Origin of the sequence: Ligilactobacillus cholophilus (assembly GCF_030389495.1) — a bacterium.
Classification (GTDB): Bacteria; Bacillota; Bacilli; order Lactobacillales; family Lactobacillaceae; genus Ligilactobacillus; species Ligilactobacillus cholophilus.
This window is the reverse complement of sequence record NZ_CP127832.1, coordinates 57,672-115,342: the sequence shown is the minus strand read 5'-3', so window position 1 is coordinate 115,342 and position 57,671 is coordinate 57,672. Positions and strand designations below refer to the sequence as shown.

The 57,671-nt window shown below is 33.4% G+C and carries 52 protein-coding genes, 6 tRNA genes and 3 rRNA genes (2 of these 61 cut by a window edge); 5 read left to right on the top strand and 56 right to left on the bottom strand.

Annotated features, from left to right (window positions below; genetic code table 11):
• The 5 genes from QPK35_RS00570 to QPK35_RS00550 all read right to left on the bottom strand — a co-directional run.
• A protein-coding gene (locus QPK35_RS00570) for a SprT family protein (RefSeq protein ID WP_290034223.1) crosses the window boundary here: on the bottom strand, positions 1 to 47 show its beginning. It extends 406 nt beyond the left edge of the window; only the first 47 of its 453 coding nucleotides appear in the window; the start codon lies at positions 45 to 47; its stop codon lies beyond the left edge, outside the window.
• A complete protein-coding gene (locus QPK35_RS00565) occupies positions 43 to 2,229 on the bottom strand; it encodes a Tex family protein (protein WP_290033535.1) in 2,187 nt (728 codons plus the stop codon). Before QPK35_RS00565 ends, QPK35_RS00570 begins: the two co-directional genes overlap by 5 nt.
• A 90-nt stretch (positions 2,230 to 2,319) precedes the next feature.
• The gene (locus QPK35_RS00560) at positions 2,320 to 2,754 is read right to left on the bottom strand and encodes a hypothetical protein (RefSeq protein ID WP_290033534.1); all 435 of its coding nucleotides are present in this window, start codon (positions 2,752 to 2,754) and stop codon (positions 2,320 to 2,322) included.
• A gap of 17 nt (positions 2,755 to 2,771) precedes the next feature.
• Entirely contained in the window at positions 2,772 to 3,599 is an 828-nt protein-coding gene (gene nadE / locus QPK35_RS00555; protein ID WP_290033533.1) for an NAD(+) synthase, read from the bottom strand.
• Positions 3,600 to 3,619: 20 nt separating this feature from the next.
• Positions 3,620 to 5,098, bottom strand: coding sequence for a nicotinate phosphoribosyltransferase (locus QPK35_RS00550; protein ID WP_290033532.1), 1,479 nt, complete (start codon positions 5,096 to 5,098; stop codon positions 3,620 to 3,622).
• Positions 5,099 to 5,226: 128 nt separating this feature from the next.
• Here QPK35_RS00550 and QPK35_RS00545 point away from each other — a divergent pair, with 128 nt between their 5' ends.
• Positions 5,227 to 5,961: a WecB/TagA/CpsF family glycosyltransferase gene (locus tag QPK35_RS00545; RefSeq protein ID WP_290034222.1), complete on the top strand. Its 735-nt coding sequence runs from the start codon at positions 5,227 to 5,229 to the stop codon at positions 5,959 to 5,961.
• 21 nt (positions 5,962 to 5,982) lie between these two features.
• Here the strand turns inward: QPK35_RS00545 and QPK35_RS00540 are convergent, their stop codons facing one another.
• The 23 genes from QPK35_RS00540 to pth all read right to left on the bottom strand — a co-directional run bounded on the left by QPK35_RS00540 (position 5,983) and on the right by pth (position 28,907).
• Complete coding sequence (locus tag QPK35_RS00540) at positions 5,983 to 6,681, bottom strand: GntR family transcriptional regulator (protein ID WP_290033531.1); 699 nt, start codon at positions 6,679 to 6,681, stop codon at positions 5,983 to 5,985.
• A gap of 93 nt (positions 6,682 to 6,774) precedes the next feature.
• Positions 6,775 to 6,846: transfer RNA gene (locus QPK35_RS00535), tRNA-Gln, on the bottom strand.
• Positions 6,847 to 6,850: 4 nt separating this feature from the next.
• A tRNA-Tyr gene (locus QPK35_RS00530) sits at positions 6,851 to 6,936 on the bottom strand.
• Positions 6,937 to 7,024: 88 nt separating this feature from the next.
• Complete coding sequence (locus tag QPK35_RS00525) at positions 7,025 to 8,500, bottom strand: peptide MFS transporter (RefSeq protein ID WP_290033530.1); 1,476 nt, start codon at positions 8,498 to 8,500, stop codon at positions 7,025 to 7,027.
• A gap of 145 nt (positions 8,501 to 8,645) precedes the next feature.
• Positions 8,646 to 8,718: transfer RNA gene (locus QPK35_RS00520), tRNA-Thr, on the bottom strand.
• 8 nt (positions 8,719 to 8,726) lie between these two features.
• Positions 8,727 to 8,798, bottom strand: a tRNA-Glu gene (locus QPK35_RS00515).
• A gap of 51 nt (positions 8,799 to 8,849) precedes the next feature.
• A tRNA-Asn gene (locus tag QPK35_RS00510) sits at positions 8,850 to 8,922 on the bottom strand.
• Between the two features lie 8 nt (positions 8,923 to 8,930).
• A 5S ribosomal RNA gene (rrf, locus tag QPK35_RS00505) occupies positions 8,931 to 9,047 on the bottom strand.
• Positions 9,048 to 9,127: 80 nt separating this feature from the next.
• A 23S ribosomal RNA gene (locus tag QPK35_RS00500) occupies positions 9,128 to 12,037 on the bottom strand.
• Positions 12,038 to 12,187: 150 nt separating this feature from the next.
• Positions 12,188 to 12,260: transfer RNA gene (locus QPK35_RS00495), tRNA-Ala, on the bottom strand.
• A gap of 62 nt (positions 12,261 to 12,322) precedes the next feature.
• Positions 12,323 to 13,886, bottom strand: a 16S ribosomal RNA gene (locus QPK35_RS00490).
• The 16S, 23S and 5S rRNA genes sit together here with 4 tRNA genes alongside, the layout of an rRNA operon.
• Before the next feature lie 309 nt (positions 13,887 to 14,195).
• Complete coding sequence (lysS, locus tag QPK35_RS00485; RefSeq protein WP_290033529.1) at positions 14,196 to 15,686, bottom strand: lysine--tRNA ligase; 1,491 nt, start codon at positions 15,684 to 15,686, stop codon at positions 14,196 to 14,198.
• A gap of 56 nt (positions 15,687 to 15,742) precedes the next feature.
• The gene (dusB, locus tag QPK35_RS00480) at positions 15,743 to 16,744 is read right to left on the bottom strand and encodes a tRNA dihydrouridine synthase DusB (protein ID WP_290033528.1); all 1,002 of its coding nucleotides are present in this window, start codon (positions 16,742 to 16,744) and stop codon (positions 15,743 to 15,745) included.
• Between the two features lie 13 nt (positions 16,745 to 16,757).
• The gene (hslO, locus tag QPK35_RS00475; RefSeq protein WP_290033527.1) at positions 16,758 to 17,633 is read right to left on the bottom strand and encodes an Hsp33 family molecular chaperone HslO; all 876 of its coding nucleotides are present in this window, start codon (positions 17,631 to 17,633) and stop codon (positions 16,758 to 16,760) included.
• A 139-nt stretch (positions 17,634 to 17,772) separates the two neighbouring features.
• Positions 17,773 to 19,890 (bottom strand): ATP-dependent zinc metalloprotease FtsH, encoded by a 2,118-nt coding sequence (gene ftsH / locus QPK35_RS00470; protein WP_290033526.1) that lies wholly within the window; start codon positions 19,888 to 19,890, stop codon positions 17,773 to 17,775.
• Positions 19,891 to 19,955: 65 nt separating this feature from the next.
• Positions 19,956 to 20,513 carry a hypoxanthine phosphoribosyltransferase gene (gene hpt / locus QPK35_RS00465; protein ID WP_290033525.1) on the bottom strand — a complete coding sequence of 186 codons (558 nt, stop codon included), beginning with the start codon at positions 20,511 to 20,513 and terminating at the stop codon, positions 19,956 to 19,958.
• Between the two features lie 4 nt (positions 20,514 to 20,517).
• Complete coding sequence (tilS, locus tag QPK35_RS00460) at positions 20,518 to 21,864, bottom strand: tRNA lysidine(34) synthetase TilS (protein ID WP_290033524.1); 1,347 nt, start codon at positions 21,862 to 21,864, stop codon at positions 20,518 to 20,520.
• A gap of 83 nt (positions 21,865 to 21,947) precedes the next feature.
• On the bottom strand, positions 21,948 to 22,397 hold the full coding sequence (locus QPK35_RS00455) for a S1 domain-containing RNA-binding protein (RefSeq protein WP_290033523.1): 450 nt from the start codon (positions 22,395 to 22,397) through the stop codon (positions 21,948 to 21,950).
• Positions 22,398 to 22,482: 85 nt separating this feature from the next.
• Positions 22,483 to 22,890, bottom strand: coding sequence for an FtsB family cell division protein (locus QPK35_RS00450; protein WP_290033521.1), 408 nt, complete (start codon positions 22,888 to 22,890; stop codon positions 22,483 to 22,485).
• A gap of 72 nt (positions 22,891 to 22,962) precedes the next feature.
• Entirely contained in the window at positions 22,963 to 23,232 is a 270-nt protein-coding gene (locus tag QPK35_RS00445) for an RNA-binding S4 domain-containing protein (RefSeq protein ID WP_290033520.1), read from the bottom strand.
• Positions 23,233 to 23,235: 3 nt separating this feature from the next.
• Positions 23,236 to 24,819 (bottom strand): putative polysaccharide biosynthesis protein, encoded by a 1,584-nt coding sequence (locus QPK35_RS00440; RefSeq protein WP_290033519.1) that lies wholly within the window; start codon positions 24,817 to 24,819, stop codon positions 23,236 to 23,238.
• A 10-nt stretch (positions 24,820 to 24,829) separates the two neighbouring features.
• Positions 24,830 to 28,336, bottom strand: a complete 3,507-nt coding sequence (gene mfd, locus QPK35_RS00435; protein WP_290033518.1) for a transcription-repair coupling factor — start codon at positions 28,334 to 28,336, stop codon at positions 24,830 to 24,832.
• Between the two features lie 13 nt (positions 28,337 to 28,349).
• Positions 28,350 to 28,907 (bottom strand): aminoacyl-tRNA hydrolase, encoded by a 558-nt coding sequence (gene pth, locus QPK35_RS00430; RefSeq protein ID WP_290033517.1) that lies wholly within the window; start codon positions 28,905 to 28,907, stop codon positions 28,350 to 28,352.
• A gap of 206 nt (positions 28,908 to 29,113) precedes the next feature.
• Here pth and cbpA point away from each other — a divergent pair, with 206 nt between their 5' ends.
• Positions 29,114 to 29,749: a cyclic di-AMP binding protein CbpA gene (cbpA, locus tag QPK35_RS00425; protein WP_290033516.1), complete on the top strand. Its 636-nt coding sequence runs from the start codon at positions 29,114 to 29,116 to the stop codon at positions 29,747 to 29,749.
• Positions 29,750 to 29,786: 37 nt separating this feature from the next.
• On the opposite strand, the gene QPK35_RS00420 is transcribed toward cbpA, so the two are convergent.
• The 20 genes from QPK35_RS00420 to QPK35_RS00325 form a co-directional block, all read right to left on the bottom strand.
• Entirely contained in the window at positions 29,787 to 30,152 is a 366-nt protein-coding gene (locus tag QPK35_RS00420; protein ID WP_290033515.1) for a type II toxin-antitoxin system PemK/MazF family toxin, read from the bottom strand.
• A gap of 28 nt (positions 30,153 to 30,180) precedes the next feature.
• Complete coding sequence (locus tag QPK35_RS00415; RefSeq protein ID WP_290033514.1) at positions 30,181 to 30,414, bottom strand: hypothetical protein; 234 nt, start codon at positions 30,412 to 30,414, stop codon at positions 30,181 to 30,183.
• An 18-nt stretch (positions 30,415 to 30,432) separates the two neighbouring features.
• A complete protein-coding gene (gene alr, locus QPK35_RS00410) occupies positions 30,433 to 31,557 on the bottom strand; it encodes an alanine racemase (protein WP_290033513.1) in 1,125 nt (374 codons plus the stop codon).
• Positions 31,558 to 31,573: 16 nt separating this feature from the next.
• On the bottom strand, positions 31,574 to 31,936 hold the full coding sequence (acpS, locus tag QPK35_RS00405; protein WP_290033512.1) for a holo-ACP synthase: 363 nt from the start codon (positions 31,934 to 31,936) through the stop codon (positions 31,574 to 31,576).
• Between the two features lie 2 nt (positions 31,937 to 31,938).
• Entirely contained in the window at positions 31,939 to 33,411 is a 1,473-nt protein-coding gene (gene cshA, locus QPK35_RS00400) for a degradosome RNA helicase CshA (protein WP_290033511.1), read from the bottom strand.
• 30 nt (positions 33,412 to 33,441) lie between these two features.
• Positions 33,442 to 34,818: a UDP-N-acetylmuramoyl-tripeptide--D-alanyl-D-alanine ligase gene (locus QPK35_RS00395; RefSeq protein WP_290034277.1), complete on the bottom strand. Its 1,377-nt coding sequence runs from the start codon at positions 34,816 to 34,818 to the stop codon at positions 33,442 to 33,444.
• 174 nt (positions 34,819 to 34,992) lie between these two features.
• Complete coding sequence (gene htpX / locus QPK35_RS00390) at positions 34,993 to 35,877, bottom strand: zinc metalloprotease HtpX (protein ID WP_290033510.1); 885 nt, start codon at positions 35,875 to 35,877, stop codon at positions 34,993 to 34,995.
• A gap of 14 nt (positions 35,878 to 35,891) precedes the next feature.
• The gene (locus tag QPK35_RS00385; RefSeq protein ID WP_290033509.1) at positions 35,892 to 36,446 is read right to left on the bottom strand and encodes a LemA family protein; all 555 of its coding nucleotides are present in this window, start codon (positions 36,444 to 36,446) and stop codon (positions 35,892 to 35,894) included.
• Between the two features lie 246 nt (positions 36,447 to 36,692).
• Entirely contained in the window at positions 36,693 to 37,121 is a 429-nt protein-coding gene (locus QPK35_RS00380) for a GNAT family N-acetyltransferase (RefSeq protein WP_290033508.1), read from the bottom strand.
• An 88-nt stretch (positions 37,122 to 37,209) separates the two neighbouring features.
• Positions 37,210 to 38,547 carry an NCS2 family permease gene (locus QPK35_RS00375; RefSeq protein ID WP_290033507.1) on the bottom strand — a complete coding sequence of 446 codons (1,338 nt, stop codon included), beginning with the start codon at positions 38,545 to 38,547 and terminating at the stop codon, positions 37,210 to 37,212.
• Between the two features lie 166 nt (positions 38,548 to 38,713).
• A complete protein-coding gene (gene trxB, locus QPK35_RS00370) occupies positions 38,714 to 39,643 on the bottom strand; it encodes a thioredoxin-disulfide reductase (protein ID WP_290033506.1) in 930 nt (309 codons plus the stop codon).
• Positions 39,644 to 39,657: 14 nt separating this feature from the next.
• Entirely contained in the window at positions 39,658 to 39,972 is a 315-nt protein-coding gene (trxA, locus tag QPK35_RS00365; protein WP_290033505.1) for a thioredoxin, read from the bottom strand.
• A gap of 115 nt (positions 39,973 to 40,087) precedes the next feature.
• On the bottom strand, positions 40,088 to 40,339 hold the full coding sequence (locus tag QPK35_RS00360; protein ID WP_290033504.1) for a type B 50S ribosomal protein L31: 252 nt from the start codon (positions 40,337 to 40,339) through the stop codon (positions 40,088 to 40,090).
• Between the two features lie 111 nt (positions 40,340 to 40,450).
• Positions 40,451 to 41,776 (bottom strand): transcription termination factor Rho, encoded by a 1,326-nt coding sequence (rho, locus tag QPK35_RS00355; RefSeq protein ID WP_290033503.1) that lies wholly within the window; start codon positions 41,774 to 41,776, stop codon positions 40,451 to 40,453.
• A 16-nt stretch (positions 41,777 to 41,792) separates the two neighbouring features.
• Positions 41,793 to 43,061, bottom strand: a complete 1,269-nt coding sequence (gene murA, locus QPK35_RS00350) for a UDP-N-acetylglucosamine 1-carboxyvinyltransferase (RefSeq protein WP_290033502.1) — start codon at positions 43,059 to 43,061, stop codon at positions 41,793 to 41,795.
• Positions 43,062 to 43,180: 119 nt separating this feature from the next.
• The gene (locus QPK35_RS00345) at positions 43,181 to 44,005 is read right to left on the bottom strand and encodes a DNA/RNA non-specific endonuclease (RefSeq protein ID WP_290033501.1); all 825 of its coding nucleotides are present in this window, start codon (positions 44,003 to 44,005) and stop codon (positions 43,181 to 43,183) included.
• Between the two features lie 103 nt (positions 44,006 to 44,108).
• Positions 44,109 to 44,327, bottom strand: coding sequence for an LBP_cg2779 family protein (locus QPK35_RS00340; RefSeq protein ID WP_290033500.1), 219 nt, complete (start codon positions 44,325 to 44,327; stop codon positions 44,109 to 44,111).
• A gap of 75 nt (positions 44,328 to 44,402) precedes the next feature.
• The gene (gene pyrG / locus QPK35_RS00335) at positions 44,403 to 46,004 is read right to left on the bottom strand and encodes a CTP synthase (RefSeq protein WP_290033499.1); all 1,602 of its coding nucleotides are present in this window, start codon (positions 46,002 to 46,004) and stop codon (positions 44,403 to 44,405) included.
• A 159-nt stretch (positions 46,005 to 46,163) separates the two neighbouring features.
• Positions 46,164 to 46,703 (bottom strand): DNA-directed RNA polymerase subunit delta, encoded by a 540-nt coding sequence (gene rpoE, locus QPK35_RS00330; protein ID WP_290033498.1) that lies wholly within the window; start codon positions 46,701 to 46,703, stop codon positions 46,164 to 46,166.
• A 44-nt stretch (positions 46,704 to 46,747) separates the two neighbouring features.
• On the bottom strand, positions 46,748 to 47,062 hold the full coding sequence (locus tag QPK35_RS00325; RefSeq protein ID WP_290033497.1) for a YwiB family protein: 315 nt from the start codon (positions 47,060 to 47,062) through the stop codon (positions 46,748 to 46,750).
• 267 nt (positions 47,063 to 47,329) lie between these two features.
• Between QPK35_RS00325 and QPK35_RS00320 the strand changes: the two genes are divergently transcribed.
• The gene (locus tag QPK35_RS00320; protein WP_290033496.1) at positions 47,330 to 48,700 is read left to right on the top strand and encodes an HD domain-containing protein; all 1,371 of its coding nucleotides are present in this window, start codon (positions 47,330 to 47,332) and stop codon (positions 48,698 to 48,700) included.
• Positions 48,701 to 48,742: 42 nt separating this feature from the next.
• Here the strand turns inward: QPK35_RS00320 and QPK35_RS00315 are convergent, their stop codons facing one another.
• The 3 genes from QPK35_RS00315 to nagB form a co-directional block, all read right to left on the bottom strand.
• The gene (locus QPK35_RS00315) at positions 48,743 to 49,501 is read right to left on the bottom strand and encodes a YibE/F family protein (RefSeq protein ID WP_290033495.1); all 759 of its coding nucleotides are present in this window, start codon (positions 49,499 to 49,501) and stop codon (positions 48,743 to 48,745) included.
• Positions 49,486 to 50,598, bottom strand: coding sequence for a YibE/F family protein (locus tag QPK35_RS00310; protein WP_290033494.1), 1,113 nt, complete (start codon positions 50,596 to 50,598; stop codon positions 49,486 to 49,488). The genes QPK35_RS00315 and QPK35_RS00310 overlap by 16 nt, the downstream gene beginning before the upstream one ends.
• A gap of 129 nt (positions 50,599 to 50,727) precedes the next feature.
• On the bottom strand, positions 50,728 to 51,438 hold the full coding sequence (gene nagB, locus QPK35_RS00305) for a glucosamine-6-phosphate deaminase (RefSeq protein WP_290033493.1): 711 nt from the start codon (positions 51,436 to 51,438) through the stop codon (positions 50,728 to 50,730).
• A 131-nt stretch (positions 51,439 to 51,569) separates the two neighbouring features.
• Here nagB and QPK35_RS00300 point away from each other — a divergent pair, with 131 nt between their 5' ends.
• Positions 51,570 to 51,812 (top strand): hypothetical protein, encoded by a 243-nt coding sequence (locus QPK35_RS00300; protein WP_290033492.1) that lies wholly within the window; start codon positions 51,570 to 51,572, stop codon positions 51,810 to 51,812.
• Positions 51,813 to 51,867: 55 nt separating this feature from the next.
• On the opposite strand, the gene QPK35_RS00295 is transcribed toward QPK35_RS00300, so the two are convergent.
• From QPK35_RS00295 to purR, 3 genes are all read right to left on the bottom strand, one after another.
• Entirely contained in the window at positions 51,868 to 52,860 is a 993-nt protein-coding gene (locus tag QPK35_RS00295) for a ribose-phosphate diphosphokinase (RefSeq protein WP_290033491.1), read from the bottom strand.
• Positions 52,861 to 52,933: 73 nt separating this feature from the next.
• A complete protein-coding gene (glmU, locus tag QPK35_RS00290; RefSeq protein WP_290033490.1) occupies positions 52,934 to 54,343 on the bottom strand; it encodes a bifunctional UDP-N-acetylglucosamine diphosphorylase/glucosamine-1-phosphate N-acetyltransferase GlmU in 1,410 nt (469 codons plus the stop codon).
• A gap of 171 nt (positions 54,344 to 54,514) precedes the next feature.
• Positions 54,515 to 55,396, bottom strand: a complete 882-nt coding sequence (gene purR, locus QPK35_RS00285; RefSeq protein WP_290033489.1) for a pur operon repressor — start codon at positions 55,394 to 55,396, stop codon at positions 54,515 to 54,517.
• A 347-nt stretch (positions 55,397 to 55,743) separates the two neighbouring features.
• On the opposite strand from purR, the gene ispE reads away from it, so the two are divergent.
• Positions 55,744 to 56,610, top strand: a complete 867-nt coding sequence (ispE, locus tag QPK35_RS00280) for a 4-(cytidine 5'-diphospho)-2-C-methyl-D-erythritol kinase (RefSeq protein WP_290033488.1) — start codon at positions 55,744 to 55,746, stop codon at positions 56,608 to 56,610.
• 49 nt (positions 56,611 to 56,659) lie between these two features.
• Here the strand turns inward: ispE and QPK35_RS00275 are convergent, their stop codons facing one another.
• The gene (locus QPK35_RS00275) at positions 56,660 to 57,505 is read right to left on the bottom strand and encodes an alpha/beta hydrolase (RefSeq protein WP_290033487.1); all 846 of its coding nucleotides are present in this window, start codon (positions 57,503 to 57,505) and stop codon (positions 56,660 to 56,662) included.
• An 87-nt stretch (positions 57,506 to 57,592) separates the two neighbouring features.
• A protein-coding gene (locus QPK35_RS00270; protein ID WP_290033486.1) for a Veg family protein crosses the window boundary here: on the bottom strand, positions 57,593 to 57,671 show its final stretch. Its footprint extends 224 nt past the window's final position; 79 of the gene's 303 nt are visible here — the last part of the coding sequence; its start codon lies beyond the right edge, outside the window; its stop codon occupies positions 57,593 to 57,595.

Here is a 57,671-nt window from a genome sequence, read left to right as displayed (position 1 = left end):
TCACAAGAAATTTTCTCAACTAATTTTTGCAATTCATATTCTTTAATTTTCCTCATCTTCTGGTTTTATCATCGTTAATTGAATTCGATTTCTCTTTTCATCAATTTCTTTAACCCATACATCTACAATATCTCCTACAGAAATAAAATCTTGTGGAGTTTCTACACGTGATTTACTTAGATTAGAAATATGGACTAACCCATCTTGCTTTATCCCAATATCAACAAATACTCCAAAATCTACAACATTTCGAACAGTTCCTTGCAAATGCATGCCGTTATTTAAATCTTCAATATGTAATGCTTCTGATTTTAATAATGGCATTGGCATCGTATCACGAAAATCTCTTCCCGGTGTAATTAGTCCACTAATAATATCTTTTACTGTTTCATATCCAACATTATTTTCATTTGCAAACTTTTGAATATCAAAATTATTAAGTTGTTCTTTAATAACTGTTGTTCCAATCTTCTTAGAAGATATTTTATTTTCCTGTAAAATTTTTTCCGCAATCGCATAACTTTCAGGATGAATATCAGTATTATCAAGAGGATTTATGCCACTATTAATTCTCAAAAATCCTGCTGCCTGTTCAAAAGTTTTTTTACCTAAACGAGGTACTTGTTTAAGCTGATCTCTTGAATTAAACTTGCCTTCCTCATCTCTGTACTTTACAATCTCTTTTGCAATTCCTTGATTTAATCCTGAAATATGTGTCAACAATTGAATACTAGCTGTATTTAAATTAACTCCGACTTGGTTAACAGCTGTTTCAATAACTTGTTTAAGTTGATCATTTAATTTATTTTGTGGTACATCATGCTGATATTGTCCTACGCCAATTGATTTTGGATTAATTTTAATTAATTCTGCGAGTGGGTCCTGTAATCTTCTAGCAATGCTTACTGCAGATCTTTCTTCAACATTAAAATCAGGAAATTCTTCACGCGCAATTTGACTAGCAGAATATACTGAAGCCCCTGCTTCATTGACTATTACATAATATACCTTATTATCAATTTCTTTTAATACCTCTGCAACAAAATGTTCTGATTCACGACTAGCAGTTCCATTTCCAATTGCAATCATTTCAACATGATAATCAAGAATTAATTTTTTTAATATTTCTTTTGCTTTATTACGTAATTCTTTATTAGGCTTTTGTCCTTTTGCCTTTTCATGTGGATATATTACCGCTTTAGTTAGAAATTTACCCGTTGAATCAATTACTGCTAATTTGCATCCTGTTCTAAAAGCCGGATCTAATCCAAGAATAATTTTCCCTTTCAAAGGTGCCTGCATTAATAAATGATATAAATTATCTCCAAATACATGAATTGCCTGATCATCAGCAGATGAAGTTAATTTTTTACGAATTTCACGTTCGATAGCTGGTTTAATAAATCTTCGATAAGCATCAGTATATGCTCGTTCAATATATTTAACTGCTTCACCTTTTTTTGAACCAATAAACCGCGAATGGAAATAATGTAAAATATAATTCTCATCCACATCTATCTTTAATTTCAAAATTTTTTCCTTTTCTCCACGATCTAAAGCTAAAATTTGATAAGATGCCAATTTATTTAATTTCTTATTAAAATCATAGTAATTCATATAGACTTGTTTCTCATCTTTTTCGCTATCTTTAACACGAGAAACTAAAGTTCCATATTTAAATGTGTTGTTACGCACCCATTCACGTAATTGTACATTTTCTCCAAATGCCTCTGTAATGATTTCATGAGCACCATTTAATGCATCTTCTACTGTTAAAATTTTATGTTCTTCATTTAAATATTTTTTAGCCTCATTTTCAATTTGTTCATTAAAGTTTAAAATATAGTATGCTAAGTTTTCCAGTCCCGCTTTTTTCGCAATTTCTGCCTTAGTTTCTCTTTTTTTCTTAAATGGTAAATATAAATCTTCTAGCAATTGCATTGTTGTTGCAAGATTTATTTTTTGTTTTAATTGTGCAGTTAATTTTCCTTGTTGTTCTATTTTTTCTAAAATATCTGTTTTTCTTTTTTCTAACTTAGCAACTTGTTCAAATGTTTCTTGAATCTCATGAATTTCAACTTCATTTAAACTTCCTGTTTTTTCTTTGCGATAACGTGCGATAAATGGGATTGTATTACCATCTTCCAATAAATTTAACGTCGCTTTGATTTGTTTTGCTTGATATTTTGGTAATTTTTCATATGTTATTTTTAAACATTTTTGTTCCATCTATATTTCTTCCTTTAGATTTAAATTTAAATAAAAAGATGAGGCTATGACAATATCTGTCACAACCTCCAACTTTAAATTTATCTATCATTAAACCAATCTTAAATTTTGTACTATTTTTTGCACATTTGAATTAATCTTATCCATTGCTTGTTCTTGCAATTGTTCTGCATTATCAAACTCTGTTTTATTAACACTTTCATTTTCAAAATCAATACTTTTATTCATTTCTATGCAAGCATTTACAAACTCACGATAATGAGAAACAAACATTTTGTGGATACCAATAATTTTTACTGGTGGTTTAGCTTGAGTTAATTTAGATAAATTTTCTTCATATTGCTTAATGCCCTCAGCAAACTTTTCTTTTGTATCAGCATAATCAGCAGATTCAATTTGTTCATTATTATTTAATGCATTTCTAAAAATTTTAAAATATGGATCCATTTTGCTGCTCATTTTTTGTGTACTATCAAGTACTGCATTTATTGTACCTAAATATTGGCTCATACTAATTTTTTTCATTTAATTCATCCTTATCGTTATTTCCAAAATTCATCATAAATATTAATTGGCATGTGTCGTTTATGTTCTGTTTTTTGATACCAATTTTCTATAATTTCTGCATTATGACTATCAATATCTTTACCTTCTAAATAGTCATCTATATCATCATAAGTTACTCCTAAAGCAACTTCATCAGGTAATGCAGGACGTTCATCTTCTAAATCAGCAGTAGGTGTTTTTTCATATAAATGCTTAGGTGCATTTAAATATGCTAGCATCATTTTTCCTTGTCGCTTATCTAAACGCCATAAAGGAGTAATATCTGCTCCACCATCACCATATTTTGTATAGAACCCAGTAATTGCTTCGGCAGCATGATCAGTCCCTACAACTGCACCACTAGTTGCTCCAGCTACTGCATATTGTGCGATCATTCGTTCACGTGCCTTAATATTTCCCTTATTAAAATCGCTAATTTTAATATTATTTTCTTCTACAGCTGTTGTCATCTTATCAGCTGCTTCTTTTATATTAATACGCATTACTTGATCAGCATCGATAAAGTCGATTGCATCCATTGCATCTTTTTCATCTGCTTGATTTCCATATGGTAGCCGAACTGCAATAAATTGATATGTATCATCATTTGTTTCTTCACGCATCTCTTTAATTGCCATTTGGCTTAGTTTCCCTGCTAAAGTAGAATCTTGTCCGCCAGAAATTCCTAAAACTAATGTCTTAAGAAAAGAATTTTTTTTCAAATATTCTTTCAAAAAATCTATTGATGATCTAATTTCTACTTTTGGATCAATTTCAGATTTTACTTTCAAAGTATTAATAATCTCAGCTTGTAATTTTCGCATTACAATCACTCCAAATCATATTAAATGTCATTAGGCATTGGCTTTTTACTATTTGTCTCTCTAATTTTTTGAATTATATTCATTTTGTTATCGTAACACTCTTTGGATAAGTCTACAGGATAATCTTGAGGGTTTAAAAGGCGTTTGTATTCTCCCCAAAGACTCTCTAAATTATCATGTGAATATTTCTTTATTTCATCAAGACTTGGTTGTTTGTATACCAATTTGCCATTTTCAAAAATATTAGCTAATAATGGACGAGCATTAAAATCTGTTACTTCTTTATTAATATATGTATATTGCGGATGAAACATTAATAAGGATTTTCTTCTTTGTGGTTGTTCATTACTTAAAGCAATATAATCACCTTCGGATTTTCCTGAAGCTTTTTTAGTAATACGCCAAACTTGTTTTTTACCTGGAGTAGAAATCTTATTAACATTATTTGAAATCTTAATAGTATCTTCCATTTCTCCTTGACTATTTTCAATGGCAACCATTTTATAAACAGCTCCCAATGCAGGTTGATCATATGCGGTAATTAACTTAGTTCCAACGCCCCAAACGTCAATTTTCGCATGTTGCATTTTTAAATTCATAATAGTCTTTTCATCCAAATCATTTGATGCATATATTTTAGCATCTTTAAAACCTGCAGCATCAAGTTGTTTTCTAACACATTTAGATATATATGCCATATCTCCAGAGTCAATTCTGACACCAAGGAAATTAATCTTATCTCCCATTTCTTTGGCAACACGAATTGCACTTGGCACACCAGAACGTAAAGTATCATAAGTATCCACAAGAAATACACAATTCTTATGTGTTTCTGCATAAGCTTTAAATGCTTCATAATCATTTTGATATGTTTGGACTAAAGCGTGTGCATGTGTTCCACTAGCTGGAATACCAAAAATTTTACCTGCACGCAAATTACTTGTTGCATCAAATCCGCCAATATAAGCTGCTCTAGTTCCCCAAATTGCTGCATCCATTTCTTGAGCACGACGACTACCAAATTCGAGTAATGCATCATCAGATACAACTGATCTAATTCGTGCTGCTTTTGTTGCAATTAAAGTCTGATAGTTGATAATATTTAAAATTGCTGTTTCCACTAACTGACAATCAGCAAGTGGTCCTTCAATTTGCATTAATGGCTCATTATTAAATACTACTTCTCCCTCAACCATTGAACGTATACTCAAACGTACTTTAAACTTACGTAAGTATTCAATAAAATCATCTTCATAATTCATTACTTCTTTAAGATACTGTAAATCAGATTCTGAAAAGCGTAAGTTTTGCAAATATTGAATAATTCTTTCTAATCCAGCAAAAATAGCATAGCCGTTATCAAATGGTAAATCCCTAAAATAAACTTCAAAGATTGCATTTCTATCTGCAATTCCTTTTCTCCAGTATGTTTCTATCATATTTAGTTCATACGCATCTGTATGAAGTGCTAAACTATCGTCTGCATATTTATGTGTCATTTTAATCCTCTTTAAGATAATTCTTTAATTTATTATAGTTGTACTTATTTTATCACTTTTTAATATATTATTCACACCTATAAAAAATTTGTTTATAATTAAAAGTAATCTTCTAGAAAGTAGCTGATATTTTGCATTTTGAACATATCAATATATTAGGAATTAATTTTACTAAGATTACTGAAAATCAATTAATTAAATCCCTAATTGATGATCATAAACATAAAAAAAATCGTTTTATTGTTACTGCAAATCCAGAAATTGTTTTAGCAGCAAGAAAAAACAAAGAATATCAAAAAATTATTAATCATGCCGATTATGTAACTGCTGACGGAATTGGAATTATAAAAGGTGCAAATATACTAAACACACCATTACCTGAAAGAGTCACTGGATTTGATACTATGCTTAAATTACTAAAGTATTCCAATAAAAATAAATGTAAAGTATATTTTTTAGGTGCAAAAGAAACAATAATTAAGGATACCATTATTAATGTACAAAAAGATTACCCTGATATTATTATTAGTGGATATCATAATGGTTATTTCAAAAATCCTGATCCAATTATTAAAGACATTAAACAAAAACAACCTGATTTTATTTTCGTTGCTTTGGGATTTCCGAAACAAGACTATTTCATTGAAAAATATAGAGAAATCTCTAATTCGATTTGGATGGGAGTCGGTGGAAGTTTTGATATTTTAGCAGGAAATATTAATCGTGCACCTGAATTTTGGATTAATCATCATATAGAATGGCTTTATCGTTTAATTCAAGAACCTAAACGTTTTATACGTATGCTTGCTCTTCCAAAATATCTATTATTAATCTATAAAGAGAAATTTAAACAAAAAAAATAAAGTATTCCTTTAGGGAATACTTTATTTTTCTAAGTAAAATTCAAAACGTTCTCCAGCATATTCTGTTCGTACATATTCGAATGGTTTTCCTGAATTAAGTTGCGTAATTTGCCGTAATTTTAAAATTGGGGCTCCTCTTTTAATGTTTAAATAATCTGAAATTCTTTCTGATGCACTAGAGGCAGATACAATCTGTTGTGCATGACCAATATGTAATCCATGTTCCTCAAGCGTTTGGTATAATGACTTAGTTATTTGTGAACGTTGATATTTTTTTACTAAATCATAAGGTAATGTAGTTACTTCAAAACAAATAGGAACATTATCTGCATATCTAATTCTTTCCATTCTTAATACATTTACTTTATCATTTAACTTTAAATGCTCACGTTCACTTAATGATGGTGTTGCTACTTGATATGAAATAGTTTTGCTAGATGGATGACGATTTTGATTTTCCATTATCTGTGTAAAACTAGTAATTCCAGACATCTTTTCTTGAACTTTTTTACGAGCAACAAAAGTTCCAGAACCAACGCGACGTTCCAAAATTCCTTCATCAACTAATGTTTGAATTGCTTGACGAAGCGTCATTCTACTAACCCCAAATTCAATAGCTAGCTCACGTTCTGCTGGAATTCTTTCTCCAACCTGCCATTTCCCATTTTCAATTGATTCTTTAATACTATTATGAATTCGAATATAAATTGGAGATCCCATGAAATTACACCCTTATAAAATTTTCTTAAACATAAATCTTAGCTTTACTTATATACAATAAAAGACTGTAACCACAGTCACAGTCTTAAATAGTTGGGGTAGCTGGATTCGAACCAGCGCATCACGGTACCAAAAACCGTTGCCTTACCGCTTGGCTATACCCCAATAATGGTGGAGGGGAGTGGATTCGAACCACCGAACCCGAAGGAGCGGATTTACAGTCCGCCGCGTTTAGCCAGACTTCGCTACCCCTCCACAATAATATCTATTGGATAACTAACGCATCCGACTTAATTATATTACCCTTTATTCGAAAAAAATGCAAGTGTTTTTCTGAAAAAAATTATTTTTTTATTGTCATAAATATTTTAATTCTTTTTGAAAATGAAAAAAGAATTATTCCAAAGATAATTGAGATTATTCCTAATATGCCAAAATATAGAATTTCTGTATCTTGTGAATATAATTTAACAATTTGTGCATTGATAGCTTGAGCAACAGCATCACTTAAAAACCACATACTCATCATTTGAGATTTAAATGCCTTTGGAGCTAATTGAGTCGTAGTAGATAGCCCAATAGGTGAGATAAACATCTCTCCGATAATTACTAGAATCCAACTAACAATTAACCAAATAGGTGATACTAGTTTTCCTGTTCCAAATACTATTCCAGGTATCATCATCCATAAAAAAGATATTCCAGCAAAAAATAAACCTATAGAAAATTTAGTTGGTGCAGATGGTTGATTATTCTTCATTTTTTTCCATAGAAAAATGAAAACTGGCACACAAATCATTATAAATAATGGATTTAAACTCTGAAACCAACTAGCTGGAAAACTATGACCAAAAATTGTTAATTTAGTTTGTTCTTCCGCAAATATTGCTAAAGTTACTGACCCCTGTTCTTCAATGATCCAAAACATTATTGCTGCTAAAAATAAAGGAATATAAGAAAAAACTTTTCTTCTTTCTTGATTTGATGTTTTTTTACTTACAATCATTACAATAAAATAATAAATTGGAATTATTATAGTCAAGATAGATAGAACTGTAATTATATTTAAAATGCTTAAAATATTAAATGCAGTCATTACTGTTCCAATTAAAATTATTCCAATAATCCAAATAAAAATTTTCCGTGCTAAACTTTTAACCTCTTCTGGCTCTAATGGAGCTGTTGGAAATAAACTATCAGATGAAAGATATTTTTTACCATCTATCATATATTGAATAAGACCAAAAAACATTCCAATTGCAGCAATAGAAAAGCCTATATGAAAATTATAGGTTTGTCCCATATATCCAACTATAATTGGAGCAATAAATGCCCCCATATTAATACCAAAGATAAAAATATTAAATCCATTTTCTCTACGATAATTATTTTTATCATAGAGTTCTCCCACCATTTCAGAAACATTAGGTTTTAGCATTCCTGTTCCTAATGTAATTAATCCAATAGAAACATATAGTGCAATCCTTCCAGTAAATATTGCAAGTACAATATGTCCCAACATAATTAAAATTCCACCGTATAAAACCGTTCTTCTACTTCCCCAGATTCGATCACTAATAAAACCTCCAAGTACACTTGTTAAATATACAAGTGCACCATAAATAGACATTATAGATGCTGCTTGAGCTTTAGTGAAACCAAGGCCGCCATCCATTACAGAATAAAACATATAAAATAATAAAATTGCTCGCATTCCATAATAACTAAAACGTTCCCACATTTCAGTGAAAAAGAGTGTAGCTAAACCTCGAGGATGTCCTAAAAATGTTTTAGTGGAATTTGAATTTGTTGGAAGCATAAGATGACCTTCTATTCTAAAAATTAAATTATAAAATACGGTAAATTTAGAAAAATTTAAATTATATTTATATAAAAAAATATGAGATCATGAATTTAACATAATCTCATTATTAGCCGTAATATGAATAAAAACCAGTTATTCATGCCAGTTGCAGGATTCGAACCTGTGACCGCCGGTTTACGATACCGATGCTCTACCAACTGAGCTAAACTGGCAACAAAGATGACCCGTACGGGATTTGAACCCATGTTACCGCCGTGAAAGGGCGGTGTCTTAACCACTTGACCAACGGGTCATATAAACTATGCTGATCACTATCGTGAAAACTCATTAGTCCATATACAAACTCCGGCAGGCGGACTCGAACCGTCGACACCCTGATTAACAGTCAGATGCTCTACCAACTGAGCTATGCCGGAATAATTAAGCACGGCGACTTCCTACCCTTGCAAGAGGCGTTCCTCTAACTACTATCGGCGTTTTGAAGCTTAACTTCTGTGTTCGGAATGGAAACAGGTGTATCCTTCAAGCCATCATCACCGCACTTTGTGCTTTTGAGAAAACCTTGTTCTCTCAAAACTAGCTAATAATTTATTCTTTTGACCTTCACCGCTTTTTTAACCTTTGGTTAAGTCCTCGACCGATTAGTAATGGTCCGCTCCATGCATCGCTGCACTTCCACTTCCATCCTATCTACCTGATCATCTCTCAGGGGTCTTACTTCCTTACGGAATGGGAAATCCGATCTTGAGGTGAGTTTCGCACTTAGATGCTTTCAGCGTTTATCTCATCCATACATAGCTACCCAGCGATGCCTTTGGCAAGACAACTGGTACACCAGCGGTATGTCCATCCCGGTCCTCTCGTACTAAGGACAGATCCTCTCAAATTTCCTACGCCCGCGACGGATAGGGACCGAACTGTCTCACGACGTTCTGAACCCAGCTCGCGTACCGCTTTAATGGGCGAACAGCCCAACCCTTGGGACCGACTACAGCCCCAGGATGCGATGAGCCGACATCGAGGTGCCAAACCTCCCCGTCGATGTGGACTCTTGGGGGAGATAAGCCTGTTATCCCCAGGGTAGCTTTTATCCGTTGAGCGATGGCCCTTCCATACGGAACCACCGGATCACTAAGCCCGACTTTCGTCCCTGCTCGACTTGTAGGTCTCGCAGTCAAGCTCCCTTCTGCCTTTACACTCTGCGAATGATTTCCAACCATTCTGAGGGAACCTTTGGGCGCCTCCGTTACCTTTTAGGAGGCGACCGCCCCAGTCAAACTGCCCACCTGACACTGTCTCCCGCCGTGATTGCCGGCGTGGGTTAGAGTGTTCATACAACTAGGGTAGTATCCCACCAACGCCTCCAGCGAAACTAGCGTTCCGCCTTCAATGGCTCCTACCTATCCTGTACAAGTTATACAAACACCCAATATCAAGCTACAGTAAAGCTCCATGGGGTCTTTCCGTCCTGTCGCGGGTAACCCGCATCTTCACGGGTATTATAATTTCACCGAGTCTCTCGTTGAGACAGTGCCCAGATCGTTACGCCTTTCGTGCGGGTCGGAACTTACCCGACAAGGAATTTCGCTACCTTAGGACCGTTATAGTTACGGCCGCCGTTTACTGGGGCTTCAATTCAAAGCTTCGCCGAAGCTAACTTTTCCTCTTAACCTTCCAGCACCGGGCAGGCGTCAGCCCCTATACTTCATCTTACGATTTTGCAGAAACCTGTGTTTTTGATAAACAGTCGCCTGGGCCTTTTCACTGCGGCTGACCCGGAGGTCAGCACCCCTTCTCCCGAAGTTACGGGGTCATTTTGCCGAGTTCCTTAACGAGAGTTCTCTCGCTCACCTTAGGATACTCTCCTCGACTACCTGTGTCGGTTTGCGGTACGGGTATTAATTTTCTCACTAGAAGCTTTTCTTGGCAGTGTGACGTCGATCACTTCACTACTTTAATTTCGTTCCCCATCGTAACTTGTCGTTGTGTATTCAAGCATTTGACTCTCATACCGACTTATTACTTGGACGCACATTTCCGTTCGTGCGCATCTCTAGCCTCCTGCGTCCCTCCATCGTTCAAACAAAAATTAATAGTACAGGAATCTCAACCTGTTATCCATCGCTTACGCCTCTCGGCCTCAGCTTAGGTCCCGACTAACCCTGGGCGGACGAGCCTTCCCCAGGAAACCTTAGTCATTCGGTGGATTAGATTCTCACTAATCTTTCGCTACTCATACCGGCATTCTCACTTCTAAGCGCTCCACCAGTCCTTACGGTCTGACTTCGTTGCCCTTAGAACGCTCTCCTACCATGCACTACGTGCATCCACGATTTCGGTAATGTGTTTAGCCCCGTTACATTTTCGGCGCAGGATCACTCGACTAGTGAGCTATTACGCACTCTTTGAATGGTGGCTGCTTCTGAGCCAACATCCTAGTTGTCTATGCAATCCCACATCCTTTTCCACTTAACACATATTTAGGGACCTTAATCGGTGGTCTGGGCTGTTTCCCTTTCGACTACGGATCTTATCACTCGCAGTCTGACTCCCGGATATAGATCTGTGGCATTCGGAGTTTATCTGAATTCAGTAACTCTTGATGAGCCCCTAGTCCAAACAGTGCTCTACCTCCACGATCCTCAACTCCGAGGCTAGCCCTAAAGCTATTTCGGAGAGAACCAGCTATCTCCAAGTTCGTTTGGAATTTCACCGCTACCCACACCTCATCCTAGCATTTTTCAACATACACAGGTTCGGTCCTCCAGTGCGTTTTACCGCACCTTCAACCTGGACATGGGTAGGTCACCTGGTTTCGGGTCTACACCTACATACTCTTGCGCCCTATTCAGACTCGCTTTCGCTGCGGCTCCGACTTTGCGGTCTTAACCTCGCATGCAAGCGTAACTCGCCGGTTCATTCTACAAAAGGCACGCCATCACTCGTTAATGAGCTTTGACTACTTGTAGGCACATGGTTTCAGGAACTATTTCACTCCCCTCCCGGGGTGCTTTTCACCTTTCCCTCACGGTACTGGTTCACTATCGGTCACTAGGTAGTATTTAGCCTTGGGAGATGGTCCTCCCGGATTCCGACGGAGTTTCACGTGTTCCGCCGTACTCAGGATCCTGAACTGAGGAAACAACGTTTCGTTTACAGGACTATCACCTTCTCTGGTTGATCTTCCCAGATCATTCAACTACGTTATTTCTTGGTAACTCGGATGTTCAGTCCTACAACCCCAAAAAGCAAGCTTCTTGGTTTGGGCTGTTCCCGTTTCGCTCGCCGCTACTCAGGGAATCGAATTTCTTTCTCTTCCTGCGGGTACTTAGATGTTTCAGTTCCCCGCGTCTTCCTTCAACTAAGCTATGAATTCACTTAGTGATGAAACCTAACGGTTTCGGGTTTCCCCATTCGGAAATCTCCGGATCATTGCTTACTTACAGCTAACCGAAGCATATCGCAGTTAGTCACGTCCTTCATCGGCTCCTAGTGCCAAGGCATCCACCATGCGCCCTTAATAACTTAACCTGAACTGATTTGATCAGTTGGTTTATGAGTTTAGCGAATTAAGAACTTTGATTCTTGTTAAAACTCTTAAAAACGCGGTGTTCTCGGTTTATTAAGAAATAAATTATTATCTAGTTTTCAAAGAACAAGTTTGATGAACTAATTCATCAATGGAGCCTAGGAGAGTCGAACTCCTGACCTCCTGCGTGCAAAGCAGGCGCTCTCCCAACTGAGCTAAGGCCCCGAAATAGATCTCTCAAAACTGAATAAGTTTCGACAATGTGCAGTTTCCGTATTTTTCCTTAGAAAGGAGGTGATCCAGCCGCAGGTTCTCCTACGGCTACCTTGTTACGACTTCACCCCAATCATCTGTCCCACCTTAGACGGCTAGCTCCATAAAGGTTACCCCACCGGCTTTGGGTGTTACAAACTCTCATGGTGTGACGGGCGGTGTGTACAAGGCCCGGGAACGTATTCACCGCGGCATGCTGATCCGCGATTACTAGCGATTCCGACTTCATGCAGGCGAGTTGCAGCCTGCAATCCGAACTGAGAACGACTTTAAGAGATTAGCTTGACCTCGCGATTTCGCGACTCGTTGTATCGTCCATTGTAGCACGTGTGTAGCCCAGGTCATAAGGGGCATGATGACTTGACGTCATCCCCACCTTCCTCCGGTTTGTCACCGGCAGTCTCGCCAGAGTGCCCAACTGAATGATGGCAACTGACAACAAGGGTTGCGCTCGTTGCGGGACTTAACCCAACATCTCACGACACGAGCTGACGACAGCCATGCACCACCTGTCATTTTGTCCCCGAAGGGAAAACCTGATCTCTCAGGTGGTCAAAAGATGTCAAGACCTGGTAAGGTTCTTCGCGTTGCTTCGAATTAAACCACATGCTCCACCGCTTGTGCGGGCCCCCGTCAATTCCTTTGAGTTTCAACCTTGCGGTCGTACTCCCCAGGCGGAATGCTTATTGCGTTAGCTGCGGCACTGAAGGGCGGAAACCCTCCAACACCTAGCATTCATCGTTTACGGCGTGGACTACCAGGGTATCTAATCCTGTTCGCTACCCACGCTTTCGAACCTCAGCGTCAGTTACAGACCAGAGAGCCGCTTTCGCCACTGGTGTTCTTCCATATATCTACGCATTTCACCGCTACACATGGAGTTCCACTCTCCTCTTCTGCACTCAAGTCTTCCAGTTTCCAATGCACATCTCCGGTTAAGCCGAAGGCTTTCACATCAGACTTAAAAGACCGCCTGCGTTCCCTTTACGCCCAATAAATCCGGACAACGCTTGCCACCTACGTATTACCGCGGCTGCTGGCACGTAGTTAGCCGTGACTTGCTGGTTAGATACCGTCAACGCATGAACAGTTACTCTCACACGTGTTCTTCTCTAACAACAGAACTTTACGATCCGAAGACCTTCTTCATTCACGCGGCGTTGCTCCATCAGGCTTGCGCCCATTGTGGAAGATTCCCTACTGCTGCCTCCCGTAGGAGTATGGGCCGTGTCTCAGTCCCATTGTGGCCGATCAACCTCTCAGTTCGGCTACGTATCATCACCTTGGTGAGCCTTTACCTCACCAACTAGTTAATACGCCGCGGGTCCATCCAAAAGCGATAGCAGAACCATCTTTCACATCACAAGCATGCGCTTGTCATGGTTATACGGTATTAGCACTTGTTTCCAAATGTTATCCCCTTCTTTTGGGCAGGTTACCCACGTGTTACTCACCCGTCCGCCACTCGAAATTCTTACGGTGGATGCAAGCATCCGGTGTAAGATTTTCTCGTTCGACTTGCATGTATTAGGCACGCCGCCAGCGTTCGTCCTGAGCCAGGATCAAACTCTCATTTTAAAAGTTTTGTGACTCATAAATTTTACTAGCGAATTGACTTCGCAAATGTTTTTGCATTCATTTTCATGAATTGCCCTGCACATTTGTTCATCGAAACATATTCAGTTTTCAAAGATCTATTTTATAAATTCCTTATCAACGGAACATTTATTATGTTATCAGACGAATCAATAATTGTCAACATCTTTTTTTTATTAAAAAAATCAATTACCTTTTCATCTGACAACTTTTATAGTCTATCATTTTAAATGAACTACTGTCAAGCATTTTTATAAAAAAAAGAGATTACAATTGTAATCTCTTTAAATGCTATTTTTCAGGTCTTCTTGTTGGGAATAATAATACATCACGAATTGATGGTGCATCAGTTAACAACATAACCAATCGATCAATTCCGACACCTAATCCACCAGTTGGAGGCATTCCATATTCCATTGCTTCTAGATAATCTTCATCAATACTTTCTGCCTCATCATTTCCATTCTCACGTTCTTGAACTTGAGCTTCAAATCTTTGACGTTGGTCAACAGGATCATTTAATTCAGTGAAAGCATTAGCATATTCCCCACCTAGAATGAATAATTCAAATCGATCAGTAAATCGAGGATCTTTTTCATTTTTCTTTGCTAATGGAGAAACTTCTACAGGGTGTCCATATACAAAAGTTGGATCTACTAATTTATCTTCACAAAATTCTTCAAAGAATTCGTTTATAATATGGCCAACTCCCCAATATGGTTCATAGCGAACATTATGTTCATCTGCTATTTTTTGAGCTTCTTCTACACTCATTTCTTTCCAGAAATCAACACCAGTAACTTCTTTAATTAAGTCTACCATGTGAACACGTTTAAATGGTTTGTCTAAATTAACTTCTTGTCCTTGGTATGTAATAATCCCATTATCAGAAACCACTTTAGCAGCTGCTTTAAAAATTCCTTCTGTTTCATTCATTACATCATTGAAATCCCAATATGCAGCATATGTTTCTAATGATGTAAATTCTGGATTATGACGAGTATCGATTCCTTCATTTCTAAATACTCGGCCCAATTCATATACGCGTTCCATACCACCAACAATTAATCGTTTCAATGGCAATTCTAAGGCAATACGCAAATATAAATCAATATCTAATGCATTATGGTGTGTAATAAATGGACGTGCAGCAGCACCACCAGCTTGATTATTCAAAATTGGTGTTTCTACCTCAATAAAGCCTTCATTATCTAAATAGTCACGCACTGCTTTTATGATTTTTGTTCGATTTACAAAACGATCATAACTTGTTCTATTTGTAATTAAATCTAGATAACGTTGACGATAAATTTGTTCAATATTTTGCAAACCATGATACTTGTCTGGCAAAGGACGTAAAGCTTTCGAAAGGAAAGTTAATTTAGTAACTCGTAATGTCAACTCTCCCATATCAGTTTTAATAACTTCACCTGTAATTCCAAGGAAATCTCCTAAATCAGCACGTTTAAAAATGTGATATTGTTCTTCACCAACCACGTCTTTACGGATATAAAGTTGCATTTTTCCTGTACGATCTTGTAAATCAGCAAAACCAACTTTCCCTTTTCCACGTTTACCGACCATTCGACCAGCAATTGTGGCTGTAATTCCAGAATCATTCAATTCTTCTTTTGTCATATCACCATATTTTTCATGCAAATCAGCATTCATTGCATCACGTTCAAATCTATGACCAAATGGATCAATTCCTTCATCGCGAAGTTCTTGCATTTTTTGTCTACGAACTCTAAGTTGATCGTTCATTGACTGTTCGTTGCTCATTGATAATCCTCTTTTCTTAATTTCTGTCTCTGAATTATTATATCATAATTATTTAACTATTTTCTTTTTACATTCATACGTTCTTTCGTATCAGCTAAGAACTGATCAAAAATTTCTATCATTTCTTCTTCAGTATCAGCAGAATTTAAAGCTGCTTTTGTACGAGCTGCACGTGGAATTCCCTTAATATAATATGCAGCTTGAGAGCGAAATTCTCTTGGACCAATTTTTTCACCCTTAACTTTAACTAATCGATGTAAATGTTCTTTAGCAACTTCAATTTTTTCATCAGGTGTTGGTTCAGACAAAATTTCACCAGTCTCTAAATAATGAGTTGTTTGTTTAACAATCCAAGGATTACCCAATGCTGCACGACCTATCATTACAGCATCTGCACCTACTTCATCTAGCATTTTCTTAGCTTCTTGTGGAGTTGTCACATCACCATTTCCAACAAAAGGAATTTTCTTCAAATTATCCTTTACTTCTTTTAAAATTCCCCAATCTGCATGGCCAGAATAAAGTTGTTTACGTGTTCTACCATGCATAGCAAGCATAGCTGCTCCACCTTCTTCAGCTGCCAAAGCATTTTCAACTGCTAAAATGTGATCATCATCCCAACCTGTACGCATTTTAACTGTTACTGGTTTCTTTACAACTTTAGTCACCGCACTTACCATCTCATAAATTTTATCAGGATCTAGTAACCAATGTGCACCAGCATCAGTTTTTGTAACCTTAGGTACAGGACAACCCATATTTATGTCAATAATATCAGTATTTGTATTTTCAGCAACAAACTGTGCTGCTTCAACTAAGGAATCCTTTGAACCGCCAAAAATCTGTACACTAACAGGATGTTCAGTTTCATCTACAAATAACATTCCTAATGTTTTTTTATTTCTAAAATGAATTCCTTTATCTGAAATCATTTCACACACAACTAGTCCTGCTCCAAATTCTTTACAAATTAATCTAAATGCAACGTTAGTAACTCCAGCCATGGGAGCTACCACGACTTGATTTGGAATTGTTATATCACCAATTTTCCACTCCATAATTTTTTCCTTTCTATTTTTTTATACATTTCTTTAATTCATCTTCAGTAAATTTATACTTCTTACCGCAAAAATGACAAATGACTTCTGCACCATGATCCTCATCAATCATTTCTTTTATTTGATCATTAGGTAATGTTTTTATAATATTGTAAAAACGGTCGCGTGAACAATCACATTTATAACTAACTTCCATTTTATCTAAAATTTTAACATTATCTTTACCTAAAATTTCATATAACATATCTTCAGGTGTCATACCCTGTTGCATCATTTCAGATACCATTGGAATTTCATTTAATTTTTGTTCAACTTTACTCAAAACCTCATCTTTAGCACCTGGCATAACTTGCAACATAAATCCACCTGCTGTTTTAATTGTATTATCATTGTTCACAAATACTGATAATCCAACAGATGAAGGGATTTGTTCTGACTTTGCTAAATAATAAGTAAAGTCTTCTCCTAATTCTCCAGACACTAAAGGAACTTGACCAGTAAATGGTTCTTTTAGTCCTAAATCTTTAGTTACCGCTAAAAAACCATTTGTTCCTACTGCACCTTTTACATCAATTTTATTCTTATCATTTAATGGTAAATGCACATGAGGATGTTGCACATATCCTTTAACTGTACCCTTTGCATTTCCGTCAATAACAATACCACCAACTGGTCCATTTCCATTAATCTTTACGGTCATTTTTTCATCATCTTGCAATGAAGCAGATGATAATAATAATGTTCCAATTAAACTACGTCCTAATGCTGCTGAAGCTGCACTCCATGTATCGTGTAATTCTTGTGCTTTTCTCACTGTTTCAGTTGCATCAACTGCATATGCACGAATTTGCCCATCAAATGCTAAACTTTTAACTAAATAATCACTCATATTAATTTCCTTTCTTACTCAAACTATTATTTTATCATGATTAAAATTCAGATTTCAAAAATAATATTAAAAAATATATATCAATAAAAATAGAGGCGTACAAAAATGTACATCCTCTATTTTTTATAATAAGTTTTAATTAATCCTTATTATCTTTGTCTTGATGTTTTTCTACGTCGTTTTGATTGCTTGGATAGAAAGTTTGAGTTGGTAAAGCCTGATCATCACGTTTATCAGCTTTTTTCTCTTCAGCAACCTCTTGTTCATCAATCTTTTGGCGTTGTGCATCTTTTCGTTCTAAGGCTTTTTTAGCTTCTTCAAATGATCCCGATTTTTCACTAGGAAATTCATTTTCAACTGGCATTTTACCTGTCTTATATAAACTTAAGATTTGCTTTTCATCAAGAGTTTCATATTTTAATAATGCTTCTGCAATAATTTTATGTTGTTCGCGGTGTTCTTGAATAATTCTCTTAGCAGTTTCCATTCCTTCATTTGACAAACGCATTACTTCTTCGTCAATTAAGTTAGCAACTTTTCCAGAGTAACTATGTTGTCCATCAAATTCTCCTGGTTGCATATTTGCTTGTCCTTCGTACTGAACAGGACCTAATTTTTCACTCATTCCGTATTCAGTAACCATAGCACGTGCTAATTGTGTTGCTTGTTGGAAATCGTTTGCAGCACCAGATGACTGTTGATTGAAAATAATTTCTTCCGCAGCACGACCACCCATTAAACCGGCAATTTGTTCTGTCAAATCTTTCTTTGAGTTTAACATTTGGTCTTCTCTAGGAAGCATTATTGCATAACCACCTGCACGACCACGTGGTACAATTGTTACCTTATGCACAACACGTGCGTCATTTAAAACTAAACCAACAATTGTATGACCAGCTTCGTGGAATGCAACTGTCCGTCGTTCTTTTTCACTTACAACTCGATCACGTTTTGCTGGACCAGCAATTACACGATCCTCTGCTTCATCAACATCAGAAGCATCAATTTCATTTTTATTTCTTCTTGCAGCTAATAATGCAGCTTCATTTAACAAGTTAGCTAAATCAGCACCAACAAATCCTGGTGTTTGCTTAGCAACCATCTTCAAGTCAACATCTTTGGCCAATGGTTTTCCTTTTGCATGGACCTTTAAGATAGCTTCACGGCCCTTAACATCTGGTCTACCAACAAGAATTTTACGATCAAAACGACCAGGACGAAGTAAGGCTGGGTCTAAAACATCAGATCTGTTTGTAGCAGCCATTACAATTACGCCTTCATCGCCTTCGAACCCATCCATTTCAACCAATAATTGGTTCAATGTTTGTTCACGTTCATCATGGCCACCGCCCATACCATTTCCACGACGACGACCAACAGCATCAATTTCATCAATGAAGATAATTGATGGAGCATTCTTCTTAGCATTTTCAAATAAATCACGAACACGGCTTGCCCCAACACCAACAAACATTTCAACGAAATCTGAACCTGAAATTGAGAAGAATGGCACGCCAGCTTCACCAGCCACGGCTTTAGCTAATAAAGTTTTACCTGTTCCTGGAGGTCCTTCAAGTAATACTCCAGATGGAATTCGTGCTCCTAATTTTCTAAACTTCTTTGGATCACGTAAAAATTCAACGACTTCAACTAACTCTTGTTTTTCCTCTTCTGCACCGGCTACATCTGAGAAACGAACCTTATTTTGACTCTTATTAATTGGCTTAGCCTTTGACTTGCCAAAATTCATCATACGTCCGCTTCCGCCTTGGCCACCAGCATTTCCCATCATTAGATAGAAGAAGAAAATCATGAAGACTACTGGAAGTAATGTTAAAAGAAGTTGCATCCAAATATTACTTGATTGTTCTTCTTTTGCATTATTTGTAACATGATTCTTTTGTGCATAATCCATGACTTGGTTTACAGTATCACCATTAGTCACAATATTTGTTGTAAAGCTCTTAACTTTAGTACTTTCCGTTGCGCCTGTTAAAGTATTCTTTTTATTTTTAACTGTAACTGGTTTACGATATTCACCAGTTACCTTATAAACACTCCCTGAAGGCTCTAACGTAAACTTACGCACATTATCCTTCTTCATCTCAGACATAAATGTACTGGACTGAATTTGTTGAGTTTGAGAATTGCTATTGCCTCCAGTGAAGTAATAGACAGCTCCCATAATTCCAAGGAAAATCACAATATAGAAAAGACTATTTCTGAATAATCCATTCTTTTTGTTGTTATTATTCATTTATTTCCTCCTTAGGCACCAATAAATAACTAAAATGTTATCAAGATTAATCATATCATACTTGACTAATTTTGACCATTTTCATTCTTAGCATAAACTTCAGGTTTTAAAACACCAACATATGGTAAATTACGATAATGACCTGAATAATCTAAACCATAACCTACTACAAATTCATTAGGAACTTTAAATCCATAATAATCTGTTTCAATACCTTCAACACGACGATCTGGTTTATCTAATAAAGTACAGATTTTAACAGAGGCAGCATTGCGACTTTGAAATAAATCAACCAAACATTGAAGTGTTCGACCTGTATCAATGATATCTTCGATAATAAGTACGTTTCTTCCTTCAACTGATGTATCCAAATCTTTAATAATTTTTACATTTCCAGATGAAACTGTTTCATTTCCATAACTTGAAACATCCATAAAATCTAATTCACAATATGTATCAATCTCACGTACAATATCTGAATAAAACACAGCTGCACCTTTTAAAATGCATACTACAAGTGGATCTTTACCAGCAAAATCTTTAGTGATTTGTTTACCTAATTTTTTAGTAACATCTTGAATTTGTTCTCTACTATAAAGAACTTTCAAAATATCGTTGTTCATGTTTTTACCTCTTTCTGTACTTCTTTATTACTATTGTGTATCGAATTGTAGCATTTTCGCTAAAATGTGACAAATACAACTGCTGTGGATTTAAAGCAGCATATATCAAATTCCCATCTGCAATCAAAGGCATCGTCTGACGATCTTCTGAAGGTATCTTATTATCGATAAAATAGCGTCTTAACTTTTTATGCATGCCATTGATTTCAAAATAGTCTTTTGGTTTTCGAAATCGTAAAACTAATTTAGACGGACAATTAGATAGACCAATGGTTTTATCTGTTTTTTCAATTACTACTTTATCCTTAGAAAAAATTCCAATTTTAAAATCTTCATATTTAATCCATTGGTTTAGTGATAACAAAATTGCTAATTCTTTTTTAATAGTTTTTTTATTCTTACATTCAATTTTAAAAGTTTGATATTCTTTTCGCAATTGTTTTTCTTGATTTATTTGATAAATTCCTTGCGGTTTATTCAAATTTAATAAAAATTGTATAATTTCAGTTACTTGATGCTGATTTATCGGAATATCAGTTAACTTTAAAATTTGTTTCATAACTAATTCTTGTTGATTAGCATTTAATTGAGAAAACAATTCCAAATTATATCCATCAGAATCTCTCAATTTTTCTACTATTCTTTGCTGCTCCAATTCTTGACAGGATAGAGCTATCTTTATTTGAGATTCATACTCTTGGATATGTTCTAAAAATTTTGGATTCTCCTTTTTTAATAATGGGATTATTTGATGACGTATACGATTTCGCAAAGCATCATCCATTGCATTCGTTTCATCTTCGAAATATTTAATTTGATTCCTTTGTGCAAAATTTAAAATTTCTAATTTAGAAAAGGGTAATAAAGGCCTAATAATATACTTATTATCTGCAAAATCACGTAAACTTTCTATTCCTACCAGTTGTTGAAGTTGGCCACCACGAACTAGTTTCATTAAAAAAGTTTCTGCTTGATCATCAGCATGATGTGCTGTCATTAAATATTTAATATTATTCTCATCCATAACCTTTTCAAAAAAAGAATATCGAAAATTACGCGCCTGTTCTTCAATTCCTAATTTAGGATGAAATTTCTTTTGCCAAACAGTTTGATGCAGTTTCAAATTATTTTTTTTACAAAATTTTTGAATAAATTCTGTTTCAACTATACTTTGCTTTCGTAATTTGTGATCAACATATGCAACTTCAATTTTGGGACGGCTTTTTACAGGTAAATCCATTAATAGTTTTAATAAACTCATAGAATCTACTCCGGTTGATACAGCTACAAGTACTTTTTTTTGTTCCAAATTAAACTTTCGAAAATGGTTATTAAAGTTATCGATTTTCATAAGATTTCCTCACATTAAATAAAGACCAAATATTGAATGTAAAAACAGAGGTTGTAAATATCACAACCTCTGTTTTCTAGCTTCTAGCTTCGACGACCGCCACGACCACCGCGCTTACCATCAGTATTTCGTTTTAGAGAAGTTAAGCGTTCATCGCTTTCCTTTAAAAATCCAGCTAATAATGTATCAAAATCTTTCTTTGAATGATTTTGATGATTTGATTTATTTCCGTGGAAACGTTGATGATTTCCTTGATGGTTATTATTTTGTCGGCTAGTTGATTCATTTTTCTTAGGTTTGGGCATTGCTTGCTTAATTGACAATGAAATTTTCCCATCGTCACCAATTTTAAGAACTTTAACTTGAACTTCATCGCCAACTTTTAAAACATCATGAATATCTTTTACATAATTATTAGAAACTTCACTGATATGCACTAATCCAGTTTGTTTCTCGCCTAAATCCACAAATGCACCAAAGTTTGTAATTCCTGAAACTTTGCCTGAAACTTTCGTTCCCACTTCAACTGTCATAAGAAAAATTAATCCTCCAAGATCTTTCTGATATTTATTTTAGTATACCACTGTTTATTGTTTTAAATAAATGCTAAATTTAAATTTAGTTATCTGTTATACTCTTTGACTTATCTCCTGGTAAACTGTATATTGTTTCACCATCTTTAGAGTAATAATATTTTTGGCGAATAATCTTTGCAACATAATCAGAATCCTTTAATTGTTCAACTTGTTGCTTTAATTCTTTATTCTGTTTCTTAGCATCTTTTAATTCAACTTTAGCTTGTGTTGCTTTTTTATTTAAAATCCCAGCCTGAATGTTGTTTTGAATAATGCGAGCACCTAATATTAGTGAAAAAAATAAAGTTACTCCCAAAAGAATTAACATTCTCAATCGATGTTTTTTAGTCATTGCCAGCTGTAATTTTTGCGTTTCTGTTAATCTTGTTTGTTGATTATAGTATTCCTTATTTAAAATTTTTACATTTTTCGATTTATTATCTTGCGCCATGTTAATCTCCTTATTAAATAACATGATTATCTTTAGTTAAAACTATAACAAATATCATAACAAAAATGTATTTTAAATACGATAATCTTCTTGATATTTTTCTTCAATAACAGTATATAAATCTTCTGCCTCATTTTTCTTAGTAGTATCTTTAATATTATCGATTTTAACAACTAATGTTTTATTTCCAAAATTAATAGTTAACTCATCACCTATGCTTACATTTGATGATGACTTAGCAACTTTTCCATTTATGTCAATTCTACCTTGATCAGCAATATCTTTTGCAACCGAACGTCTTTTAATAATTCTTGATACTTTTAAAAACTTATCTAATCGCATAACTTACCCTTCCATTTTTAATTTTTTTACTAAACTAATAATCTTTTTACCACCAGGAATCAAAAACCATTCTCTTATTGTAAACATTCGTTGAGATATAATCATAAATAAGAATGTAATAATTCCAATAGCTATTGCAACAAATACGATCATTACTGCTGCTTTACGTCCAAATGGTAAAAATAACTGTAATAAATTGGAACTCATCCATACACATAGACACATCACAAACACTGATAAAATCAATTTTTTTACAAAACCATCCCCGTTAAAAAATAAATTTTTAACATTTGCTGGTAAAGCCCATAATACTACTAATAAGGCAATAAATAGGCTTAAAATAGTTGCCAAACTAGCACCAACAATCCCAAAATTACGTATCATAAACGAATTAGTTAATGCCTTTATAACAACTGCTAAAATCAACCCTACTGCTGTAATTTTAAATTGATTTAAACTTTGAAGTATAGAATTATATGTGCTTATTAACGTAATTATTAATACACTTATCACATAAACTGCTATTGTTCCAGATAACTCACCACTTCCAAATAACATCACATTAATGTATTTCATAAGTACAATCATGCCACCTGTAGCGGCTGCAGCAATTGTAGCACTAACCCTCATTAATGTTCTAGCAATGCGACGAAAACTTGCTAATTTCCCCTCTTTTAATGCATTAGTCAGTGCAGGTAATAAAGTAGATGAAAAACTAACCGCTATTACCATTCCAAGTTGAACAAGTGGTTGAGCTCTATCATATACACCCTTAATATTTTTAGCAACATCTGGAGCAATTCCTGATGATACAAGACAGTTATTAATGGTAAACGAATCTACCAATTGTAATAAAACCATCATCGAAGCAAACAAGCATATAATCAATCCATCTGAAAAAATTCTTTTACTTAAAGTAAAATAACTTTTTTTCTTTTCATTAGGATATCGCCAGATAGTTTTTATATAAAATGTGACAAAACTTAAACTTGCTCCAATCGCTCCTAAAGTCGAAGCAAACATTGCCCAGCTTCCCATTTTATACACATTCCAGTGATCACAAACAGATATCATTGCAACAAAGATAATAAACGCTACCCTAATAAACTGTTCTGTTACTTGAGAAATTGCCGTTGGCTTCATATCAAAAATTCCCTGATAGAATCCCCTACCAACAGCTAAAATTGGCATAAAAAGAAACATCCATGCCACGCTTTTAAGCAATGTAGTTAACCCTAAATCTCCCATTAAAAAAGCTATCTTATTTGAAAACATTCTTAAAAAAAGAAAACATATGATTCCAAAAATAGCCAAAATAACAAACACTTGACGTGCAACTTGGTATTTTGCACCACTATCTTCCTGCTCAGCAATTAGTTTAGAAATGAATACTGGAAATCCACTAAGAGCAAATGTCATTCCAATTCCATAAATAGGATACACTTGCTGGTATACATAAAATCCCGTATTTCCTACTAAATTTTCAAATGGAATGCGATAGCATGCGCTTAAAATTTTAGCAATTAATGAAGCTACTGATAAGATCAAAGCCCCATGCATTACCGTTTTCATTTGATCATTTTTCATTTTTTGCTCCCTATTTAACTAACTTTTTAGCTAAGTTTTTAAGCATATTTTGTAGTTCTAAAATTATCTCATAAATATTTTGATGAGCTTTCTCATCAATTATAATCTTCATTTTTCCATTTTCAACATTTAATTGTGTTTTTAATTTTGTTTTTGAAATTTCTTCAAGAAATATCTGACCCGTCAATTTATCAGTCGCTTTTTTAGAAAATATAATTGTAACTTTTCTCTTTACTTGATAAATTTTCTCAACTAATGCTTGATCTGCATACATCTTCAATAAACCAATTTCTAACAAATTAGATACTTCATCTGGATAATCTCCAAATCGATCAATTAAATCATCTTGTACTTCTTGATATTGTTCAAAACTATTAAATTGTCGAATTCGTTTATAAATTTCAATTTTTTGTTGTTCATCATTTATATAAGAATTTGGAATATATGCTTCAACATCAAAATTAATTTCTGAATCTGTCTTTTCGTTTGGTTTTATACCGCGTTTTTTAGCAACTGCTTCATTTAGCATTTGCATATATAAGTCATATCCAACCGAATCAATAAAACCATGTTGTTGTTTACCTAATAAATTTCCTGCACCACGAATTGCCAAGTCTCGCATAGCAATTTTAAACCCTGAACCTAATTCAGTAAAATCTTTAATTGCTTCAAGTCGTTTTTCGCTTTCTTCTGTTAAAACTTTATTTGCTTTATACATAAAATATGCATAGGCTACGCGATTTGAACGTCCAACTCTTCCTCGCAATTGATATAACTGTGCTAAGCCCATTCGATCTGCATCCTCAACAAACAAAGTGTTTGCATTTGGAATATCAACACCTGTTTCGATGATTGTTGTTGTAACTAAAACATCAAAATCTCCGCGAATAAAATCGATTAAAATTTTCTCCATCTGCAACTCTGTCATTTGACCATGAATATAAGTAATTCTTGCTTCTGGAACTAAGTCTTGTAACATTGCAACCACTTTTTCAATATCTTTTACACGATTGTGTAAGTAAAAAACTTGACCGTGACGCTCAATTTCACGTCGGATTCCATTTGCAATTACCTGATAATTTTGTTCCATAACATACGTTTGAATTGGATAGCGATTAACTGGAGCAGTTTCAATAACTGATAAATCACGTACACCTAACATAGACATATTCAAAGTTCGTGGAATTGGCGTTGCAGTTAATGTTAAAACGTCTACATTTTGCTTTAATTGTTTTAATCTTTCCTTATGTTTTACACCAAATCGTTGTTCCTCATCTATGATTAATAAACCTAAATCTTTAAATTTAACATCCTTTGATAATAATCGATGTGTCCCAACAACAATATCGCATTTACCACTTGCTAGATTTTCAATTACTTTTTTAGATTCTGAAGGTGTATTAAATCTTGAAAGTATGCCAATCTCAACTGGAAAACCACTAAATCTCTGTTCCATTGTTTCATAATGTTGTTGTGCTAAAACTGTAGTTGGTACTAAGAAAGCAACCTGCTTCCCTGCTTCAACAGCTTTAAATGCTGCTCTTAAAGCTACTTCGGTCTTACCATACCCAACATCTCCGATCAGTAATCGATCCATTGGGTGTGTACTTTCCATATCTTTTTTTATCTCTGCAGTACTTCGCAATTGATCTGGTGTTTCAGTATATGGAAATGCCTCTTCAAATTCTTTTTGATATGCATCATCTTTAGGAAAAGCAAAGCCTTTTAAAGATTCTCGTTCAGCATACAAATCAATTAAGTCATCAGCAATATCCTCAATTTTATTTGCAACACGCATTTTAGTTTTATGCCAAGTTGTCCCACCTAACTTATTTAAATGAGGTGTTTTCGATTCAGAAGATACATATTTCTGAATTCTATCTAATTGATTAACTGGCACATATAATTTTGCTGCATTTTGATATTCCAATGTAAGATAATCTTGATGCTTACCATCAACTTCCATTGTTTTAATTCCAAGAAAGCGACCAATACCATGATTAACATGAACAACATAGTCTCCCTCTTTTAAGTCAGTATAACTTTTTAATCGTTCAGCGTTATCCATTGTTAAACGTTTTGCACGTTTTTTAGTTGCTTTTGCAAACAATTCATTCTCAGTTAAAACTACTAAATCGCAACTTGGAATTTCAAACCCTGTCTGTAAACTTCCATGAATAATTTGTAATACACCTTGTTGAATAGCATCACTTTTAGTTAAAATATTTGGTATTTCAAAATCATCTAAAGTTTCTGAAATTTTACTGAGTCTTTCTTCATCCTGAATCATTATAATTACCGTCTGGTTTTGTTTGATCCAGCGTGTTGCTTCAGTTTTTAATAATGATAATTGACTAAAAAATTGTTGAACAGCGCGCACTCTAAAATCATTTATGCTAGTAAATTTTAATCTTCCAATTCCCTTTTTAAATAAAGACATAAAAATACTATTTTGCTGTGTATTTCGAATTATCTTACGGATATCAAAATTAATTTTTATTTTGTTAAAAATTGGAGTTAAATTATTTTCTTCATCTATCCAAACTTGCTCTGCTTGATTATTTTTATCAGACTTATCCAAAATCTTAGCATAATCATCTACTATTAATAAGCCTTTAGTACTTAAATAATCTAATAATGAAGTCTGTTCTGGATACAATACCTGAGCAAAAATTCGATGAAGTGGAAGCAAAGTATCATTTTGCCAATCATTAATAATTTCATCAATTTTATCGTTTAACTGATTTTGCTTCTCTTCAGTTAATGAACTATTTACATCATGTGCTATTTGAGTTAACTTCAATGCTGCATTTTTTAATAACTTATGATCAAAAATTAAATCCGTAGCAGGAAAAATTTCTGCTTCATCTAATTCTTTAATACTTCTTTGAGTTCCAATATCAAATGATCTAATCGAATCAATTTCTGTATCAAATAAATCAATTCTGAGCGGAAAAGCATAATTTAATGAATAGATATCAAGAATTGATCCACGAATAGCAAAATCTCCAGGATGATCGACTAACTTTTGCCGAGTATACCCCATTTGAATTAACTTAGTTGCTACTTGTTCTAGGTCAAGTTCTTCCCCTTGTTTTAAGGTTAAAATTGATTTCTTCCAAGATTCTACAGAAGGTAATCTGCGTTGAAGTCCAGAAGTATTCGTTACTATTATTGCTGGCTCTTGCTTTGCCATTGCACTTAACGCTTGTACACGTTGACTTTTAAAGTCTGGGGAACTTGTTGCAATCTCAGTAGCAATAAGTTCCTCTACTGGAAATAAGTATACTTGGTCTTCTGCAACAACATTTTGTAAATCATTTACTAAGTTTTGGGCATTACTAATAGTATCTGTAACTACTAAAATTGGACTTTGTGCTTTTTTTAATAATGTTTGTAACACAATTGTCTTTGCTGACCCTAATACACCAGTTAGTAAATGTCTTCCATTATTTTCAATGTTGTGTTGAAAATCTTTAAATTCTATAGATTTTTCAACAAAATCATCTAGTCGCATATCACATCACTCTCTAATTAAATTTATTCATTGTCTTCATAAAATCACCTGATGCAATCCAATATTCAATTGCATCAACAGCTTGATCTTTTGCATTATTAAATTGAAGTTGTTCTGATGGCTTAAATTTTCCTAATACCCAATCAACAACTGTCATAATTTTAGGACGTCCAATTCCAACTTTTAATCGCTTAAATTCTTGTGTTCCTACATGTTGAATGATACTTTTGATCCCATTATGCCCGCCAGCAGATCCTTTTTGGCGTAATCTGATTCTGCCAACTTCCATATCTAAATCATCTTGAATAATTAATATATCATCTTTATCAATCTTATAGTAATCCATCAATGGCTTAACAGCTCGTCCAGATTCATTCATAAATGTCTTAGGCTTTACAAGAATTACTTTTTCATTTTCAATCATGCCTAATCCAATCATCGCATTACATTTTTCTTTATCAAAATCAATATGGTTACGTTCTGCTAATTCATCAACTATCATAAATCCTGTATTGTGTCGTGTCTTATCATAACGTGCACCAATGTTTCCTAATCCAACAATCATTTTCATTTTTATAACCTCCAATCTTAATACGTTATGAAGAAGATATTCTATAAATTAGAACTACATTCTCCAACTTTATGTCGTGTTTAAGTATATCACATTTATATTTATTCCCATTTAATGAGCAATTTTAAATTAAATATTTCTTAGAATTAACTTAGTATGGTATTATATAATTTGAAACTTCGATTGGATATTCTAGGAGAATTGTAATGATTTTAAAAGAAATTGTTAAACCTAAAGATGAACTGACTTTAATTAATGAAAATGCAACTTTAGAGGAAGCATTGGATATCTTAGAAACCTCTGGATTTCGTTGCGTACCAGTTCTTGATAAAAGTGGAAATATTTTTCGCGGAAATATTTATAAGATGCACATTTATCGTCATAAATCTCGTGGGGGAGATATGAATCTTCCAGTAACTCAATTATTAAAAAACGCTAATAAATTTATTTCACTTGATTCTGCTTTTTTTAATATCTTTTTTACAATCAAAGATTTGCCATATATTACAGTTTTAGATGAAAATAATAACTTCTTTGGTATTCTTACTCACAGCAGTTTATTAAAAATGCTTTCGCAGTCATGGAATGTTAATGATGGTAGTTATGTGTTAACCATCCTATCTTCAGGAAATCGTGGTGACCTTGCAAAAATTTCAAAAATCATCACTCGCTATACATCAATTGCAAGTTGCATTTCACTTGATTTACATGAAAGTAATAATGTTCAAAGAATATTATTTACACTACCTTCAGATGTTGACAAATCAAAATTAAAACGCATTGTTGCTAGTTTAAAACGAAATCGTTTTGAAATTGAAGCAATTGAAGATCTTCATGCATAAAAAGACTGTGTATAATTACAAATTATACACAGTCTTTTTATTTTAATACTTTTAATCCTAGACTAATTTCTAAAGCATGATCGACTTTTTTCATCACTTTAGCTTTTAAATGAGTCACTTTTCTTCTTAGACGTTTTTTATCAATTGTTCTAACTTGTTCCAACAAAACGACAGAATCTTTTTCTAATCCATTTTTTGATTTTTCAATTGCAACATGTGTTTGCATCTTAGGTTTCGAAATTTTAGATGTAATTGCTGCAATTATGACTGTTGGACTAAATTTATTTCCAATATTATTTTGAATAATTAATACAGGTCGTAATCCCCCTTGTTCTGAACCCACTACTGGGGATAAGTCTGCATAATAAATATCTCCTCTACTAACCTGTTCTTCTTCATTCATAATAAGTGCCTCAATTCATAAATTAGGTTTAAAATTGGCACTCATGTTCGCATAGTTGAAATTCACTACAAATATGTTGATTAATTGAACTCATCTCATTATATCCAGCAATCATTTTATCTAAAGATTGCTGATGCTCTAAAATATAAACTGCAATTTTAGGATTTTCTTTAATTTGTTCAACCGAAATCGAATAGTAATCACAATAAATTTGTAAATTCTCGCAATTCAAAACCTTTTTCAAAGCATCACTTGCGTTCATTTCAACAACCTCCGTTAGTTACTTCTTATAAAAGCGTGGAACACGTTGCGCAATCGAACAAACGATTTCATAATGAATAGTTCCAGCAAAGTCGGCTGCATCCTGTGCCGTTTTTATTTTACCATTATTTTCACCAATAAGGGTAACTTCTTTGCCAATATCCATTTTATATGGTAATCGAATCATAAATTGATCCATACAAATTCTTCCAACAATCTCACATTCATGGCCCTCAACAAGAACTTTTGAACCTTGCATTCGGCGTAACCATCCATCTGCATATCCCATTGGAACTGTACCAATCCATTCATCTTTTTCAGCAGTATATGTCGTACCATAACTAATAGAATCACCTGCATGAACCTTTTTTACTGCTACCAGTTCACTTGATAATGAAAATGCAGGCTTAATTTGCATATCTTCTGGTAAATCCACTTCTTTTCCTGATGGATTCAATCCATACATTCCAATTCCCAATCGTACTAAATCGCCACCGCATTTTTTATGCCAAATTGAAGCAGCAGAATTGGCTACATGAACATATTTTGGCCGTTTTTTTACTACTTCCATTAAATTTTGAAATTTGTTTAATTGCATTTCAAAATAAGTATCATCGGAACTATCTGCAGTAGAAAAATGAGTAAAAATACCTTCATAATCAAATTCATTTGGATATTTTTCAAGAAATTCAATTGCTTCACTCAAATCTTTTTGATTACGAAAGCCGATTCTTCCCATTCCAGTATCTAATGCAAGATGAACCCTTAATTTCAAATGACTTTTTTCAAGTTGAACTTGAGCTTCTTTTAAAAACTGTAAGTCGCCTACAGCAGTAGAAAGATTATATTTTGCCATATAAGTAGCTTGTTGTACAGGTGTAATTCCTAAAATCAAAATAGGTTTTGTAATTCCGACTTCGCGTAATGCAACTGCTTCATCAATTAAAGCTACGCAAAAGCCATCGACACCTGCCTCTTGTGCTGCAATTGCTACTGGAACTAAACCATGTCCATATGCATCTGCTTTTACTACTGCAAATAATGCTTGACCATCATTCATATGTTGTCTTTCAACATTAATATTATGTTGAATTGCACTTAAATCTATTGTGGCATAAGTATTTCTATGTCGCCCAATAATCATTTGAAACGTCCCTTTCCTATTTTTTTTCTAAAATAACTTCTGTCATCACTAATTCATCGGTATGCGAAATTGAAACATGTGCATTCAATTTTTCACTATATGGATGCTTTTTAAATTCTGGTTTTCCCCACTCATTATCAAGAATTTCTAAATCCTTAAAGGTCACATATTTTCCAATTCCTGTTCCTAATGCTTTACTATATGATTCTTTTACAGAAAATCGTCCAGTTAAAAACTCATCTTTTCTTTTTTCAGTTAAATTTTGATAAAAGTCAAACTCGTTATCAGTTAATACTTTAGTTATAAATTTTTCATTTTTCTGACGAATTTTATGTACTCGTTCAATTTCTGTAATATCAACACCTAGCCCATAAATCATGATTATCCCCGACTTTTTTTACGAATCTTATACTTTGGCTTTCTCTTATTTTCACGTTGCTTATCATATTCATGACGATAACGTCTGCCTTGGCTTCGCTTAGAATTACCATATTTTTTCTTTTTAGAAAATGATTGTCTTTTCTTTCTTCTTGGTAATGGTCGTTCTGGAGTAATCTTCACTGGTGTTGAACTTGCATCTTCTTTAGAAACGCTATTTAATAAAGCACATGCGATATCTAAAGCACTATATTCTTCCAATAATTGGTCTGCAGTCTTTAAATATTTTTCAGAATCAGTTTGTTCAATTAATGTTCCAATTTCCTCTACAGCTGCTGACATTTGCCCAGCAAATGCTTCTTTTTCTGTTGGTGGTCTCATTGGAATCATTCGTTTTTTAGTTAAGTTTTCAATTACACGTAAATAATCCATCTCATGTGGTGTTACAAAAGTAACTGAAATTCCATGCTTACCAGCTCTACCTGTTCTTCCAATTCTGTGTACATAACTTTCTGGATCTTGAGGTATATCATAATTATATACGTGACTTACGCCTGAAATATCTAAACCACGAGCCGCAACATCTGTAGCAACTAAAATATCAAGCGAACCATTTTTAAATTTTTTCAATACTTCGCTTCGTTGTTGTTGAGATAAATCACCATGGATACCAGCGGCATTATAACCACGAATTTCTAATCCTCGAGATAACTCATCTACGCGTCGTTTTGTTCTTCCAAACACAATTGTTAAATCCGGAGATTGTACATCTAAAATACGTGTCATTACATCAAATTTCTCATTATCACGTACTTTTACAAAATATTGATCAACTAAATCAGTAGTTAATTGTTTTGCTTTGATTTTTACAATTTCTGGATCATGCATAAATTTTTTTCCAATATTAAGAATGGATTTAGGCATAGTTGCTGAAAACAATAAAGTCTGACGTTCTTTGGGTACATTTTTAATAATATTTTCAATATCATCTAAAAATCCCATATCAAGCATTTCATCAGCTTCATCTAAAACTAACATTTTGACTGCTGACAAATCAGCTGTGTGTCTTTTAATATGATCCAAAAGTCTTCCAGGAGTTCCTACTAAAATATGAGGAGGATAATTTTTTAATTGCTTAATTTGGCGTGAAATATTTGCCCCACCATACACGACCTGAACTTTAGCTCGTTTTTCTTTACCTAATTTATATATCTCTTCTTGTGTTTGAATCGCTAATTCTCTAGTAGGAGAAATTACTAAAGCTTGAATTTGTTTTTTAGAATAATCTATTTTTTGTAGTAATGGCAAACCAAAAGCAGCCGTTTTTCCTGTTCCTGTTTGTGCTTGACCAATTACATCTATTCCACTTAAAACTAATGGAATTGTTTTTTCTTGGATTGGAGTTGCAGTTTCAAACCCTGTTCGTTCAACTGCTGATAACATTTGTTCATCCAAACCTAAATCATTAAAATTCAACCAAATCTCCTCAATTCTGCTCTATAAATATTATTTTTTTAATGCTTGTAAAACATTTTCTAAGTGCATTCCATGACTACCTTTTAGCATAATTACGTCATCTTTAGTAATTGATGCTTTAAGATTTTCAATCATTTGCTCCTGTGTCCCCAATGGGAAATAATGAATTCTTTTAGCAGGCATTTTTGCTCCTAATTGATCTGCCAAAATTCTAATTTCATTACCATATAAGTAAACTTCATCAATCTTATCAGGATTAATTTCTTGAGCTAAAGAAGCATGCATTTCTGCAGATTTTTCACCTAATTCAAGCATGTCACCTAATAATACAATTCTTTTACCCTTTGTTTCGACTTTTTCAAAAGAATTCAAAACTGCTTTAACTGCTGTAGGATTTGAATTATAAACATCGCTTAAAATTTGTTCTCCTAAAGCACCTTGTACCCATTCAGTTCTATTTTTAGTTAGTGCAAAATCTTTTAGTGCTAACTGCATATTTTCTGTTGAAATATGCATTAAACGACCTACTAAAAGCGATGCAAGGGCATTTTTTACGTTATAATCCCCTAACATAGGAATTTCAAATGATGTGTGATTTAATTCAGGAACATCAAAAGTCGTACGAGTTTCAAAACTCTTTATGTTTTCTGCAGTTAAATCATCATCATTATTGTTTAGTCCAAATGTTTGCGTTTCTTGTACAATTTTCTGTGCACGCTCATGTAATAAAGGTTCATCGCCATTGTAAACTAATACGCCATCTTCTTTTAATCCATGAGTAATTTCCATTTTAGCATCTGCAATTTTATCACGTGTTCCAAAGAACTCAATATGTGCCTCACCAATCATAGTAATAACGGCTACATCTGGATCTACTAAGTGACTTAATTTATCTAATTGTTCGAATCGATCCATTCCCATTTCAACAACTAATACTTCAGTATTAGGTTCCATTGATAAACATGTAATTGGGACCCCAATTTCATTGTTGAAGTTTTCAAACGTTTTTGTAACGTTATATTGTGTTTTTAAGACAGCAGCAATCATGTCTTTTGTAGTTGTTTTTCCGTTACTTCCAGTAACAGCAACCACTTGCGGATTAATCTTTTGCAAATAATACTTTGCTAATTTTTGTAATGCTTCAAGAGTATCATCCACTACTAATGCAGGTATTTCAGTAGGTATTGCACGGTGATCTTTTTGCCAAAGTGTTGCTTGTGCATTTGCATCAATTGCATTTTGAATGTATTGATGTCCATCATGCTCACCTTTCAAAGGGACAAATAAAGCTCCTTCTTTCATTTTCCGACTATCAAAGCTAACACTGGTGATGGTAATATTCTGCCAATCATTAGGAATATCTTCAATTTCTAACACCCGCGCAATTTCTGATAATTGCATCTTCATAAAATCTGCTCTTCCTTTCAGTAATAAGTTTTCTAAAACTGCACATAATTCTATGTAATTGTACCACATTCCAAGATATTCTTCATCGATATTACAAAATTGAAAAAGATGCAAATGAAAGTCAAAGCGAAAAAAAGCTTTATAATCCATTTGCATCTTTTCATTTAATAAATACTACATTTCTTCTAACCGTTTAATTCTTTGGTCAATTGGAGGATGAGTATCGAATAAATGTGCCCAATTATCTTTTTTGAATGGATCTGCAATATACAATGAAGCGCTACTTGTATTAGCATTTTTCATTGGCTCACTATTAGAAATCTTTTTTAGTGCATTTATTAAGCCTTGCGGATTTCTAGTAAGTTCAACTGCAGAAGCATCTGCCAAATATTCTCGATTTCTTGATAGTGCCATTTGTGCAAGCGATGCTGCAAGTGGCCCTAAAATTAATGTTAAAAGAGATAGAATCATCGCAATAATCGCTGAATTATTATTTTCATCATCATCACGATTAACTCTTCCCCAGAAAATAGAATTTACACTAAAATTAGCTAAATATGAAATTACAGATACTAATGCTAAAGCAGTTGATTGCAATCTAATATCATAGTTTCGAATATGGCTAATTTCATGTCCCATAACACCTTCAAGTTCTTCACGATTTAATCGTTGAAGTAAACCTGAAGTAGCGGCAACAGCTGCGTGTTCTGGATCAGGTCCAGTAGCAAATGCATTGGGACTAGGATCATCAATAATATATACCTCTGGCATTGGAACTTTTGCCACCATTGCCATATCTTCAACAACATGATATAGTTCTGGGGCTTGTTGTTCCGTAACTTGATGTGCATTATTCATTTTCATAACAATCTGTGTCGATTGACTCAATGTTGTAATCATATAGAAGATTCCAATTCCAATTGCTATCGCAATTCCAACTGAAGGTCTGCCATAACAGAAATAGCCAAGTGCTGCTCCCATTAATCCAACTAACATATAGAAACCAATCATTACATAAATCGTTTTTCTCTTATTTCGGGCAATTTGTTGATAAAGCATCTAAATTCCTTCTTCTAAAAATGAATTTGTGGCACATCTTTAACATCTTGAGGGACTTGTAAATAATCTATCTTAGTTAAATGACTAAATTTAGCCACCAAATTTGATGGAAAGACTACCAACTTTTTATTAAAAATTGCTGCAGAACTATTAAATAGTTGCCGTGAGTATGCAATTTTATTTTCAGTATTCGTTAGTTCTTCTTGTAATTGTGAAAATTGTTGACTAGCTTTTAAATCAGGATAATTTTCAGAAAGTGCAAAAATTGATTTTAAAGCATCTGTTAACTGGTTAGAAATTTCCATTTTTTCTTGATGTGCATCAGCAGGCAATGTCATAATTTTATTTCTTAATTTAACAACTTCTTCAAACGTTTCACGTTCATGCTTAGCATATCCTTTAGTGGCTTCTACTAAATTAGGAATTAAGTCATTTCTACGTTGTAACTGAACATCAATTTGACTCCAAGCCTCTTCTGTATTAACCTTTGCAGTTTGCAAATTATTGTATAAAATAACATATCCACCAATAATAACAACTAATAAAATTATTAAAATAATAAAAATCATTTTCCCACTCCATCTATTATAAAATAAGGTGTGAGAACAATTAGTTCTCACACCTCTTGTTGGTACTTTGATAACTAACATCAAAATAATCTATTTTTTATCCACATTAAAAATAGATCACACGCTGCAATCCGGCAGTTTATGTGTGCCATTCGATTTAGCCTTGTGCCGCAACACGATAGTAAAAATACTATTGGCTATTCTCGACTCATCGCATAGCGTTATAATAACATGTAATTATCAAATTTACAATTCTTTTGTCATCACATGATGAGGAATTTCAACTTCATTAAAACTCTCACCTTGTATTTTATACCCTAGTTTTTGATAAAACTTTTCCGCATTGTCTTGAGCATGTAATGTAATTTTATTTACATGATTTTCTTTTGCATCATGTTCAATTGCTTCGATAATTTTTGAACCAAAATGACGATTTCTCCAATCTGGTAATACTGCCATTCGTTGGATTATCCATTGTTGTCCATCAAGCACAACACGAGCAGTCGCAACTGGAACATCATTTACATATCCTACGTAATAACAAGGACCATTTTCACCCTGCATTTCTAATTCAATTGGGATACCTTGTTCACTAACGAAGACTTGTTCTCTAATTGAAACAGCATCTTTATACAATTCCTGATCAAGATTAACTGTTTTTTTAATCTTTAACATAAGTACACCTCAAGCACTATTATACAAAAAAGCAGTTAAAATAAAAATAAATATTAAAATCCTATAATCTATTCATTATTCTTTCTAATTATTTAAAGCCTAAAATTGCAAAGTATGCAATGAATACAAAGAATAATACATACATTAATAATGGAACGTCTTTCCATTTCTTTGCAGCAATCATTGTAATAGGATAAGCAACAAATCCTAATGCTAATCCATCTGCAATACTATATGTTAAAGGCATACCAATTAAAATCAAGAAAGCAGGAATAGCAATTTCTAATTTACTCCAATTGATTTTAGCTGTATTTTGAGCCATTAATACACCTACAATAATTAAAGCTGGTGCTGTTACTTGTGAAGTTGCTACTGCTAACAATGGTGAGAAGAACATTCCCACAATGAATAATAATCCGGTTATGACAACTGTGAAACCTGAACGTCCACCTACTGCAATTCCAGCAGAAGATTCAATATAAGCACTAACTGGTGATGTTCCTAAAACCGAACCAACCATCATTCCTGTTGAATCAGCCATCAAAGCTTTACCAACACGTGGCATCTTATTATCTTTCATAAAACCACCTTGTTGAGCTAATCCAATTAATGTTCCTGTAGTATCAAAGAATGTAACCAATAAAAATGTAAAGACAACAATCCACATTTGCATTGTATTTATATGACCAATATTTCTAAGAGCAACTCCAAATGTAGGTTCCAAACTTGGAATACTTGAAATAAAGCTCTTTGGCATTGAAATGTATCCTGAGAACATTCCAAAAACTGCACCTGCAACCATTCCAATGAAGATTGCACCTGGGACATTTAATAACATTAAGATTACAGTTACTAATAATCCAAATAATGTTACCCATACAACACCTTTAATATCTCCTAAAGCTACTAAAGTTGATTTATCGGCAACAATCAAACCACCGTCTTTTAATCCAACAAATGCGATAAACAATCCAATACCACTTGAAATTGCATATTTCAAATCAACTGGAATAGAATTAATAATTGTTTCACGAAGTTTTAAAACTGTAAGTAATAAGAAAATAATTGATGCTACAAAAACACCAGCTAAAGCAGTTTGCCAAGGAATATGCATTTCAATACATACTGAATATGCAAAGAATGCGTTAATACCTAGACTTGGTGCTGAAGCAAAAGGATATTTAGCATATAATCCCATTACTAAACAAGCAAATGCAGCAGATAATGCAGTAGCTGTAAATACAGCTCCTTGATTCATGCCAGAAGCTCCTAAAATTGTCGGATTAACAAACAAAATGTAAGCCATCGACACGAAAGTCGTACAACCAGCGATTATTTCACGCTTAAAATTCGTATGTAACCGATCAAACTCAAAATAATTTGCAATACCTTTCAAAGATAAACACTCCTTTGTAAACACGAACATTAAATTAAAGAATTATTGTAAATTACAAAGATAAATATACATTATCGATTAAGGTTTGTAAATAATAAATTTATAGAAAGCGTTTTTTAATTAAAAACTTAAAAAATAAAAAGTTAAATCCGAACAATGTAAAATGATTGTTCGGATTTAACTTCCGTATTTTATATTAATTCTTGAGACTTTCTAAATAATCAAATGTTCCTTGTCCTGCAATTCCCCCATCGCCTACTGCTGTAGTAATTTGTCGTAATTTTTTATCACGTACATCTCCTACTGCAAAGACCCCAGGAATTGAGGTTTTCATTTGATCATCTGTAATAATCCAACCTTGCTCATTTGTAATTCCTAAATCTTTAAATGGTTCAGTCATTGGTACATTTCCAATATAGATAAAAATCCCATCTGTCTCTACCAATGTATCCTTGCCTGTATCTTTATTATGAGTCATTACACCTGTCACTTTTTGGCCATCACCCACAATTTCTGTTACAACTGTATTCCATGTGAATCCAATTTTATCATTAGCAAAAGCACGGTCTTGTAAAATTTTTTGTGCACGTAATTGATCACGTCGATGAACAACGTTTACATGGTCAACTAATTTTGCCAAATATGCACTTTCTTCGACAGCAGAATCTCCACCACCAACAACTGTAACTTTTTTATTACGGTAAAATGCACCATCACAGACTGCACAATATGATACACCTTTACCACTATATTCTTCTTCACCTGGAATTTGTAATTTGCGATATTGGGAACCCGTTGCAATTACTACTGCTGGTGCCTCTAACTCACCACTATCAGTAATAACATGTTTTATATTATCTTGATCAACCGTCATTTTTTGCACACTACCATAAACAAAATCTGCTCCAAATTGGATTGAACTTTGATACATTTCTTCTGCCAAATCTGGACCTAAAATAGATTTAAATCCAGTGTAATTTTCTACTTCAGCAGTATTATTCATTTGGCCTCCATAAACTCCACGATCAAGCATTGCTACCTTCAAATTTGCACGTGAAGCATAAAGTGCTGCAGTCATTCCGCCAGGCCCTGCACCAATTACAATTACATCATATTTATCAGCCATTGTGACACCTCATATTAAAGATATTGATTAATAATTTGTTCTAATTGTGCTTTATCATGATATCCAACAATTGAATCCACAATCTTGCCATCTTTTTTAATAACCATTGTAGGAATTGACATTATTCCTAATTCAGTTGCAGTATTAGGATTTTGATCGATATCCATCTTAGTAAATTTAACCTTGCCATCTAGTTCCTTGGCTAATTCATCGATTACAGGGCTTTGCATTCTACATGGACCACACCAAGTTGCCCAAAAATCTGTAAATGTAATTCCATTAGCTGTTTCTTCTTCAAAATTACTATCTGTTAATTCTTTAACTGACATAGCGCTAACTTCCCTTCTATAAAATCATTATTAAATAGAATATATAAATATTCCTATATCTTATTTTATAACAAAAAAGACTGCAATTGATAATTTGCAGTCTGAAAAATATCCTTTATTTGTTTGTAAAGCCATATTTTTTGTTGAAACGATCGACAACACCGTCTGCTTGTGTAAACTTTTGTTTACCTGTGTAGAATGGGTGTGAGTCGCTTGAAATTTCAACACGGATTAATGGATATGTGTTACCATCTTCCCATTCAACAGTTTCGTTTGATGTAGCTGTTGAGCCAGATAAAAACTTGTAACCTGTTGATGAATCCATAAATACAACTTTATGGTAATCTGGGTGAATTCCTTGTTTCATTTTAATTTCGCTCCTTTGCCCTGGTTCATTTGCTGAGCCAGAGTTAAATTCATGTTGTATAACAGATATCATGATAACATGAAATAATTATGCATGCAATATTATTTTTAATTACCTAATTGACTTAATTTTGTTAATTTCTGCAATAAACTCTTCATTATCCTTTGTATGACGCAACATGCCTAACACTTCTGCTGTATCCTGTGTTAAATCATTAGTCATTAATTCACGTCTTAACTTCCAAATAGCGTTTCGCATTTCAGTAGGTAATAATAAATCTTCTCTTCTAGTAACAGATTTATCAAGATCAATTGCAGGGAAAATTCTTCTTTCAGCTAATGTACGATTTAATTGCAATTCTTGATTTCCAGTTCCCTTAAATTCCTCATAAATTACATCGTCCATTCGACTTCCAGTATCAATCAATGCGGTTGCTAAAATTGTAAGACTTCCGCCTTCTTCAACGTTTCGTGCTGCACCAAAGAACTTTTTAGGTTTGTACAATGCAGCAGGATCCACCCCACCAGATAAGGTTCTTCCACTTGGTGTTTCAACCAAGTTATATGCTCTTGCCAATCGAGTCAAAGAATCAAGTAAAATTACCACATCTTGCTTATCTTCAACAAGACGCATTGCACGTTCCAAAACTAATTCAGCAACCCTGATATGATTTTCTGGACGTTGATCAAATGTTGAATATATTACTTCGCCATCTACGGTTCTTTCTAAATCAGTAACTTCTTCTGGACGTTCATCGATTAATAGTAGCATTAATTTCGCATCCGGATAATTTTGAGAAACACCTCCAGCGATTGCTTTTAATAAACTAGTTTTTCCCGCATTAGGAGGAGCAACAATTAATCCACGTTGGCCAAATCCAATTGGAGCAAACATATCAATTATTCGTGTTGAGATGTTTTTAGTTGTTGTTTCTAACTTAATTTGTTTATCTGGATAAATTGGAGTTAATGCAGGAAAATGCGGACGACTTTTAGCTTCTTGAGGTGATTTTCCATTTACTGAATCAATACGCATCATTCCATAATTCTGTTCACCATGTCGTGGAGAGCGTGCCAATCCTGCAACTAAATCACCATTTCTTAATCCAAATTTACTAATTTGGCTGACAGAAATATAGATATCTTCCTTTGAAGGTCCATAATTGATAGGACGTAAAAAGCCGTATGAATCACGTGAAATAATTTCTAAAACGCCTTCCATATAAAAATATCCTTGCTTTTCTGCTTGAGCTCGCACTACTGCCATTGCAAGTTCTTTTTTATTCATTTGACTATAATATGGAATCTTATACTTTCGAGCATATTCATAAATTTCACGTAATGTCATTTTTTCAAGGTTTTTTAAAGTTATCGCATCTTTTTCACCTTGCAAATCTTCAGTTTTATTGTCTTTATTTTTTTCCGTTTTTTTCTCCATTATTCTATCGACATCCTTATTCAGCAACTGTTAACAGTTCAATTTCAACTGATAACTCATTCATTTTTTCAACAATTCTATCGTAACCACGCAAAATGTTATCTGCATTATTAATTACAGTAGTACCGTTTGCCATTAATCCAAGACCTAATAAAGCAACCCCAGCACGAATTTCTCCCGCATCAACTGTTGCTCCTACTAAATGATCTGAATGTTTAATTGTAAATACTCCATCTTCACATGAAATATCTGCACCCATTCGTTGCATTTCTGAAATATGTTTAATGCGCTTAGGATAAATTGTTTCAATGATTTTACTTGTTCCTTCTGCACACATCAACAATGGCGTGATTGGTTGTTGTAAATCAGTTGCAAAACCTGGGAATGGTGAAGTTTTAACAGTTACAGGTTTTAAATCATCATTTCCTGGGATATAAATGCTATCTTCATTAATTTCCATTGTTACACCCATTTCGCGTAACTTAGCAATAAATGGATCTAAATGTTCTGTAATAACATTTTTAATTAACACACCATCACCATTTGCTGCTGCAAATGACAAATAAGTTCCGGCTTCAATTCGATCAGGAATAATTGTATGAGTATTAGTAGATTTTAATGTTTCAACACCCTCAATTCTAATCTCATCTGTTCCCGCACCACGAATATGTGCTCCCATATTATTCAAAAATGTAGCTAAATCAATAATTTCAGGTTCTTTAGCAACATTTTCCATGATTGTTGTTCCTTTTGCTTTGACAGCTGCAAGTAAAACATTAATTGTTGCACCAACTGAAACCATATCAAAAAAGACTCTAGATCCATGTAACCCATCTGGACCTGTAGTAATTTTAACTGCATTTTCTTGTTCTTCAACATGTGCCCCTAATGCTTTAAATCCCTTAATATGTTGGTCAATTGGGCGAGGTCCGATATTATCTCCTCCTGGGAAACCAACTGTTGCCTCTCCAAATTTTCCTAATAGTGCACCCATGAAATAATATGATGCGCGTAAACTCCGAATTGCACCACCTGGCAATGGGGAATTTTTAATATTAGTTGGGTCAATCTCTAATTTTCCATTTTCAAAATGTGATTTTACATTCATTGCTTCTAAAATCAACATTAAGTTATGTACATCTAAAATCTCAGGTACAGAATCAAACTTTACAGGAGTATCAGCTAAAATAGCAGCTGGTATTAAAGCCACTGTACTATTTTTAGCTCCGCCAATTGTAACTTCACCGCGAAGGCGTTGCTCTCCCTTAACTATCATTTTTTTCATTGAAAGATCCTCACTCTTATTACAAATTATATACCGTACTATTATCTACTATAGACGTATCACTTTTTATAATACAAGATACCTAATTGGGTTTCAATTATTTTTAAATAATATTAGTATTAATTTTTTGTAGCGTAACCTGTTTCATAATTAATTTTAATATTAGTCTGTACATTAGGAACAAATACATTAAATTCTAATGAACCATCTGAAGATTTAGCTTCAAGATGTGCTCCAGATGGGATTACATTATTGCCATCATAAACATCTGTTACTCGATAACGTACTTGCTTATTTTGATCTAATGCTTTTCGTACTAGACCTTCATAATAATTTTGGCCTGTTGAATTTTTACTACGAGCTTCATTTGCCCACGCTGTCTGCGTTGCAATATTAGCCTCATTTGATTCTGATGCATTAAATCCACGAACTCCCCCAACTAGTGCATAACCTAATAAATGACCACGATCATATGCATGTTTATATTCTCCAGGAAGATTCGTCAATTGATGAAATCCCTTTGGTTTCCAACTTGTTCGACCATTTCCTGTTTTTTCACGACTCTTATATTGACGCGAAGTCTTATTTAACCATGCATTACCAATATGTGCTCGTCCCAATTCATCTACTTCATTCACTGCATAAGGGGCACTTGAAATATGAGCATTCAAATCATTTTTATTATTATTAATAATAAATGCACCATGACCATTATATACAATCGAATTACCTAATTGTTTTTTTACATTATCTGTTAAAACACTTGACGCTAATTCTTTGTTAGGAGTATTTTGACTTGTTTTTACGTTTTGTGAATATCCTAAATTAATATTTGAGAACTGTCCTGTAGCTCTTCCACCACATAAAACAATTAATATTGCAGTTAAAATAGTAATAATTGTTTGTGCAGGTGTTACTTTTTGTTTCTTTTTTCGCTTTGCCATTATAAACTTCCTTCCTACGTATAAAAATACCTAATGCCAAATAAAAGAGTTTGTAAAGCTCTATTATGAAAAGCTTTGCAAACTCTTAAAGTAAGTTAAGTAATTACATTTCATCGTCACTTGTTACAGGTTTTTCATCGGCCAATAATTCTTGTAATTCTTCATACTCTTGTGGATTCACTTGAGCTTGGCCAACTTTGATCGCATGAATTCTCTCAACGGAAAAATGGCTTGTTAATGCTAGTTCGGCATCTGTCAAATGATATTTTTCTTGATATTTAACGATTTCCTCAGCAAGATGTCCTAATTTTTTCTCTTTCATTAGTATCGCCTCCGTTTCACTATCTCACTTAACTTAAGAATAGCATACTTAAATGAATTCGTAAGCAAATAACGCTTATTGATTTTCATGTGCAGCTTTAACAAAAGCAGCAAATAAACCTTCTGGGCGTTGTGGACGTGATAAGAATTCTGGGTGATATTGTGATGCAACGAAGAATTTATTTTCTGGAATTTCAATAATTTCAACAAGACGGTTGTCAGGTGAAGTTCCTGAAATTACCATTCCCTTTTCAGCAAATGCTTCCCGATACTCATTATTAAATTCATAACGGTGACGGTGACGTTCTTGAATTACATCTTGATTATTATATGCTTTAGCAGCCATAGTATCAGGACGAAGTTTGCATGGATATGCACCTAAACGTTGTGTATTTCCCATTTCTTCTACATCTTCTTGTGCTGCCATTAAATCAATAATCTTATGTGGTGCATCTGGATTTACTTCACCTGTTGTAGCATCTTCAATTCCTAATACATCACGTGCAAATTCAATACTTGCCATTTGCATTCCTAAACATACACCTAAGAATGGAACATCGTTTTCGCGAGCATAACGAATAGCTTGAATCATACCTTCTAAGCCACGAGAACCATATCCACCAGGCACAATGATTCCGTCATAATCTTTAAGTTTTTCAGCAACATTTTCTTCATTAATTGTTTCAGCATCAAAGTATTCAATTTCAACATTTGAATTAACTTGATATCCTGCATGACGAAGAGCTTCATTAACTGAAATATATGCATCTGGCAATTGAGTATATTTACCAACAAGTGCAATCTTCACTGTACCTTGTAAATTACGTACACGATCTACTAATTCTTTCCATTCAGTCATATCAGCTTCTGGTGTATCTAAATGTAATTTTTGACACACAATATCATCCATATGTTGAGCTTGTAAGTTCAATGGAATTTGATATAATGTATCAACATCACGTGATTCAATAACTGATTCAGGATCAACATCACAGAAATTAGCAATCTTATCACGAATAGCTTGTGAAACTGGCTTTTCTGTTCTTAATACTAATAAGTTAGGTTGAATACCTACGCTTCTTAATTCTTTAACACTATGTTGTGTAGGTTTTGTTTTCATTTCTCCAGCAGCCTTTAAGTATGGCAATAATGTTGTGTGAATATAAATAACATTATCTGCACCAACTTCTGCTTTCATTTGACGTAATGCTTCTAAAAATGGAAGTGATTCAATATCACCAACTGTTCCACCAATTTCAGTAATAACAACATCTGCATCTGTAACTGTACCTGCACGCATGATTTTTTCTTTAATCATGTTTGTAATGTGTGGAATTACTTGAACAGTTTTTCCAAGATAGTCACCATGACGTTCTTTTTTCAAAACTTCAGAATAAACTTTTCCAGTAGTTACATTAGAATATTTATTTAAATTAATGTCAATAAAACGTTCATAATGGCCAAGGTCTAAGTCAGTTTCTGTACCATCATCAGTAACGAAAACTTCACCATGTTGATATGGACTCATAGTTCCTGGATCCACATTGATGTAAGGATCAAATTTTTGAATTGTAACTTTTAATCCACGGTTTTTCAATAAGCGTCCTAATGAAGCTGCTACAATTCCTTTTCCAAGTGATGAAACAACACCACCAGTAACAAATATATACTTGGTCATTGTTAAAACTCCTTTAAATAAAAATTATTGCTTTTACGGGGAAATATAAAAAACAACAAGCTCCCTATTCATATTGAATAGGGAGCTTATTTCCGTTCAAATGGCTCTTCCGAGCGCCCATATAAGATTTTACTCAATCATTACATGTACGTCAAGTCTTTATTCGTCTTCGTCATCTGAAAATTCGTTTAATTGACCTTCAATACCATCTGGCAATTCATCTTCTGGATCATCACCATCATCCATATTATCAAGATCACTTTGATAATCTTTTAATTCTTGACGGTGATTGTTGTCATCATCAAAATCATTATCTTCTGGATCATCATTATCGTAATCAATTACATCGTCATCATTATTTGTATCTAAGAAAGCATTAACTTTCTTTTGTTGGTGTTGTTGTGAACCTTCTTCTTCAGAATGAACAAGAGCTTCATCGATTGATTCATATGGATACCATGAACGTAATGCCCACATATTATCTCCAAGTGAGATAAAACTGCCATCGATATTTAAATCTGTATAAAACTGTGGTAATCTCTCACGAATTTCTTCATCACTTTTACCAAGGAAATTTTGAACCGCATTTGTTAAATCGGCAAATGCCATGGGTTCTCCTTTTTCATGCAAAATCTCACGTGAAACTTCAATCATTGATAATTCGTTTTTATTCATACCTTCGAATTTTTCAAGCCCCAATATGGTACACGTCCTTTCAGCAGTTTACTTCTCATCATACAATATTATGCACTAAATTGCAATCTAATTTTATAATCTCCTAAAAATGCTTCTCCATTATATAATTCATAATCAATATTCAAATTCCCACAAATAGTATTTTCATCATCTAAAACACTATTAATCGCACGAGTTACAACACTCATTGGAACATTTCCGTATGGAGTATGATACAATGTTTGATTTGTTTTTTCTAATTCAAATCGCAAGTGCATTCTATGTTGTCCCATTTTACGAGTTAGTTGCACTATTCCCGAATTTTCAATTTTAAATGTAACCTTAGCTTCTTCATTATCTGGAAGCTTTTCAGTATATCGCAAATAAAATGCATTATTTAATTGAATTAGTTGGCCTTCAAAATCTTCTATCTTCTACATATCGTTCAACTTCTCCATTTTGTTTATGAATTGTTTCGACATGAATTTTAACTTTATACTCATTATTTGATGACATTGAATCACTCCCTTCTAACTTACATAGTAGTCTTAAGTTAATCTATTACTAAAATGCGTTATAATACTAAATAATATAATAATACAACAAATTTTAACTAATGACTTTAATTAATAACAATAAATTTATTTTCAATGAAAGAAGAGATTACTATTAACCATTATAATGACCAATTATTACCAATGGAAAAAGTGCTTCGCGATCCAATCCACAACTATATTTACATTCAACATAAAGTGATTCTAGATTTGATCAATACACGTGAATTTCAGCGGCTTCGTCGTATTAAGCAATTAGGAACAACCAGCTATACCTTTCATGGAGCAGAACATTCTCGCTTTGGCCACTCTGTCGGTGTTTATGAAATAGCACGTAAAATTTGTGACTTATTTCAACGAAATTATTCCTCCAAAACATCTGATGATGGTCTTTGGAATGATGAAGACCGATTAGTAGCACTTTGTGCAGCTTTACTGCATGATGTTGGTCACGGAGCATATTCCCATACATTTGAACATATTTTTGAGACTGATCATGAAAAAATGACACAGTTAATTATCACTTCTCCTGAAACTGAAATTAATCAAGTTTTAAAACAAGTAAGTGATGACTTTCCTCAAAAAGTTGCTAGTGTAATTGCTAAAACATATCCTAATAAACAAATTGTTCAAATGATTTCTAGTCAAATTGACGCTGATCGCATGGATTATTTATTACGGGATTCATATTTCACTGGAACTAATTACGGAAACTTTGATTTAAATCGTATTTTACGCGTTATGCGGCCATATAAGGATGGAATTGCATTTAATTTTAGTGGCATGCACGCAGTTGAAGATTATGTTGTTAGTCGTTTTCAAATGTATCAACAAGTCTATTTCCATCCAGTTTCACGATCAATGGAAGTCATTTTGAACTCACTTTTAAAGCGTGCTAAATATTTATATGAACAACACAAATTACCACAAAATTATGCCTTTGAAATGCTAAAGCCTTTTTTTGATAATGACTTTACACTTGATGATTATCTAAGTTTAGATGATGGCATTTTAAATACTTGTTTTAGTATTTGGAGTCACTGTGACGACCAAATTTTAAAAGACTTATCATCACGTTTCTTGAACCGCAAGCCATTGAAATCAGTAAAAGTTAATCTTCAAACCCGTGAACTTTTGCCTAAATTAAAAATGTTAATCGAAGAAGCTGGATTTGATCCTGTGTACTATTCAGCAACAAATGATAGTTTTGATCTTCCTTATGACTCCTATAATCCTAATTCTAAGAAACCTCAAACTCAAATAGAGTTGATGCAAAGCGATGGTTCCTTAGTTGAACTTTCTTCAGTAAGTGAATTAGTAAGTTCAATTAGTGGAAAAATTTTAGGTGATGAACGCTTCTTCTTTCCAAAAGAAATGCTTGCTAAGGGAAATCAACTGGAAATTTTCACCCCAGTATATCAAGAATTTGAAAATTACCTTCATAATGATCGTTTAATTTTTCCATAATCATAATTAAAATAAAAAGAGACTATAAAATATAGTCTCTTTTTATTTACTTGTTTTTTTGTCTAATTTATGTGCCATTAGATATGTTGTAATTACAATTACTGCAATAACTGCCACTGCAGAATACAAAACCAACATACACTCTGAAACAAATATTTTAGAGTTTAAATAATATCCTGGACTTGCATGTAACTTACTTAACAAAACAAATAGCGCTAAATCACTACCAAACATTCCAAAAAATAAAGTATTAAATGTCATTCCCATAATTTGAGAACCAATGTTACTTCCACTTTCAAAAAGTTCTTTTTTAGTAATATGAGAATTTTGTTCAATAATTTCTTCTAAGCCACTTGCAATTGCAATTGCTGCTTCCGCAATTGCACCTAATGTACTTAAAATTGCAGTTGAAATTGCTAATTGTTCAAAATTAACTCCAATCAATAAATTAAAAGCTTCAATTTCCTCTGATTCTTCCATTGAAAATCCTTTAATTTGAGCAAAATGATCAATTGGAATAATCAAAATAAGCATAATTGCTAAAACAATTAATGTTGCAATAAATGCAACATTAGCAGAATGTTCATCTTTATCGCCCATATAAATAGTAATTGCTAAAATACAAATACCTGCAAATAAAGATACTCCTAAAGGAGGAAAACCACTTGAAATTAATATTACTGTTAAAAATAAAATAATAAAATTCATCAATACACTAAAGAAAGAGGATATTCCCTGTTTTCCACCAAAAATCGTCATTAAAATTCCTAATACAATCGTTAGTGCTAAGATTGAGGACATTTTTTATTCCTCCTTCCTAAAAAGCGTGAGCATAAGAAACTAGCTGATGGGATTACCAATGTAATTCCAATTCCGCTAATTAGAGCTTGTGCAACCCCTAAAGCCATTGCCCACTCAAAGGTATATGCATAAGTATTTCCAGTTCTAAAATACAATACTGCAATAGCAAAAGTTTCAGCAAAGAAAATCATTAATAAAACATTAATTAGTGGCCCCATGATTGCATGCCCAACTTCTTGACCAGACTTATATAGTTGTTTTGCAGAAATTTCTGGTTGTTTTCGCTTCATTTCGAATAAAGTCGACACAATATCAGTTGCTGCATCCATTACTGCTCCTAAAAGACCAATTACAGTTGCTGATAAAAATAATTGTTGTGGTTCTTGCGTTGCAAAATCCAACGCTTCATAATGAATTCCTTGATTACCTGTTAAGTATAATATCAATATCCCTAATATCAAAGCCACAGTTGTACCGAAAACAATAGATAGGAAAGAAACTAAACATTGTTTGTTCCAACCAATTACCAAGACTAACGAGAGCCCAGTAAATATTATGGCACTAGTAGCAAACAACCAGAAAAAGTTTGTAAAGTCATAACTAACATCAATTTCAACAAAAATCAGAAAAATGATAAAGTTCATTATCACACTTAATAATGTTCTTAATCCCTTCACATGCATAAACACATAAAGTAAAACGGTTACTAACCAAACAAGCATTATTAGATATGTATCTCGCTTATAATGTGAAATGTTAGCTGTTAACTTCTTTTTATGATGATGGATATTTAAAAATACCTGTTGACCTTCATGATATTTTTGATCATATGCACCTGATTTCGAAAACTCATTCTGTGCGGTAACAATTTTTCCTTTATTTTTCCCATTAAGAACTTTTAAAGTTAAAATCTGTTGTGTTGTCTCATCTTTATTTTGATATGGATCTTCTGTCTCAACTGGCTCTTCATTTTTTACATTAATCACTTCTGCAATGCTTTGTTTATAAAGAAAAGCATCGTGAGTCGTAAACATCCAAAGAATAATACCACTCAATGCAATTAATATACCAGAAAATATTACTTTTCTTCTTTGCATAAAATCACCTCAAATAAATCAACTTTAACAATACCATTCATCCCATAAATTTAAAAGAAAAAAACATAAAAATACCCAATATAAATTAAAAATTTTACATTTCATTTATATCGGGTATTTTGGTTATATCTATTTTTTCTCTAACAATGATGCAGCAAGTTTATCTAAAATAATTGTTACGTCGGGATGATTTTGTAATACACTTGCAGGAACGTCCGTTGTAATAGGACCTTCTACCATTGCCTTTACTGCTTGCGCTTTTTGCTTACCATATGCTTCCAGTAAAATATGTTTAGCTTTCATTATCAAACCGATTCCCATCGAATATGCTTCTTTAGGAACTTCATTTTCATTATCAAAAAATCGTGCGTTCGCATCAATAGTTGATTGCGTTAATTTAATACGATTTGTTTTAGAATCAAATGGTGTTCCTGGTTCATTAAATCCAATATGTCCATTTCTTCCTAATCCTAATAATTGCAAATCAATAGGATTATCGGCAATGATTTGATTATATCTTTTAATTTCATTTTCTGTATTCAAGTTAGTTCCATCCGGAATATATGAGTGTTTAAAGGGTTTATAACTAAATAAGTGTTCTTGCATATAATAGTGATAACTTTGTGGATTATCTGCACTTAATCCAACGTACTCATCTAAGTTAATTGAGACATCATCAGAAAAATCTAAATCACTTTTACAAATTTCTTTGTATGTTGTAATCGGAGTACTTCCAGTCGCTAATCCAAAAACTTTAGCTCCATTTGCTTTAGCTTTTTGGAATCTCTTTAATCCTTGTTTACCACCATCAATTGGATCTTTAACGATAATGATTTTCATGGTAATTCCCCCACATTTTTTTGGTATAGTCCAATTATACAATGGACTATACCATTTTTCAACTGAAGCCCCTTATACTTCTAATAATAAATTTGTCTATGATAAAATATAGATATAGAGGGGTGATTAAAATGAGTATGAATGAAGATGTTTTCTTTAACCCAGGACAATCGATTGCAAGTGATTATGATTATAACAAAGCCTATATAGCAGCTCAGGTTTATCATCAAAAAGTTGAAAAACCTGTGTTAGTCGTAAAAGAAGAAAACGATAAACCATACATCGTATTTGATGAAAAAGCAGCAATTGAAGAAGAATATAAAGAAAAGCAACACGCAAAATCGTATAAGATTATCGAAAGAATTGATGACTAATTAAATTAATTTAAGCAAAAAAAGAAGCTGTAATAATTTACAGCTTCTTTTTTAATTAGTCTTCATTTGGTGTTGAATCTGAACGAAAACGATTCTTAAACAATGGACTAACTGGTTTATTTTCATGAATTCTACGAATAGCATCACCGATAAGTGGACCAACTGAAACTTGTGTCAATTTATCGATTTGCTTTTCTTCTGGAATTTGAATTGAATCCGTTACAATGATTTTCTTAATTGGAGACTTATCTAACCGTTCAATTGCTGGACCTGATAATACTGGGTGAGTTGCACAGGCATAAACTTCTTTTGCACCAGCATCCATTAATGCTTGTGATGCTAAAGTAATTGTACCAGCTGTATCGATCATATCATCAATAATAATGCAACGCTTGTTATCAACCGAACCAATAATATTCATGATTTCTGCCACATTTGCTTTAGGACGTCGCTTGTCGATAATTGCAATTGGAGCTTTTAAGAACTCAGCCAACTTACGTGCACGTGTAACTCCACCATGATCAGGTGAAACAACTACTGCATCTTTTTCTAAGTTATTCTTTAAGAAATAATCAGCTAATAATGGTGCACCCATTAAATGATCAACAGGAATATCAAAGAATCCTTGAATTTGAGCTGCATGTAAATCAAGTACAATCACACGATCAGCACCTGCTTTTTCTAACATATCAGCTACTAACTTAGCAGTAATTGGTTCACGAGAGCGAGCTTTTCGATCTTGTCGTGCATAACCATAATATGGAATTACTACGTTAATTGTTGAAGCACTTGCTCGACGCAATGCATCAATCATAATTAACAATTCCATCAAGTTATCGTTAACAGGAGCTGAAGTTGATTGAATAATAAAAATTTCATCACCACGGATACTTTCTTCAATGTTAATCCGAATTTCTCCATCACTAAAACGATCTACAGATGTCTTACCAAGGGGTACTCCAACAGCATCTGCAATTTTCTTTGCTAACGGTTTGTTTGAATTCAAAGCAAAAATTTTTACTTTTGAACTATAACTTTGTTCAGCCATGATTGCCTCCAATAATGATTATTCTATTAATATATTATTAATTTATCTTCTTAAAAGCAAGCTAAAATCATAATTATTTATTATTTTCTGCCTTTTCAATCTTTTTTGCTGCTTCAGCAACAGGATATTTATCATAATAGCCTTCTTTATTTACTTGGCGGCCACGTCCAATTCCCATTGCATGAGGAGGAACATCATTTGTAATTGTTGAGCCTGCAGCAACATATGCATGATCACCAATTTCTAATGGAGCAACTAAATTAGCACCACTTCCGATAAATGAGAAGTCGCCAACATTAGTATGATGCTTGTTCATTCCATCGTAATTAATAAAGATTGTTCCACATCCAACATTAATCTCTTTACCTAAAGTTGCATCTCCAACATATGTCAAATGACCAACTTTAGTATCTTTGCCGATTTGTGCTTTCTTAACTTCTACAAAGTTTCCAATATGAACATTTTCACCAATATCTGCTAATGGGCGTAAATGACTGTATGGCCCAATATTAGAATTTTTATGCATTGTGGATTGTTCTAAGTATGAAGTTGTTACTGTCACACCATCTTCAATTACACAATCAATGATTTGAGAATGAGCACCAATTGTACAATCTTCACCAATTACAGTCTTACCCTTTAATTGAACACCTGGTTCGATGATTGTATCTGCACCGATTTGTACATCAGCATCAATGTATGTATTTTCTGGATCAATGATTGTTACACCATTTCTCATATGTTGTTCATTAATACGTTTTTGCATAATTTTAGTAGCTTTTGATAATGCAACACGATCATTAACACCCATTGATTCATTAAAGTCATTCATTTGATATGCACCGATTTTTTCATTTTGACTTTGCAAAATACCAATTACATCTGGTAAGTAGTATTCACCTTGTGCATTGTCATTATTAATTTGATGAAGTGTTTCAAATAATTTTTTATTATCAAAAACATATACACCTGTATTAATTTCACTAACTTTTGCTTCTTCAGGTGTTGCATCTTTTTGTTCAACGATTTTTTCAACTTCGCCGTCAAAATTACGAATTACTCGTCCATAACCAAATGGATTATCTGTCTTAGCTGTTAACACAGTTGCTGCATCATGATTCTTTTCGTGATATTCAAATAACTTATCAAATGTTTTGGCTGTAAATAATGGAGTATCACCACATACAACTAATGTCATACCATCTTTATCACCTAAAAAATCTTCAGCTTGCATTACAGCATGGCCTGTTCCTAATTGTTCAGCTTGTAAAGCATATTCTGTACGATTTCCAAGTGTTTCTTTTACTTTTTCTGCTCCATGACCAACAATTGTTAAAATTTGATCAACATCTTCTTTTTCAAGTTGTGATAATACATGATCAACCATTGCTTTACCACAAACTTGATGTAAAACTTTATATAATTTTGACTTCATTCGAGTACCTTGACCCGCAGCTAAAATAATTGCAAATCTTGATGTCATATAAATTCCTCATTCTTTAAATTTATCTTACTTAACGCCTAAATTTTAACTTAATTAATGCTGACTTTCAAACATAAATTGTATTTTTTAAGCCTAATTAATAATATTGTACTTTCAAAAGAAATTTATAAAATAAAAAGACGATACCTTATACCGATATCGCCCATATTTTTAATTAAAGAAATTTGTTTCTGCTCCTAAATCAACTTGTTCTTTTTTAGGATTAGCAAATACTCTTTCTAAGTAGTTACCAGCACTAACGTGAATAGAACCACCTGATTTATTTACATTATCAACATTTAATATTGAAGTATAATCGTCAACTAAACGTTTACCTTCATTAACTGACGTTTCAGCAAAAACAGTTACCCCAACAACTTCAGATTCAAATTCTTCAATCATTGAACGCATCCCATTAATTGTTCCGCCGCCTTTCATAAAGTCATCAACGATCAAAACATGTGATCCACGATCTAAACTACGTTTTGATAACTCCATTTTTTCAATTCTCTCACTTGAACCAGAAACATAGTTAACTGATACAGTTGAACCTTCTGTAATTTTTGAATCACGACGAACAATTACAAATGGAATATTTAAATAATATGCTACACTTTGTGCAATAGGAACACCCTTTGTAGCTACAGTCATAACAGCATCAATTTGACGACCAATGTATTCGCGCGCAATCATTCGTCCAATATGCCGTAAAACTTCAGGATCGCCTAACAAGTCAGATAAATAAACATATCCGCCAGGCAATAAACGACTTTCTTGAGAAAGTTCAGCTGCCATTTCCCAAACAAATTTTTCAGCTTCTTTTTCACCAATAGATGGAATAAAACGTGCTCCACCAGCGGCTCCTGGAATCGTCTCTAAAATTCCTAAACCACGTTGGGCAAAAGTTCTTTTGATGATTGACAAATCTTCACTAATTGATGACTTAGCTGATTCATAATGTTTTGCAAAATTAGTAAGTGAAACTAATTTGTGTGGATGATCTAAAAAATAGCTTGTCATATCAATTAGTCGCTCACTTCGACGTACTTTCATTTTAATATCCTCCAATTAATTTAATAACCCGTATCCTAAAATATTAACAATAAACTTGAATATCGTACAAATTTAACGCTATATATTATATATTAACATTATATATATCATTTAATTTTCGTTTTCAAGTAAACATTCGCTTTTAGAGTTGATGAAAATAAGCCTATCATTCTTTAAACAATTAGTCAACCCTAATTCCGTAAATTACTATTTATACATCATTAGCATATTTTATTGTGAATAAATTTTTAATAACTTTAACTAGTTTGACCATATATTTTCTATTTAAAATTCCCCTAAAAACAGATATAATTAAAAATAATTACTCTACTGAAATGAGGGATCAAATGGAGATTTTAGAAAAAGCTCCTGCAAAACTAAATTTAAGTTTAGACGCTTTATTTCGCCATTTAGATGGAGATCCTGAGTGGAAAATGGTTATGACTGCTATTGATTTAGCAGATTATGTATATCTTGATACTAACGACCAAACTAATGAAATTATTGTTCAAACTAATACTGGTTTCCTACCTCAAGATCGACGCAACCTAGCATATCAAGCTGCTAGAACCCTTCAAAAGAAATTTAATATAAACGCAGGAGTAACAATAACCATCGAAAAGAAAATTCCCGTTTCTGCTGGTATGGGCGGAGGATCAGCAGATGCTGGTGCTGTGTTACGTGGTTTAAATAAATTATGGAATTTAAACTTATCCTTACAAGAGTTAGCAGAAATTGGTCTTGAAATTGACTCTGATGTTCCTTTCTGCGTATATAGTTGCCCTGCTTTAGTTGAAGGTAAAGGTGAAAAAATCACTCCTATTGGCAGTTTAAATTCTCTATGGTTTGTCGTTGCTAAACCTCAAGCAAGTGTTTCAACTCCAAGCATTTTAAAACAAATTGATTTCTGCGAAATTCAACATCTCGATGTACAAAAAGTTGTTGATGCAATCCATAATCAAGATTGGAATTTACTTTTCCAAAGCATGGGAAATAGCTTAGAACCAATCACTACACAAAAATATCCAGAAATTACTAACATTAAAGAAAAAATGGTTAAATTTGGTGCACAAGTAGCGCAAATGAGTGGCACTGGCCCCACTGTTTTTGGTATCACTCAAACCGAATCTCGTGCACAACATATTTACAATAGTTTACGTGGATTCTGCAAAGAAGTATATCTTGTACGCCCATTTAATTTAACTAATCGCTAAAGTTAATAAAGAGACTATGCAATGCATAGTCTCTTTTAATTCGCAAATACTAATATAATAAATGTGCCACATATTTTAATACATTAACATTTTGATGCAATGCAGAATGCTTAATCCCCCTTATTTTTTTAGTCATACACGATGACCATTCGGGATTTAAAATACTCATCAAAAATTCAGATTGAACATTAGGAACTGACGTATCTGTATTATCCTTATAATCAGCCATTACATTATAAAACTTGATTTTTTTCACGGGATTCAATTCCTGATATTCATGTTTTAATTCTAAATATTCAGCATCTGTAATATTCCTTCTTTTTGCTTCTGCATAGGTTACATGATTGTTTGCCGCTTCATTTACTGGTACACCTAATAAGATGACCTTATTGAAAGCAATATTTCTTTGAATCCACTTATACTGTCCTAATGCGTGCAAAAATTCAGTTCCACCCCATGAATGTCCAACAACGTTTAATTCATTAATTCCATATTGATTATGCAAAACTTTTAATACACTCTTTAACCACTTTACTTGTGGATCATATGTAGGAGATAAATTCCAGTCAAATAATAATTGAATCAATGCATTCTTTTTATTTTTTACACTTCCAGTAACATGGACTTTTCCTGTTGGTGTTACATGAATTGTCATTGTCTTTTGAGCAATATTTTGTTTTTGATAATAATTTATCATTTTATTATAAGTATAATTGCTTCCACCATATCCATTTATTAAAAGTGTTGGCACATCAGAATATGTAATATTTTTACGCAATTGATTCATTCTCAAATCTTTTTGTGGACTTGGGACTAACAGAATTCCTTGTACTAAAATTGCAATTATTACTATTGAAATTAAAACTTTGAATAGTATTTTTAAAAACTTTTTCATCACTTAATCGGTCTTTTCTAACAAACAAAAAGCATCTGTGATATCTATTAATATCACAGATACTTTTATATTATTTTTAATTTAATTTTAAAAGTCTTCTGCATTCTCTACTAATTCTTCATTAGCAATTGTTCCACCTAGTAACCCAGCTTCTTGACCTTCAAAT

What these genes read in the sequence shown, in the direction of transcription:
- QPK35_RS00565 (WP_290033535.1), bottom strand. Translation starts at nt 2,229, where the DNA reads ATGGAACAAAAATGTTTAAAAATAACATATGAAAAATTACCAAAATAT.
- QPK35_RS00560 (WP_290033534.1), bottom strand. Translation starts at nt 2,754, where the DNA reads ATGAAAAAAATTAGTATGAGCCAATATTTAGGTACAATAAATGCAGTA.
- nadE (WP_290033533.1), bottom strand. Translation starts at nt 3,599, where the DNA reads ATGCGAAAATTACAAGCTGAGATTATTAATACTTTGAAAGTAAAATCT.
- QPK35_RS00550 (WP_290033532.1), bottom strand. Translation starts at nt 5,098, where the DNA reads ATGACACATAAATATGCAGACGATAGTTTAGCACTTCATACAGATGCG.
- QPK35_RS00540 (WP_290033531.1), bottom strand. Translation starts at nt 6,681, where the DNA reads ATGGGATCTCCAATTTATATTCGAATTCATAATAGTATTAAAGAATCA.
- QPK35_RS00525 (WP_290033530.1), bottom strand. Translation starts at nt 8,500, where the DNA reads ATGCTTCCAACAAATTCAAATTCCACTAAAACATTTTTAGGACATCCT.
- lysS (WP_290033529.1), bottom strand. Translation starts at nt 15,686, where the DNA reads ATGAGCAACGAACAGTCAATGAACGATCAACTTAGAGTTCGTAGACAA.
- dusB (WP_290033528.1), bottom strand. Translation starts at nt 16,744, where the DNA reads ATGGAGTGGAAAATTGGTGATATAACAATTCCAAATCAAGTCGTGGTA.
- hslO (WP_290033527.1), bottom strand. Translation starts at nt 17,633, where the DNA reads ATGAGTGATTATTTAGTTAAAAGTTTAGCATTTGATGGGCAAATTCGT.
- ftsH (WP_290033526.1), bottom strand. Translation starts at nt 19,890, where the DNA reads ATGAATAATAACAACAAAAAGAATGGATTATTCAGAAATAGTCTTTTC.
- hpt (WP_290033525.1), bottom strand. Translation starts at nt 20,513, where the DNA reads ATGAACAACGATATTTTGAAAGTTCTTTATAGTAGAGAACAAATTCAA.
- tilS (WP_290033524.1), bottom strand. Translation starts at nt 21,864, where the DNA reads ATGAAAATCGATAACTTTAATAACCATTTTCGAAAGTTTAATTTGGAA.
- QPK35_RS00455 (WP_290033523.1), bottom strand. Translation starts at nt 22,397, where the DNA reads ATGACAGTTGAAGTGGGAACGAAAGTTTCAGGCAAAGTTTCAGGAATT.
- QPK35_RS00450 (WP_290033521.1), bottom strand. Translation starts at nt 22,890, where the DNA reads ATGGCGCAAGATAATAAATCGAAAAATGTAAAAATTTTAAATAAGGAA.
- QPK35_RS00445 (WP_290033520.1), bottom strand. Translation starts at nt 23,232, where the DNA reads ATGCGATTAGATAAGTTTTTAAAAGTATCAAGAATTATTAAAAGACGT.
- QPK35_RS00440 (WP_290033519.1), bottom strand. Translation starts at nt 24,819, where the DNA reads ATGAAAAATGATCAAATGAAAACGGTAATGCATGGGGCTTTGATCTTA.
- mfd (WP_290033518.1), bottom strand. Translation starts at nt 28,336, where the DNA reads ATGCGACTAGATGATTTTGTTGAAAAATCTATAGAATTTAAAGATTTT.
- pth (WP_290033517.1), bottom strand. Translation starts at nt 28,907, where the DNA reads ATGAAAATGATTGTTGGATTAGGAAACATTGGTGCACGTTATGATAAG.
- cbpA (WP_290033516.1), top strand. Translation starts at nt 29,114, where the DNA reads ATGATTTTAAAAGAAATTGTTAAACCTAAAGATGAACTGACTTTAATT.
- QPK35_RS00420 (WP_290033515.1), bottom strand. Translation starts at nt 30,152, where the DNA reads ATGAATGAAGAAGAACAGGTTAGTAGAGGAGATATTTATTATGCAGAC.
- QPK35_RS00415 (WP_290033514.1), bottom strand. Translation starts at nt 30,414, where the DNA reads ATGAACGCAAGTGATGCTTTGAAAAAGGTTTTGAATTGCGAGAATTTA.
- alr (WP_290033513.1), bottom strand. Translation starts at nt 31,557, where the DNA reads ATGATTATTGGGCGACATAGAAATACTTATGCCACAATAGATTTAAGT.
- acpS (WP_290033512.1), bottom strand. Translation starts at nt 31,936, where the DNA reads ATGATTTATGGGCTAGGTGTTGATATTACAGAAATTGAACGAGTACAT.
- QPK35_RS00395 (WP_290034277.1), bottom strand. Translation starts at nt 34,818, where the DNA reads ATGAAGATGCAATTATCAGAAATTGCGCGGGTGTTAGAAATTGAAGAT.
- htpX (WP_290033510.1), bottom strand. Translation starts at nt 35,877, where the DNA reads ATGCTTTATCAACAAATTGCCCGAAATAAGAGAAAAACGATTTATGTA.
- QPK35_RS00385 (WP_290033509.1), bottom strand. Translation starts at nt 36,446, where the DNA reads ATGATTTTTATTATTTTAATAATTTTATTAGTTGTTATTATTGGTGGA.
- QPK35_RS00380 (WP_290033508.1), bottom strand. Translation starts at nt 37,121, where the DNA reads ATGTTAAAGATTAAAAAAACAGTTAATCTTGATCAGGAATTGTATAAA.
- QPK35_RS00375 (WP_290033507.1), bottom strand. Translation starts at nt 38,547, where the DNA reads ATGTTCGTGTTTACAAAGGAGTGTTTATCTTTGAAAGGTATTGCAAAT.
- trxB (WP_290033506.1), bottom strand. Translation starts at nt 39,643, where the DNA reads ATGGCTGATAAATATGATGTAATTGTAATTGGTGCAGGGCCTGGCGGA.
- trxA (WP_290033505.1), bottom strand. Translation starts at nt 39,972, where the DNA reads ATGTCAGTTAAAGAATTAACAGATAGTAATTTTGAAGAAGAAACAGCT.
- QPK35_RS00360 (WP_290033504.1), bottom strand. Translation starts at nt 40,339, where the DNA reads ATGAAACAAGGAATTCACCCAGATTACCATAAAGTTGTATTTATGGAT.
- rho (WP_290033503.1), bottom strand. Translation starts at nt 41,776, where the DNA reads ATGGAGAAAAAAACGGAAAAAAATAAAGACAATAAAACTGAAGATTTG.
- murA (WP_290033502.1), bottom strand. Translation starts at nt 43,061, where the DNA reads ATGAAAAAAATGATAGTTAAGGGAGAGCAACGCCTTCGCGGTGAAGTT.
- QPK35_RS00345 (WP_290033501.1), bottom strand. Translation starts at nt 44,005, where the DNA reads ATGGCAAAGCGAAAAAAGAAACAAAAAGTAACACCTGCACAAACAATT.
- QPK35_RS00340 (WP_290033500.1), bottom strand. Translation starts at nt 44,327, where the DNA reads ATGAAAGAGAAAAAATTAGGACATCTTGCTGAGGAAATCGTTAAATAT.
- pyrG (WP_290033499.1), bottom strand. Translation starts at nt 46,004, where the DNA reads ATGACCAAGTATATATTTGTTACTGGTGGTGTTGTTTCATCACTTGGA.
- QPK35_RS00320 (WP_290033496.1), top strand. Translation starts at nt 47,330, where the DNA reads ATGAAAGAAGAGATTACTATTAACCATTATAATGACCAATTATTACCA.
- QPK35_RS00315 (WP_290033495.1), bottom strand. Translation starts at nt 49,501, where the DNA reads ATGTCCTCAATCTTAGCACTAACGATTGTATTAGGAATTTTAATGACG.
- QPK35_RS00310 (WP_290033494.1), bottom strand. Translation starts at nt 50,598, where the DNA reads ATGCAAAGAAGAAAAGTAATATTTTCTGGTATATTAATTGCATTGAGT.
- nagB (WP_290033493.1), bottom strand. Translation starts at nt 51,438, where the DNA reads ATGAAAATCATTATCGTTAAAGATCCAATTGATGGTGGTAAACAAGGA.
- QPK35_RS00300 (WP_290033492.1), top strand. Translation starts at nt 51,570, where the DNA reads ATGAGTATGAATGAAGATGTTTTCTTTAACCCAGGACAATCGATTGCA.
- QPK35_RS00295 (WP_290033491.1), bottom strand. Translation starts at nt 52,860, where the DNA reads ATGGCTGAACAAAGTTATAGTTCAAAAGTAAAAATTTTTGCTTTGAAT.
- glmU (WP_290033490.1), bottom strand. Translation starts at nt 54,343, where the DNA reads ATGACATCAAGATTTGCAATTATTTTAGCTGCGGGTCAAGGTACTCGA.
- purR (WP_290033489.1), bottom strand. Translation starts at nt 55,396, where the DNA reads ATGAAAGTACGTCGAAGTGAGCGACTAATTGATATGACAAGCTATTTT.
- ispE (WP_290033488.1), top strand. Translation starts at nt 55,744, where the DNA reads ATGGAGATTTTAGAAAAAGCTCCTGCAAAACTAAATTTAAGTTTAGAC.
- QPK35_RS00275 (WP_290033487.1), bottom strand. Translation starts at nt 57,505, where the DNA reads ATGAAAAAGTTTTTAAAAATACTATTCAAAGTTTTAATTTCAATAGTA.